Genomic DNA, 57,671 nt, shown 5'->3' with positions numbered 1-57,671 from the left:
AGGTTTTATATGCTCTAAATGGTAAGTATCTAACTGGACTTGAACAAATGAATGCAAAACCTTTTGAGCCTTTAAATTTAGAATATAGCAAATTTAATGAAGTTGAAGACTTTGTAAAACAAAAACTAACAACTGCTCAGAAAGAAAGGCTTAAAAGTGTTTTAAGTATAATTGAAGGATTCGAGTCAACTTTATCTTTAGAAATACTTTCTTCTATTCATTTTCTTCTTAAGCAGGACAAAACTTTGACTCAAACTGATTTGCTTGAGAAAATTCATTCTTGGAATGATAGAAAACGAGATATTATTAAGGAAAAATATATTAATCTGGCATTTGATCATCTGCAGAATTATGCAAAGAAACTAAGTTTTACTTAGAGCAACAAAAACCCCTCAAAACACGCTGTTTTGAGGGGTTTTGTTTTTAATTCTTCACCAAAATTAATTGTAGAATGAAAAAATGCTGTAGAATGCCATATAACTGCCTTTATTTGATTTTATATTTAACGCTGTATTTCACAGGCAATAGATTATGAAAGCCAAGAATCTTTGGATTGCTGTAGTACTGCTTTTTGTAGTGGAAATTATACTTGAATTTAATGCCCGATACTTTGCCAACTCAGACGAGCTAGTAATTTCTATAATTGATTGGATATCAGGTCTTTTTGCATTCTTTGTATTTGGCCTTCCTTTAGGTCTATTAATGGCTCTTGTTCCATATAAGGGAATTTCGTTTATAGAAAAGTTTAAGAAAACCCTGCCTATCTCAATTGCTTTATTAATGATAGTTATGATTTGCTTCACAGGATATAGGATTTATTTGAAAAAGATGAAAGGAATTGAGTTAAGACCTGTGACTCAATCACAAATCTACTATTGAAATACTACCGTTTCCTTCCTGAACACATTAATAACTAACTAATCACAAACCCATATTTTATACAAACCTCGTATTATTGCGTAATCAGTTTGCTATTGAACTTACCTCTTTTGAAATGAAGTGTTTCGCCCTTTGAGTTTGTTAAGGTTATATTAAATCGGCCTTGTATCTTCCCCGTTGCCCGATTAAGTTTAGTTACTTTTATCCAACCTTTATCGCCTTCTGAGAACTGGTAATATGCTTTAGAACTTCCCGTTTGGGTATTCATTATATGCAAAGAAGCTTTACCTCCTACCGCAAATGAATCCGACGATTTGGCGGTTTTATAGGGTAGGCAGGTGTCGGGTAATGCTAAGTTATGAATGCCTTTTTTCAAAGGTATGTGATAAAAGCCTAGAAGCTGAGTGGGCGTACAGGGACTCACACAGCCTGTGATATTCAAAGTACTGTTACGACTTTGTTTAGAAAACGGAAGGTCTGTTCGAATTATTAGGCTAAATCGCTCGATTGAACAAGTTTCATTTTCTTTGGTATGAATTTCCGTAGCTTCTCCAGAACCAAACCAACGAGATTTATTTAGCGACGCAGTCAGCGTATAAGGTCTTGAACAAGACGTACTAATCAACAATACGATAGATATCCATTTTATTCCACGCATATAAATACGGTTTTAGCCTGTTTGTAATCTTTTATACATTGGCTAAATGTATGAAAGATTAGGTTAAATACATATTTTATACGACTCTCAAACCGTAAGAGAATTTGCCAATATAGGTGAAATACTTACATGAGTACGAAAAGCTGAGATCATCAGCCTTCCAACACAATCTTGATGTAGCGGGCTATTACCTCTTTTGGATATTTGTAAGCCGAATCTTTCCTCCTGAATAGGGGAGTTCTAACTCAGGGTTTGGGCCAAAACAATGCTTTTTAAGGTCGCCCGAAATGGTGTAGTTCCATGTATTTTCATCTTTACTAATTTCCCAAGTGGTATCTACCTCACACGGATAGACCAGAATGAATCCAGAATTTATATCAGGAACCACAAACACACCTTCACCCGTGTATCGGGCTTGTACATTTTCCAGAATACGGCGTGTTGAGCCATTGCAGCCACAATCTTGATTGTCTTTTGAGCAGGATGAGGCAAAAGAGAATACCAAAATGCAGTAGAATAGAGTCTTGAGCATGAAACGCATACAAATCGCTGATTGGATACTATAGCAAAGACGTTCGCAAAAAGAAAATAGTTGTACTACTCACCCCAAAAAGCTCTCTTCTTCTTCATGAATGTCTCGTGATTTTCTTCTCCTTTTCTGTTTGGCTTCAAGTCAGCTACAAACCTTGGGCCTCTCTGAGGTATAGATAAGAATGCTTAAGAAGATTAATGTTTGTCTTCTTGATGTATTCGATTGAGAGTATAGCTAAAATCAGCATTTCCAGTCAGTAAATGCCCACGATTATCGACAAAAAACAAGATATTTTCACTTCCTTTTTGTAAGTCCAGTGGACGACTCCAGCGGTCAAAATAAAGCCTGAAAAGCGAGTGCCCGCTTGGGGTGGTTATTATTTCCCATTTCCCTTTTGCCATATTGTTTTTCCGGTAACCCATGCCGGCCATAAGGAAGTAAGAGGGCTGATGCGTAGCAGAATCGGTATGAAAATGAAGATACCACTTCATTTTTATGCATGCCTCGTTTTTATTTAACCCTAAATAAGCTGATAGTTCTTGACAGGGAGTTCTTCCTTCAAAAATCAGTGAAGTGGAGGCGGTGCTAAGTTCAAAATGAGTGTTGAATTCATCAGTTTCCGTAGGGTGAGCGTTGTTTAAAGCATAGCTATATCCACCATTTCCGCTAAGTATACGACGTTGGTCATCAACAAAATGTAGGATATTTGTGTTTATTTCTAGCAGCGAAAGATGCTTATCGTTGTTGTCTAAATCATAAAAATGATTGGATAAGGTAAATGCCCCTTCAAAAGCGACACGTTTTTCATCTAAAAAGCCTGAGGTATTGGGCTTGGATATACCATACTCGCACTGGAGTTTGTACTTGCCCGAATCAACCTCCAGTTTCCAACGAACGAAATCAATCGAATCGGTTGACGAAATCCCTAAAAAATCTCTTATAATGCTATGGGCTGGAGTACTACCTACATAAGTTCGCATCTTTGCCTCTACTGTAAAGCAGACCAATGCTGAAAATAGAAAAATGAAAAAAGCTCTCATGTTTTTTTATTTTAAATGAAATTTTCAGTTAAGATCTAAACTGTGTTGGTACTATTGTCATAAATTACGTCACAGGGCGTTTTTTCTTGACCAAACACTTGTATGGTAAAATAATGAATCAACTCTTTATAATGGTTTTATCAAAAAAAACATGTGGTTTGCTTTAATGAGGCTCTAGAAGTTAACTAACACAGAATTTATAATGATGGCAAAGTGAGATATGAATAAATTGTATTGATTATGAGGTGTTTTCTTATCACAAACTTCTTAAATTAGGCAAGTTTTGAAGAAAAATAGAAAACCCGTTACAAAAAGATTTTCGGCTTTTTTAACGGGTTTTTGGCTGAAAAATAAGGGAAATTAAGCTTTGCCTTTGAGTATCATATTCCAGTACATGCGTGGGAGTACTTCTTTTTTGAGCATATACATACTCCAGCGTTCTTTACTTTGATCAAAAGGGAAGGTTTCTTGAGGTTGATTGTTGTAGTCAAATTCGGCCAAGACGAGTTTGCCATAGCCTGTCACCAAAGGGCATGAGGTGTAACCATTGTAGGAAGCATTGAGTGGATGATGAGCAATCATAGAAAGGAGATTTTCCACTACTACCGGCGCTTGTTTACGAATCGCGGCACCTGTCTTGGAAGTGGGTAGTCCTGAAGCGTCGCCGAGCGAAAATATATTGGGGTATTTGGGATGTTGTAAAGTGTTTTTATCAACGTCTACCCACCCTCCGGCATTGGCCAAAGGACTATTACGGATAAAATCGGGTGCTGATTGGGGAGGAGTGACGTGTATCATGTCAAAGTCCACCCAAGTTTCTACGTCTTTGTTGTGGTCGCCAAAGCCTACAAAACGAGCGCGTTTGTTAGGGCCATCTATTTCTTCTAAGCGTTGAAAAAAATGAAGCTGAATATTGGCTTTTTCACACACGCCCAGCAGCGTCTTTTCATATTTCGGAACAGCAAAAAGTTTGGTGCCACCACTCCAATACTGAATGTCGATATGGTCCAAAACATTATTTTTACGGAAGTAATCAGCCGCCATGTACATTATCTTATGCGGGGCTCCGCCGCACTTTACGGGTGTATGTGGATTGTGAAATATCGCCTTTCCCTTTTTGAGGTTTTTGATGCATTCAAAAGTGTAAGGGGCATGTTGAAAACTGTAATTGCTGCATACATTATTTTTACCGAGGGTCTCGGTAAGGCCTTTTACTGCCGACCAGTTGAGTTGAATACCCGGACAAACTACCAAATAATCGTAGGTATAGGTACCGCCCGTGGTATGAACAGCGTTGTTGTGGGGTTCAAAACTTTGGGCTGTTACTTGGAGCCATTTTACGCCTTGTGGCATCACCGATGCTTCATTACGCACGGTCTTGTTGATGTCGAATATTCCACTTCCCACGAGCGTCCAAGCAGGTTGGTAGTAGTGTTTATCGGCAGGGTCAATGATTGCAATGTCAAGCTTGTGATTTTTGAGAAGGAGCTGAGCAGCGAGAGATATTCCAGCATTGCCGCCACCTATGATAAGGATTTGATGATGATTGCCCATCGAATTAAGGAGTTTAAGTTGTATTTTTCCTCTAAAAAATATAAAAACTCCTTTTTGGTCAGTGATAAAAGTTACACAAGGATTGAAACGTTTTTAGGCGGCAAAATAAATTCGATTTTGATCTAATTTAGCCCATTCTAGCCTGTTTTGGACATTGTACATGAGTTCATCATTAAGGTTGGCTTCTTTGAAAAAATGACTAATCTGCAAGCGATGCGGATGCCTGAAAGTGAACGAGGAAAAGACTGAGTAGTTGCCACGAGAAACGTTCGTTGAAGCGGGTGCAGTGGCTCAATGTACTAGGAAGGGTATTTTGAGGGTAGTTTATCTAGCGGTAAGGATGATTTTGGGGCCAATTCGGTAATGTATCTGAACTCTATTGAATCCATTGAAGGCGCTGGCTATTATCAAAAAAATGCCGCGTGTCGAGTTTGTTATGTTATTTTGCTAATAGGCTGATTTTAAAGATGTTGTAATGCTTTGGCCAGTACAATTGTTGGAGTGAAGTTTGCTTGTTTTGACTTAGCGCATTGGAATAAGAAAGCAGAAGGACACTTCCAAAAATCGTAAAATATCTGCAAAGGCGGACCACTACTTTCTTATGGTTGAAGGATAGATTATGTAAATTGATAATTGACGCCATGTACTTGGCTCAGTAGCGTTTGGGGAGCATCGAGGATTTTGGCATCTTGACGCAAGATAGGCGTTACGGGCGAAAACTCTTTCAAATATTCCTTCATCATACTATGAAGGGTAAATGAGGTATTTTGGGCATTTTTGACACCTTTCATACGGCATAACATATCTTCTGGGTCACCATCGCGCTCGCAAGCACAGAGGGTATATGATTTGTTGGGGTCGAGAGGCTGTCCAGCGATGATTACTTTCTGGACGCGATGCCCCATTCTTTCAAAGGCTTTAAACTCTACTTGCATTCCTTTAAAACGAATCAGCCAGCCTCCGAAGCGTTTGGAGGCATCTTGAGCAAATACATTTTGGAGTTCTTTTTCAAGCCACTCTACCAACTGCGCCCCTGTAGCAGTGCCTGTACGGATTGTGGCATCTACCGGAAGCATATCAAACAGATACCCTTCTGTAATAGGTACTTTACCGCTTTGGTCGGCAGTACGAGGGGGGCAAAAACGAAAGCCATTGGAGAGCACCACATCGGCTTGTACTTTCCACTTGAGAGCATCTACGATGAGGGTATCAATGGTATTTTCAACTACAAAATTTCGATAAAGTGGAAGTGTACTATAGCCAATCACTTTGTCGATTTCGTTTTTGTAAGGTTTTTCGATTTGGCGAATTAGCGCTTCTACTTCTTTGTTAGCGGGGTATTTTTGAGGATTTACTTCAATGAGTTGGTATTTTTCATGCGCAATTTTACCATTCTCTATTTTCAAATCCAAACGTCCAATAAAAGACCCAAAGGCGCCGGGTTCAACTATTTTGGTGTATTCGGCTTGAAGGGGTGTTCGGACGCGCTCGTGGGTATCAGCCCCAAATATATAATCTACTCCTTTGCAAGCAGGATGATTGCCAAGGGCGATTTGTTGAGAAAGTCCCAGATGCGATAAAATAATCACGAAATCACACTTCTCTTGCTCTCTTAGTAAGGCTACGTATTCTTTTAGATTTTCTTCGGGTTTGGCATAGATGATGCCTTTGCTGTAATAAGGAGATTGACGTAGAGGAACCAAAGGGTCTGTATAGCCCAAAAAACCAATTTTAATACCTAAGCGATTGATGATTTGATAAGGTTGGAAGATAAATCCACCTCGTTTGCCATCGCCCAAGTCGTGATACATATTGGTACATACCTTGGGTGCGAGGAGGCTTCCCATGAGGTGTTGCATATTTTGTTTATAATACACCACCTCCCAGTTGCCAGGCAAATAGAGATCGTAGCCCAGGGCATTGAGAAGAGGTACAAAGGCTTGCCCTTGGGTTTTGACCGATAGCATACTTCCCTGAAACATATCGCCGGTATCTACCGTAATGGTATTGGCGGGGTTTTCGCGGCGCATACTCTCTAAAGCCGTGGCGAGATGGGCGTAGCCTCCTGCTTTGCGAAAAGTAAGTTTCTCATTTTCCCAAAAAAGCTCATCGTGTGCATGAATTTGGCAGTGAACATCGGTAGTTTGTAAAAAAGTAATTGTGCCACTTTGGGGCGCTAAAGGGCTGGATGAAAATGGCACATTGCTCGCCTGTGATGTCGTACTAGTAGCGGCTGCAGTAGCTAGCAGTCCCGACTGGATAAAATCTCTTCTTGTAGGCATAAGGGCAAGGGTTGGGGGTTAGAATCCGGCTTTGATGTAGGCCCAGCCATCTTCTTGTTTAAGGACGAGTTCGGCAATTCCGACAGGTACAAAGCGAGCTTGTGGTAAAATCTGATTTTTGGAAAGTTTCTGTTGCTTGAGGGTATTTTCACAAACGGCAAACTCCACTCCCTTGTCTTTTAGAGATTGTATTTCGGGTTGGAAAGTGCTTTGGTCTTTACGCATAAAACTCACCCCTTTATTGTGAACCACTACTTCGATTTGGGCGGTAGGCCAATAGTTCAAAACATTAGAAATTTGGCGAGTGAGGGCGCGATATACGGACGTATCAGGGCTGGAAAGCTGAAATACAAGGCGGTGGATAGGCTCTTTTTTATTTTTCTTGTTTTGGGCAAAACTGTTACCAATCAAGACAAAAACAAAAAGGAATGAAAGTAATAATTTGATTTTCATGATAAGTAAAGAGGTTTAAAGCTTGGCCAATTTAGAATGAGGTACTTTCAGCCCTTTGTGCTGTTCTTTCCACGCTTTGATAGGTTGATAAGGACCATATTTATGTTGTTTTTCGGAAAATGAATCAGCATAAGGGCCAAAGGGATGATCAAAAGGCTTTCCTGCCAAATTAGGCCAATCTTTACTGAGATCTTTGGTCGGGCGCGGCATAGAATTGACAAAAGCAGCTACGTCCCAGGCTTCTTCATCGGAGAGTTGAGGGTTTTGATAAGTAGCACCCAAAGGCATATTGTATTTTACATAACCTGCAAAATTGGAGATACGGTAAAGTCCAGCGCCAGTGTTGTAGCTGTTTTTGCCCCACAAAGGTGGAAATGAGTAGCTCTTGCCGTCGGCAGCTAATACTCCTTCCCCTTGCGCTTGGTGACAACTTTGGCATTTTTGCTCATATACTATTTTGCCTTTATCGGGGTCGGCGGCGCGGCTGAGGAGTTTTAACTTGAAGATACCCGAGCCTTTGGGCGAGGTTTTGGAGGCGACTCCCGTACCCAGCCATTCGATATAGGTGATGATCGCTTGCATTTCGCGCGAGGTGGAATCTAGTGCTTTTCCGTTGAGACTTCTTTCAAAGCAGTCGTTTACTCGTTTGATTTTATTCTCAATGCCACCCGAGCGTTCTCTAAACTTTGGGTAAGTACTTTCAACGGCAAAATAATTGTTGCCCCAAGGCTGCGTGCCTGCATTAAGGTGGCAGTTTTGGCAATTCATGCCGTTTGATAAGTGCCGCACACTACCTTTGGGACCCAAGTAAGTAGCGGTATGGGCGATGAGCTCTTTGCCATATTTGACTAGCTGTTGTTTTTCTGGACTCAGCTGAGACATTCGCCAATCGGCCGGGGCTAGCCATACACCTGTAAAATTTGAATCGGGCTTGGTATAGGTTTTTTGGACTAAGACAGGCTCTTCAGTAGGCAGAGTAGGGGTGTCGAAAAAAAGAATAGAAACCAATAAAAAAAAGATGGCGACAGCTCCTAGAAGAAGCCCGATGAGTATTCGCAGGGCCGTGAAAAGTTTTTTTTGGGTCGAGTCGTTAGGTTCTTGCTGAATCATATCGTTGATGAAAACGAATGGGTGGTGGTGATGTAGCAACAAAGGTAAATCCCGGAAATAGTCGAGATTGTGATAATTGTTACACAAGTGTGGAAAAATTGTACAAATCAAAGATTTGTGTAAAGGCTTATTGATAGATTTTGTTGCCTTTGGTAAGCCATACGCCCCATGTTTTGTTGTAGGCATGAACATCGTCGGTTTTGCCTTTTTCATTGACTACTTCGCCACCTTGATTTTTCCATTCAAAAATCCCTCCATAGAGATTTTTGACGTTTGTAAATCCTTGTTTGATAAGCTTTTCGGTTACTTTTTCGCTTCGGTAGCCTACGGAGCAGTACACTACTATCGGCTGATTTTTGGGTGCATGAGTCAGAGGAGATAAATCTAGCTGATCATAGCCTACCCAAACTGCATTGGGAAGATGGCTGACTTCATATTCGCGTTTTTCGCGGGCATCTACCCATACGATTTTTTCTTTGGTATGAGCTAATTGCTGCACATCTACCTCCGGAACAGAGTGCGACAACAACGTGCGCAGAAGAAGATTGTAGGGGCCACTACTTACTTTGGGAGATTGGGCGGAAGCTTTACCAAATAGCATGATACAGAATGAAAAAATCAAGATGAAAGATTTCATTTTTTGAGAGAAGTAATGGGATACCCTGCTCTTTGCCAAGCATTGATACCCCCGTCGAGATTATAGATTTTTTTGAATCCTTTTTTTTGCATCAACTGAGCAGCCGAACCACTGCGACCTCCTATGGCACAATATACAAAGATAGGCTTTGATTTGTCTAATTGCTCGAGTTGATGCTCAAAATGAGGGTTATTATAATCAATTTGGAGAGCTCCCGCAATCACTCCTTGTGCGACTTCGCTATTTGTACGAACATCAAGAATGATTTTGTTAGGGGTTTTGGTCATTGTTTCCTTAAATGCTTTGGCATTTAGGTTTTGAGTGGTTTGTGCATGAGAACAAGCCCAGCTGCCCACAGTAAATAAAACTAAAATAAGAAGATTTTTCATGACATAAATGGAGAATCTGTGTGAATCGACAGCTTAATTAATCGGTTTTGGTAGCTATCATGCGGACTACATGAGCTTTGCCTTGATGATAGGGACCTTCGTCGAGTTCGATGATGCGGTCTTCGAGCATCAAAATGTTGAGGTCTTTAAATTCCATTTCCAAATCTTCAAGAGTCAACAGCATCTCTTTTTCTTTGGGGCCACCTGATGAATAGTATAGCTGATTGGGATGAAAAGCCTCCAACCATACATAGCCCGATTTTTTGAGCATGGTCGGAAGTTTTTGATGAAATGTTTTTCTAAGAGTCGGCGGAAAATGGGCAAAAAACAATCCTATTGCATCATAAGCGACTCCATTAGGTTCAAACTTGGCTATGTCTTGAACTGTATAATTGAGCGTGACGTCGTAACGTTCGGCCAATTGAAAAGTTTTTAGCATGGCTTGCATACTAAAATCAAAGGCCGTTACATCCCAACCTTTACGAGCAGCGTATACTGCATTGCGGCCTTCTCCTTCAGCGGGTAAGAGGAGTTTGCCGGGCGGGATTTTATCAATTTGCTCTTGGAAAAATTCGTTGGGGCGTGTTCCGTACGCAAAAGCAGGCGCTTTATAGCGGCTTTCCCAAAATTCTTTCATGAAGAGTGGGGGATTTAAAAAGGTGGTTGAAATTTTGAATGAGAGGTATTGGATTAAAATACGAAACTCCCCAAATAAAATAAACTGGGGAGTTTCGTATCTAATCATCTTAATTAACAAGCTGCTTCTTCTACCATTTCTGTCACGAGTGGGTTGCCTTTGTTGACCCATTCGTTGATACCAGCCGAATAATTCTTGATGTTGTTGAAGCCATTTTTCCGAAGCAAAGAATAGCCAATTGCCGCACGATCTCCACCTTGACAATGAATCACGAGCTGTTTGTGGCGGTTTATTTTGTCGAGGTTGGCGGGGAGGGTTCCTACAAATACGTTGTCGGCACCCTCTATGTGTCCGCTGTTATATTCGGAGGCTCCTCTCAAATCTACAATTTGGACATCTTCGCGCCCGATGTAAGTTTTAAATTCGTCTATATCTATCCACTCGTTTTTTTCTAATTCTATGCCTAGTAAATTGACATCCGTAATATACCCCAGCACGTTGTCTAAGCCGATACGCATGAGTTTGCGAGTGAGGTCTTCGATTTGTGAATCACTAGCTATCAGCATAAAAGGCTCTTCATAATCGATAAGCCACCCCATCCAAGTAGCAAAGGCGTTGTTGCCTTGGATGTTGAGGCTATTCGGTACAAAACCTTTTGCAAACTCGGCTTTATTGCGCGTATCAATTAGTTTAATACCTTTAGCCATTGCTTCTTTGACGGCCTCAGGCGTGAGTTTTTGCGGCTGAGGTATTGATGTAAGCAGTGGCCGTTCTACTTTGTTGAGTTTTTTCATCATTGCAAAATACTTGGGAGGCTCAGGTTGGTCGGCCAACAAATATTTTACAAAACCTTCTTGATCTTCGTCATATTGGAAAGCCCAGTTACGTATTTTCTCATAACCTACTGTGGTGCTTGGTACGGCTCCTAGTGCTTTGCCACAAGCGGAGCCAGCACCGTGTCCGGGCCAAACCTGAACGTAATCGGGGAGGTTTGCGAAAAGTGCCAGTGATTGGTACATTTGTAAAGCTCCTTTGTCTTGGGTGCCTTTGAGACCAGCGGCTTTTTCGAGCAAATCAGGCCGCCCAATATCCCCTACAAACACGAAGTCGCCCGTAAACAACATGACAGGCATTGAGGAAGCGGGCTTATCAGTGAGCAAAAAACTAATACTTTCGGGGGTATGTCCGGGGGTATGAAGTACTTCAAGCGTTAGGTTTCCGACTTTGATGATACTCCCGTGTTTAAGCCCAATGTGCTCAAACTCGTATCTCCAATCTTCTCCACCTTCGTCAGAAAGGTACATTTGGGCACCAGTAAGGACCGCCAATTCCCTCGAACCTGACAAAAAATCGGCGTGAATGTGCGTTTCGGTGATATGGGTGATTCTTAGCCCGTTTTGTTTTGCTATTTCAAGGTAAGTATCTACATCTCTTTTGGGGTCAATTACGATGGCTTCTCCCGTTTTTTGGCAGCCTACCAAATAGCTAGCTTGGGCCAAAGTTTTGTCATATATGTGTTGAAAGAACATGGTTGTTTGGATGTTTGGTTGGTAATTTGATGAAACAAAGCTAGGTACTAGCTGTCTCCTAGTCTGTAACATTTATTACAGAGAAGAGATTTTATGTGGTTATTTAAAGAAAATTTCTTTGGTGATGATATACACTCCCATCAGAAGCACAAACCAGCCAAAAGATTTTTTGAGCTTATCGCCCGCGATAAATTTAGATAGGTAACTTCCTACAAAAATCCCTAGTACTGACAATGCCGTAAACTCCATCAAAAATGACCAATCCACGGCAACATTGGAAAGATCACCGATAAATCCGATGAGTGATTTGGCCGCAATGATGAGTAGCGATGTTCCCACTGCCATTTTCATGGGGAGATGAGCCAAGAGTACTAAAGCAGGAATAATCAAAAATCCCCCCCCTGCTCCTACGATACCTGTGAGTACACCTACCACCGCTCCTTCAAGCGCAATCATGGGATAATTGAATTTGACCTCTCCTGTATCTTCGTTATTATTGGTTTTTTTGTCTTTAATCATCGAATAAGAAGCCGCTAACATCACAAGCGCAAAAAATATCATAATGCCGATGTTTTTGGTGATCTCGAAACTTCCTATGCTAAACAACGAATCTGGAATGGCAGGTACAAGATATTTGCGCGTTAGAAATACGGTAGTGAAGGAAGGTAGCGCAAACACCAGCGCAGCTTTATAATTGACGAGTCCTTTCCGCATAAAATTGAAAGAACCTACCAAGGAAGTAGTACCCACTACAAAAAGGGAATAGGCGGTGGATAAGACAGGGTTGATACCTAAAAGATAAACGAGTACAGGCAAGGTGAGAATACTGCCTCCTCCGCCAATTAGCCCTAAACTGACACCGATAAGAATGGATGCCGAAAAGCCGAAAATTTCGATAGAACTCATACTTGCGAGTGTTATTTTAAATGTTGTTGTTGAATGACACTGCAAAAGTAGATTCAGTCTAAAAGCCAGTCCGTGATAATTGTTACATAGAAGAAAGGTTTATAAAAAAGCCTCAATGTTTTGATTGAGAAGGCTAGTTGCCGTCAAAATTTGGAAGGTCTACCTGAGAAATGTATCTTTACAGGATATACCAATATTTACATAATGTAGTTTTGTTCTTCTATTTATACTTCGTATTAAGTCAGTGCAAAAAAGTATGAAAGAGGTACGCTTTATATAAAAACTCATCATTTCGCATGATTCTGATTGTTGATGACAGACCCGAAAATATACTACCACTAAAGAAAATACTTGAATTACATAGTTTTGAAACCGATACGGCTGAGTCGGGAGAGGAAGCTTTGAAAAAAGTTTTGAATCACAATTATTCAGTCATTATTTTGGATGTACAAATGCCTGACATGGATGGTTTTGAAGTGGCCAATGCCATCGCGGGTTTTAGCAAAGCAAAAGATACGTCTATCATATTTTTGTCGGCTGTTAATACCGACAAAAAATTCATCACCAAGGGATATACCTCGGGTGGGGTCGATTATCTAACCAAGCCTGTTGACCCCGATATATTGTTGTTGAAAGTCAAAAACTTTAATAAGCTTTACGAACAACAACAAGAGCTGCGGGCCATTCAAAAGTCGCTCCAAAAAGAAGTTGAAGTACGAAAACAAGCGCAAGAGGAATTGGTAAAAAGCATGGAAGAGTTGCGTTTGGTGCTCTCATCGCTTCCCCAAATGGCATTTACGGTAGCTACCGATGGTCGTTTGGAGTATGTAAATGAGCATTGGTTTTTGTATTCACGAGACCCCAATGCTTTTCCCGAATTGCACCCCGATGACCGAACTTGTGAAGAGTGGGGCAAATACTTTGCGAAAGGGGTTGCTTTCTCTTGCGAAACCCGCTTACGATTACTTGACACAGGAGAGTATCGTTATCATTTGTTGAGGATTTTACCTATCAAACAGCAAGATACGATTGTGAGATGGGTAGGAACTTTTACGGACATCCACCCCCAAAAAATCGCAGCAGAGCTACTGGAAGAAGAAGTGCTTTTGAGGACTAAAGAATTGAGAGATAAGAACTTAGAGTTGGAACGAACCAACCACGAGTTGCAGCAGTTTGCTTGGGTAGTATCGCATGACTTGAAAGAGCCTTTAAGAAAAATTCAAATTTTCAATGGCATCATCAAAGAGCGGTTCTTGAAAGAAAATACCGAAGCAGTCTCTTATCTGGAGCGTTCGATAAAAGCCTCTGACCGTATGTCGAGGCTTATCAATGATGTATTGGAATACTCCCAATTGTCGGCAGAGGCTCTCTTTCAACCTACTAATCTCAACTCCTTGTTAGAAGAGCTTTTGCTGGATTTTGATGACCTTATTCATAAGAAAAAAGCGGTGGTAGAAATCGGGAATTTGCCAATGATTGAGGGAATTCCGGCCCGTTTACGACAAGTTTTTCAAAACCTTATCAGTAATGCACTCAAATTTGCCAAAGAAGGAGTACCGCCCGTGGTTGAAATTACGGGGGAACTAGTGGCTCATAAAGACATTGAAAGTAAACTTACTCCTAATGGCGCGTATTGTCGTATAGTGGTTAAAGACAATGGTATCGGCTTTAACGAAAAATTTTTGGATCGCATCTTTGTCATTTTTCAACGCCTCAATGACCAAAATAGCTATGAAGGAACAGGCATTGGATTGGCGATAGCCAAAAAAAATATTGAAAAACACAACGGTATTATTTCTGCCCAAAGCCGAGAAAATGAAGGTGCGCGTTTTATTATCGTTTTGCCCGTAACCCAAAATGATTTGGTGAATTAGTAAAATAATCTTTACAAACAAACATTTATGCCGCTCCGCACTGTTTCAAATACGGTCATTCGACAGCTTCAGATTGTCTTTTCGGCCTCCATACTTTTATTGTTGGTTAGTCTTTTTGCTTCGTTTTATAGTACGCAGCAGCTGATCGACAACTCTAAGCTCGTCAATCACACCAATGAAGTGCTGATGGAGGCCGAAAATATCATCTCTTATCTCAAAGATGCCGAAACAGGGCAGCGGGGGTATTTGCTTACGCTTAATCCTACTTTTTTGACTCCCTATAATGGTGCCTATGAAAAAGCAACAGAAAGCTATGAGCGGGCTAAAAAACTGACAGTTGATAATCCATTTCAACAAAACAACCTAGAAGAAACCCGCAGACTGTACGAGGCCAAATTTGAGCAGATGCAAAAGATCATTGATATGGTGAGGCGAGGTAATGTTTCTAGGGGAGATACTACCCAACGTCTAGCCGAAATGGCCAAGGGTAAAAAAATCATGGATGATGTGAGACGGGTAGTGAATCGTATCAAAGCCCAGGAAACCCAACGCTTGCAAGAACGTACGGAGCAGCTCCAAATTTATATCCGATACACACCACTGTTGTTGGCAATCGCTGCTATCATCTCTATTTTGATTACGGTCTTTACTTATATTCGTATCAAGCGTGACTTGGATGAGAGAATCGCCCAACAAAAGCTGGCCGAAGAGAAATACATCGAGACCTCAAAGCGAATCAATCGCATGGAGCAGATTACGGCTCATATCGCTGAGGGAGATTATGCAACGCGCAGTACGGATACCAGCGACGACGAACTGGGCCGTATCTCAAAGGCGCTTAACAAAATGGCCGAATCCTTGGAAACTACTTTCACTGATTTGAACCATAAAGGGTGGCTTCAAGCAGGTACTGTAAAGCTGAGTACAGCTATGAGAGGACAGCGAGAACTCAACAAATTGGCCACTAACATCATGTCAACCATAGTTTCTTACCTGCAAACTCCCAATGGAACGCTCTACATCCATGAAGAAGCAGGGAATTTTAGATTGGCGGGTAGTCATGCTGCTCTCAATGCCCCCCAACGAATCACTAGCGGTGAAGGGGTGATAGGGCAAGCTGTTGAGAGTAAACAAACGACTGTTTTGAAGGATTTGCCGTCAAATTACTTTGAAATTGGTTCGTCACTTGGTAATACCGCTCCTTGCTCGGTGCTGATTGTTCCGCTTATGTATGCACATGAGTGCATTGGAATTATTGAATTGGGTTTTTTGCGACATCCTACTGAGCTAGAAATCAATTTTCTGGAAACCAACCAAGAAGCGATGGCGATTGCTATCAATTCGGCTTTAGATTATTTGAAGTTGCAAAATCTCTTGGAAGAGACGCAAGCGCAATCGGAGGAATTACAGGCCCAACACAACGAACTCGAAAATCTCAATACAGAATTAGAAGCGCAAGCTCAAAAACTCCAAGCATCGGAAGAAGAGCTAAGAGTGCAGCAAGAAGAACTTCAGCAAACCAATACCGAGCTAGAAGAAAGAAGTATTTTGTTGGAAGAAAAAAATGAAGAAATTCAGAAAAAAGCCGAAGAGCTTGAGCTTACAACTCGTTATAAGTCAGAGTTTTTGGCCAATATGTCGCATGAGCTTCGTACCCCGCTCAACTCTATTTTGTTGTTGAGTCGCTTGCTATCCGAAAACACCGAACACAACCTTTCGGAAGATCAAGTAGAGTATGCCAAAGTCATTCAATCTTCAGGAAATGGATTACTTGGTTTGATTGATGAAATATTGGATTTGTCCAAAATTGAAGCAGGGCAGATGACCCTAGAGGTATCGGATGTGGCACTAGAGGATATCCGATATGAGCTACAATCACTCTTTGAGCCTATTGCAAAAGATAAAAAACTAGATTTTCAAATCAATGTGGCAGCCGATATGCCGTCAACGATTGAAACGGACAAAATGAGATTGGGGCAAATTCTTAAAAACCTCATTTCTAATGCGCTTAAATTTACCGAAACGGGCTCGGTCAAAGTCAATATCTATCGTCACGCTGAAAACAATGCGTTGTGTTTTGGTGTGAAAGATACGGGCATTGGGATTCCTCCCGAAAAGCAACCCCTTATTTTTGAGGCATTTCAGCAGGCCGACGGCTCCACCAAACGAAAATATGGAGGTACTGGCTTGGGACTTTCAATCAGTAGAGAATTGGCAAAATTGCTGGGGGGCGAAATCTCGCTTTCGAGCCGCGTCAATCAGGGAAGCACCTTTACTTTATGTGTTCCATTGACCTCTGGAATGGGCGTAAGTAGCGGGTCTTCTAAGCCTATCACGCTTACCATTGAGCCTAAACTTCCGACTTTGGTCAGCAAAGAAACTCCCACCGATAGGTATATCAGTGCGTCTATTCCTGAAAATATCCCTGATGATAGAAATACTATTCAGTCAGATGACAAGACAATACTTATCATTGAAGATGATACAAACTTTGCTCGTTCACTTCTCAATTATGCTCGTAGCAAAGGGTATAAGGGAATCGTGGCGGTACGAGGCGATGAAGGTGTCCAATTGGCTACTATTTATAAACCTCTAGGGATACTGTTGGATATCCAACTCCCCGTTATGAGCGGATGGGAAGTGATGGATGCCCTCAAAAACAATCTCCAAACGCGCCATATTCCAGTACATATGATGTCGTCTTTGCATTTGGAAAAAGAAAGTATCCTGAAAGGCGCGATTGATTTTGTAGATAAGCCTGTGGCTTTTGAGCAAATGCAGGAAGTATTTGAAAAAATAGAATACGTGCTCAATCGAGATTCCAAAAAAGTATTGATTGTAGAAGATAATCCCAAACATGCCAAGGCATTGGCCTATTTCCTAGAAACTTTCGACATTAGTTCGGAGCTTCGAAGCAATATTTCGGAAGGGGTCGAAGCCCTCAAACGTAAGGAAGTCGAGTGTGTTATTTTGGATATGGGTATTCCTGATAGTACTGCCTACGATACCCTCGAAGAGGTCAAGAAAAACCCTGGCTTGGAGAGAGTACCTATCATTATTTTTACGGGAAAGAGTTTGTCGATGGCCGAAGAACTCAAAATCAAACGCTATGCCGATTCTATTGTAGTCAAGACCGCGCATTCTTATCAACGTATGCTCGACGAGGTGTCGATTTTCTTGCACCTTGTGGGAGAACAGAAACCATCTGCGGGAACCGCTGTCGAAGAACCAAAAAAGTTAGGCGTTTTGACCGACATCCTGAAAGACAAGACGGTGTTGGTGGCCGACGACGACGTCAGGAATATCTTCTCTTTGTCGAAGGCACTCGAAAACTACAAGATGAACGTAGTCACGGCCTTGGATGGAAAAGAGGCATTGCAGAAGTTGAACGAAAACCCGCGCATTGATGTGGTGCTGCTAGATATGATGATGCCCCAAATCGATGGCTACGAAACTGCCAAAAAAATCAGAGAGAATTATAAGTGGAAGAATTTGCCAGTGATTGCGGTCACGGCCAAGGCCATGACAGGCGACCGCGAAAGGTGTATTCAGGCTGGGGCGTCGGATTATATCACCAAGCCCGTTGATATTGACCAACTCATCTCTTTATTACGAGTGTGGTTGTATGAAAAAAGATAGACTGGTTTTTTATAACTTATGATAGTGTCAGTGTGAAAAGAATAAAAGTAAACGGGAGGCTAACATCTATATCACTTAATTTTAAACCTCATGCGTAAAAAGAGAGTTTTAATCATCGACGACGATTCTCGAAATATCTTTGCTCTAAAAGCGACGTTAAGAGCACGAGCGTTTGAGTGTCTTTCGTGCCTTAGTGCCCAAGAAGCATTGGAGATTTTGAAGACTGATGAAATAGTCGATGTCATTTTGATGGATATGATGATGCCCGAAATGGATGGCTATGAGGCGATTCCTCGCATCAAATCACTGGAGCATCGAGCCAATACCCCTATTTTTTCGGTGACGGCTCAAGCAATGGTAGGAGATAAGGAAAAATGCTTAGCAGCGGGGGCTACCGATTATATCTCAAAGCCAATTGATGTAGATAAATTATTGGAAATGTTAGACCGTGTATAGAGAACTGATACAGATTGAGGATGCCGAAGTGGAGCATTTGCTCAACGACCTCTTTGAATGGCATGGGTATGATTTTACGCATTACTCGAGGGCTTCGCTCAAACGGCGCATTACACGATTGTGTTCGTTAGACAAATTTCTGAGCCTTGCCGAGTTTAAATATCGTATCAAGGAAGACAAGATTTATCTGAAGCGCTTTGTGGAAGAGGTGACTGTCAATGTCACGGAGATGTTTCGCGACCCTTCTTTTTATAAAACACTGCGTACCGAAGTACTCCAAACCATCAGTGCCAAACCTTTTATTAGGATTTGGCATGCAGGATGCTCAACAGGTGAGGAAGTGTATTCGATGGCGATTTTGTTGAAAGAAATGAATTTACTTCAAAAGTCTCTTTTATATGCTACTGATCTGAATCCTAGTGTATTAGAGAAGGCAAGAACGGGGTTTTTTCCGCTTCAGTCAATGAAGCAATATTCCGAAAATTATATTTTGTCGGGAGGGCGGAAAGATTTTTCGAGCTATTATACGGCTCATTATGGGCAAGTGAAGTTTGATGAAGCTCTTGGTGAAAGGATGATTTTTTCGACCCACAACTTGGTGTCTGATCGTTCGTTTAATGAATTTGACCTGATACTTTGTCGTAATGTGTTGATTTATTTTGATAAAGACTTGCAAGATAGGGTATTACAGTTGTTTGATGAAAGTTTGGGAGCATTGGGCTATTTGGCTTTGGGTTCAAAAGAGACCCTCAAATTTTCGATGGTACAGTCAAAATACAAGCAACTCAATAGCGAAAAAATATGGCGGAAAATCGTCTCATAAAAGACTGCAAAGTAGTAGTAATAGGAGGTTCTTCGGGGAGTTTGGAAGTACTGCTAGAATTGCTACCTGATTTGCCTTCTCCTATGCCTTTTGTGCTGATAGTGGTAGTCCATCGAAAAAACTCCAACGACTCCTCTTTAGCGGATTTATTTTCTTACAAAACTTCCCTTCCTATTCAGGAGGTAGAGGATAAAGATGTAATAGAGAAAGGGCATATCTATCTTGCCCCGGCAGATTATCATTTACTACTCGAAAAAAACGGATTTTTCTCTTTGGATGATTCCGAAAAAGTGAATTATAGTCGTCCCGCATTGGATGTTACCTTTGAATCGGTAGCAGATGTGTGCGGACGTTCATCGGTCGCTATTTTGCTCTCAGGAGCCAATGCAGATGGGACTCAAGGATTAAAAGCCATTCAAAAAGCGGGAGGAGTGACCGTAGTCCAAAAGCCCGATACGGCCAAAGTACCTTTTATGCCTCAGCAAGCCATCAACCAAGGCGTTGCCGATTGGATTTTGGATATTCCACAAATCACCGCTTTGATTCAGTCTTTATGAGGGCGAGGGGAGAGGATATTTCCTCTAAAATCCCGCCTTTCGTCGATAGTAGGTATATCTTCCCAGCGAGTAGTATAGCAAGGAGAGCGGTAGGCTTGAGAAGGTTGCCAACCATATCCCTGAATAGCGATTCGGATTTTATCTCTGCCTAGCTTCCGATTGAGCGCATCTACTGCTTTCAATACCCGTTTTTGACTGAGGTGCTTGGGGTCGGGTTTATCAAAAAGACTGGTTTGTAAATGAGATTCAGGGGTGATACCTGTCACCATGATTCCTACTTTTTTATAACGATATTCTTCTTTGAAAATCAAATCTAGCGCCGTAAGCGCCATTTTGACCAATTCGAAGCTGTTGTGGGTTGCTACGGGAAGGCATATTACTTTTGAATACATCTGAGGAGGGGCCGCATCTTGATAAGCATTGGTAAACAAGAAAAGATAAAGCAGATTGGCGCAGCTTTTTTGTTTTCTGAGCTTTTCGCCACAGCGGGCTGCAAAGGTAGAAACTACCTCTTGGATGGTCCCAAAATGAGAGGTCGCTTGCCGAAACGACCGAGAAACACAAATGCCTTTTTTGGGATGTGGCTCTACGGTAAGACCATAACAAACCTCCCCGCGCAACTCGCGCAACATACGCAATCCCACTACTTTAAGATGATTTTGAATCCAGCTTTCGGATGCTTGAACGAGCTGAAAGGCATTGAAAATTTGATGAGAATGTAGAAGTCGCTTGTAGCGACGCCCTATACCCCATACATCTTCAATAGGCGTAGCTGCCAAGGCTATTTCGGCGGTAGGATCGTCTTCAATGATAAAAATACCTTCTGAGGGTAGAAAGGCTTTTGCGTAGCGGTTGGCGATTTTGGCCAGTGTTTTGGTTGGGGCAATTCCAATCGAAATCGGAATGCCTGTCCATTGTTGGATATTTCGTTTGAGGGTTTGGGCCCATTTTTCTAAATCATAAAAAGGGATTTTTCGTAAATCTAAAAAAGCTTCGTCGATAGAATAGACCTCCATCGCTGGAGCAAAGGCTTGTAACGATTGCATCACTCGGTGCGACAAATCGCCGTAAAGAGCATAGTTAGAAGAAAAAACCTTAACTTGGTGTTGTCGGAGTAAAGCCTCTACTTGAAACACTGGAATCCCCATCGGAATGCCAAGCACTTTGGCTTCATTAGAACGAGCAATAATGCAGCCGTCGTTGTTGGAAAGTACCACGATGGGCCGTTTTTCGAGCTGAGGCTGAAACACGCGCTCACAAGAGGCATAAAAATTGTTACAATCTACCAGAGCGTACATATTATGCTTTATGAATAACATAAGTCACTACGCCCCATACTTTAAAATCATTTTCATGGTTGATTTTAATAGGGTCATAAGCAGGATGCTCTGGGAGAAGGTACATTTGGCCTTGGTCGATACGTAGCCGTTTGACCGTAAATTCGCCGTCTAAGACGCCAATAACAATGTGGCCGTTTTGGGGAGAAATAGAGCGATCCACCAACAGCATATCGCCGTCATACACCCTGGCACCTTCCATGGAATTCCCCCTTACTCGGATGCAAAAGGTAGTATAAGGGCGGTCGATGAGGTGGCTATTGAGATCAAGCGATAGCTCGGTGTAGTCTTCGGCAGGAGAAGGAAACCCTGCCGCTACCGTAGAGCCCGAGAAAGGGATAAAAACAGTAGGAAAGTAGAAGTTCATGAGTTTTAACGTTTTAAAAAAATATTGTTTTAGTATATAAATGTTTAAATGGCTGTTTCTTGGTAGTTGACTAAATAATTTGTATTTTAGTTGCAAAAATTAGCCATGTTTTTAATTTTATGCAAGAAAAAGTGAATAATTTTGCTCAAAATCTTTCTTACCTACGCGGGAAGCTAGCCGGAAAGGTATCTCAACAGCGGTTAGCTGATGAATTAGGGATGAAAAAATCTACCCTAGCCGCCTACGAATTAGGCCGAGCTGAGCCGAGTTTTGAGGATTTGATTCGCTTAGCGGCTTTCTTTGGCGTAACCATTGACGGGCTTCTGCGCAAAGATTTAAGTCGTGAGTTTCAGCCTTTTGCCTCAAACGACATCCGTGTATTGGTGACGACAGTCGATAGCCAAAATCATGAAAACATTGAGTTTGTACCTGTGAGGGCGATGGGCGGCTATGCCGAAGGCTACGGAGATATAGATTATATCAACCGGCTTCCTACTTTTCAATTGCCTTTTTTATCCAGAGAGCGTAAATACCGAGCTTTTCCTTATGAAGGCGATTCTATGCCGCCTTTGAGAGAAGGGGCGGTGGTTTTTGGAGAATACATCGACCGCTGGGACGCCGTCAAAAGTGGCACGATTTGCTTGGTAGTTACCAAAGATGAAGGAGTGGTCTTGAAAAAAGTTTTTAATTATTTGGAAGAAAAAGGGGTACTTGTCTTAAAGTCACTCAATGAGCGTTATGCGCCTTATCCCGTGCGGAGGGATGAAATTCAAGAATTATGGCGCTTTGCGGGCTATTTTGATTCAGAGTTTCCTTTGGCCTAAAATGTCACTTAAACTACCTGAATGCCCTCCAGCGGAGGGCATTCAGAAGAAAGATATATTGATTATCGTAAGCATTAATAACGGCACTAAGTGTTCTCTAAGAAATTTAACAGATTTATAAACTAGATTGACCACTGCCTGGTATGTTAGCTTCATCATTTCTGCAACCTCTTCGTAGGTAAGCTGTACATAAAATCTCAGATAAATTGCTTCTTGTTGTCGTTTGGTAAGTTGGCCCATAAGATGCGTCAATCGTTCTTTTTGGTCAGCGTTGGTTTGTTGTTCGATGAGCCAATTTTCATGACTGATTTCAAACCACTCGTTGGGTTCTTCTTCGAGGGTGCCAAAACGGTTTTCTTTTCTTAACTCCCTTGTTAGTTTGAACTTGAGAGCTTTAAAAAGATACCCTTTTACCGATGTCACTTCGCTCAAATGCGCTTTGCTAGTCCATAGCTCAAAAAAAAGATCCTGAATACAATCATCCACAAGCTGCCTATTACGGACCATTTTGTAGCCGTATAGATATAGGGGCTTGTAATAACTCTTAAAAAGACCTTCAAAGGCTTTTGGATCGGCATTAAGAAAACCCTTCCACAATTGAGTTTCATCCATCTAACCAAAAGTTGTGTTTAACCTTATTACAAAAGCAAAGCAAAGTTAGACTATTCAAAGTGCGTGCAATTTTAAATTTTAATTAATAAAAAAAAAATAAGAAAAAAAATGATTATCCCGTGACGATTGGCTGCACTGGTATTCAGAAAGGAACAAAAATTTGATATGAAGCCCGAACAATTGCTTACCGACGAAACCTTTTTAGGCTGGTACTTTAGGACTGACGATGACGCGATAAAAAAATGGGAACGCTTGATGCAAGAAGAACCTGCTTTGAAAGCGAATGTAGAAGAAGCGGTGTCTTTGTTGAAACTGATGCAAAACGAAGATGAGACAACAGTAGATGAGCAGCAGATAGCGCAAGCAAGTACGAAATTGATGGCGAGAGTACAGGATTGGGAAGACGCCAAACCTTCAAAGCATTCGCTAAAAAATATAGTTGTACGGTGGATGATTCCCGTAGCCGCTAGTCTTCTGGTGGCGCTAGGGGTGGTGTGGTATGTGAATAAAGAGTTGACGTCTAAGGTGTATGTAGCTTCTGAGAAAATGCTGGAGTTAAAACTAGCCGATGGGTCGGTCGTCAAATTAAACAAAGGAGCGGAACTCAAAGTGGCAGGCATGGAGCAAGAAGATGCCGGAAGTCGTGAAGTATGGCTTACAGGAGAAGCCTTTTTTGACGTGAGTCATTTGCCTAATCATCGCGGATTTGTGGTGCATTCGGGAGAGGTGGATGTGGCGGTGTTGGGGACACGCTTCAATGTTCGAAGTTTCTCTCATTCGACTTCGGTAGCCCTCGAATCGGGAAAAGTAGAACTATCTCTCAATAAAGCCAGTTCCCAAAAACTATTGATGCAACCAGGCGATTTGGTAGAATACTCGAATTCTTCAGGAAATCTGGTAAAAAGAGAGGTAAATGTTCAGAATTATACGGCTTGGCAATCGGGCAAAGTGGTTTTTGAAAACGCCACGCTGTTAGACATACAAAAAGTATTGGAAGAACGCTTTGGCCTAAAAGTACAGGTAGAAGAAGGAAGCAAACTTGGGGAATTTAATGGAGTATTTCCTGCTGACGACCCCAGCGTTCTTATCAACGCCCTCACAAAAGCATATCCTCATCAGGTAGTGCGTGTAGAGGGAGGGGTTCAGTTTAAAAAATCTGTTAATGATTGATTTACCATTTTTTAGAATACCAAACCACTGTCTATATGAAAAATTTCTGCAATCGAAAATCACGACATCGGGCTTTGAGCTTGCTGTTTTTTGGTCTTGCCTTTCAGGCATCTGCCCAATTACTAGCTTCGCGCGAAGTGACCGGAATTCAGAGTCAGTATCAAAAATCAAGTAATGTTAAATCGCTGAAAAGCGCTCTGAAAGACCTTCAATCAAGATATAAAGTGTCTTTCTCGTACGATCGCCGAACGGTCGAAAACAAAAGCATCGATTATGGTTTGCAACAGTTTGGGTCGCTGGAAAAAGAGCTAGAGTTTATATCTTCTACTCTTAATCTACGTTATGAAAAATTGGATAAAAACCTGTACTTGCTGACCCCCCTCACCAAATGGGCAGCTTTGGTGCAGGAGCCGCTGCCCGTTACCACGCCTAATGTTATCAATCAAAGTGCGGAGCTCCAAACACTTACATCGGTAAAAAAACTGGTGAAAGTGATTTCGGGAAAAGTGACTGCAAAAGCCGACGGAAGCCCCTTGCCAGGGGTCAATGTGGTGGTAAAAGGTACCCAAACGGGTACGATTTCGGGTAGTGATGGCTCGTTTCGTATTGAAGTCTCTACTTCTGCTTCGGTCTTGGTGTTTTCGTTTATTGGTTATCAAACCAAAGAAATTGTACTCGGGGACAAAACCACGTTGCAAGTGGAATTGGAAGAGAGTGCGATTATACTGGATGAGGCCGTGGTGACGGCCTTGGGTATCAAGCGCGAAAAACGCTCCTTGGGGTACTCAGTTGGCAATGTGGAAGGGACTGCTCTTACCCAAACCCCCCAAAACAATGTGCTCAATACTTTAGCGGGCAAAGTAGCAGGGGTACAAATTTCGCAAATGGGCGGCGCTGTTGGTTCGTCGGTGAGTATGGTGATTAGGGGTGCCAACTCACTCAATAGCGACAATCAGCCCTTGTTTGTGATTGATGGTGTGCCCGTTGCCAATCGCATGACCAACTCCTTTGCGGGAGCCGACATGGGAAATCCAATTTCGGATATTAACCCCAACGATATTGCCAATATTTCTATTCTAAAAGGCCCTAGCGCGGCGGCTTTGTACGGCTCACGGGCAGGAAGTGGTGTAGTATTGATTACTACTAAGTCAGGTGCCGGAGGTAAAAAAGGAATTGGGGTATCGTTGAATACTTCGGTGGTAATGGACAAACCACTAGAGTACGTGCAAGTACAAAACAAATTTGGCTCTGGCAAAACAGGCGCGCACGTACTAGAAGAAGCCGAAAATGAAAGCTGGGGCCCTGCGCTAGATGCGGGCGAAAACTGGGTTTTGTGGAATAGTAATGGTCAAAAGGCCCCGCTGGTTTCGTATCCCAATCGCTTCAAAGATTTCTTCCAAACGGGGGTTACTAATACCAACAACGTATCCGTTAATGGCAATTACGAAAAAGGTAATTTCCGCTTGTCGGCAGGAAATATGAGCAACTCGGGCATTATTCCCAATACCGATTTGTCGCGTTTGACGATTGCCCTGAACTCTGCCTACAACATCACCGATAAGTTTCGTACTTCTGTGAGCTTGAATGTGACGCAATCGGGTTCTGACAATCGACCTTTGATAGATGCCAGCCGTAACGACCCCGTTAGGAGTGTGTACGAAATAGGTTCGCAGGTCAATGTCAATGATTTACGCGATTATTGGTTGCCAGGGCAAGAAGGCATCGCCCAGCGCAAGTACAAAGACAAACAAAATAATCCTTTCTTTTTGGTATATGAAAACCTAACGGGCTTTAAACGCGACCGTACTGTTGCCAAAATTCAATTGGATTATGATTTAACCAACGAGCTATCATTGACAGGAAAATACGCTAGAGATTCTTACAGCGAGATGTTTGAGTCGAAAAAAGCGTACAGTAATTATGAAGCGTTGAAAGGTGGATATACGATTTCGAACGACTACCGAAAAGAGCAAAACTTCGATTTGATGCTCAATTATAAAAAGAATTTCGATAACAGTTGGAGCCTCAATGCCATGGCAGGTGCCAACCGTCTGGAGCAATATTACCAATCACTTTATAATGCTACTACCGAACTGGTGATTCCGGGGCTATATACCATTGCCAACGGCGCTCCGGGAACGTTTAATCCTTTGAGTTCTTTTTCACGAAAATTATTGTATGGAGTATATGCCTCGGCCTCTGTCGGGTTCAAAGACCTGGTTTACTTAGATTTGACTGCACGTAATGACTGGACTAGTACGCTCAAAAAAGGCAACAATTCATACTTTTATCCTTCGGCTTCGTTGAGTTTATTGGTATCAGAAGTTGTAAAAATGCCGTCTTGGGTTGATTTTGCAAAAGTACGTGCGGGTTTTGCCCAAGTCGGAAACGATGTAGATCCTTACAGCCGTTCGCAAACCTTCAGTACTGCCTTGGACTGGGGCTCTGCCAAACGTATGTACATGGGCGGAATACTCCGCAACCCCGATTTGAAGCCTGAAATTTCGACTTCGCACGAGATTGGAGTAGATTTCAAATTCTTTAAAAATCGCCTTGGATTGGAAGCTACTTACTACAAACGTGGCAACCGAAACCAAGTATTATCTATTGTCACTCCTGTGGAGTCAGGGGCAAGCAACAAGCAGATTAATGCAGGCTTGGTGGAGAGTCAGGGTTTTGAGATTGGGATAGTGACGACTCCAATCAAAACAAAAGATTTCTCGTGGGATATGAACTTTACCTTGACCCGCAATCGTACCTACATTCGTAAATTAGCGGAGGGAATCAAGTATTTCTCGTTCACGTCATACAGTGGCGCCGAGGTACGCACCTACGAAGGAGGCCAAATTGGGGATATTTACATGGCACCCATGCTGAGAGTCAAAGACAAGGCATCGCCTTATTATAACTATCCAATTGTGACGAGCGGAGGGCTTTATCAAACCGACAACGACCCGAACAATTTGGTGAAAATTGGTAATTTTAACCATGCTTTCCTGATGGGGATTCAGCCCACTATCCGTTATAAAAACCTTAGTTTATTTGCCAATATTGACTGGCGTCAGGGTGGACAGTTTTATTCCAATACCATGATGTTTTTAGGAAACAACGGGATGCTTGAAGAAACTTTGTCGGGTGTAGCCTATGATCCTAACCGAAGCCTTCCCGAGCAAATCAAAGCCAATCCAGATATGTATCTTGGCAATTGGATTGGAGGCAGAAATGCCGCCTACGGTGGTCATGCGTGGCCCGAAGGAACTACTGAAGCATCTAAGCGCCTACAAGATGCCAGCCTCAACCCAGGTGTATTTGCTACAAAAGATGCCGCGGGCAACACGGTTTATGTCGAAAACTTAGGGGGGGCAGGCAGCAAATGGATTGACCCATTCAGTGCCTATCGCTATGCCAATCGCCCTTTCCCTGACCGTAATCTCTACAGTGCTACTTATGTCAAGTTAAGAGAGGTGTCGGTGACTTACTTTTTGCCCAAAAGCTTTGTCAGTCGTTTCAAAGTTCAAAATGCTTCCTTGTCGATTGTTGGAAACAATTTGTACATGTGGACTCGTCACGGAATCAAGGGGTTAGACCCCGAAAGAGCTTTCCGTCCGACGGGTACAAGCTGGTCGCAGGGAGTTGAATATTACAACGTAATGCCAATGACTGGCTCAATAGGTTTCAAATTGAATGTTGATTTTTAAAATTTGGGTAGATATGAAATTCATAAAAATAAAAAATGGAGTAGCTGCACTTACCTTGGGATGTTTGCTATTTTCTTGTCAAGATTTGACCGAAATCGACAAAAACCCCAATAGCCCTGAAGATGTTTCTTCTAATTATATCATGACCTACGTGCTTTCCAATACGGGCAAAACCATCTTTAGTTTGGGAAGAGATGGCTCGAAAATTGGGGCAGCGATGCAGTACATGCAGGCTGGTACCAACGAAGGGGCAGCTGTCATCAACCAATATGCTTGGACCCAAGAATCGTGGAATGGCTACTATGAAATCCTGCGTAACAATCAGCTGATTTATGAAAAAGGTGTCAAAGAAAACAATCGTTTTTTTCAGGCCATTGCCCTTACAATGCGCTCGGTGGTATTTGGGCTGTTGACAGATTTGTACGGAGATATTCCGTATTCCGAATCACTGAAAGCTTCTTCTGGTTTGTTTTTTCCAAAATACGATGAGCAAGCGGCAGTGTATAAAGGCATCATGACCGACTTGAAGCAAGCCGTGACATTGCTAAATAGCCTTGAAAGCAAAGATGCCGTAAACCCAACTTCGGATATTTTATACAAAGGTGACGGTACAAAATGGCGCAAATTGGCAAACTCCCTTCGGTTGCGCTATGCCTTGCGTTTGGCTGACAAACGTTCAGAAATGAGCGCAATAGGAGTGAATATCCAAACAGAATTTACGGAAGCCGCCGCCGATGCATTTGCAAGCAATAGCGATGATGCCTCTATGGCGTTTGTGGGTGCGAGTGCTGACAATTCCGCTCCGGGTGGCCCGCTCAACTCGCCTAACCCTAATTACCTGCTCAAGCCAGGACAACCCTTTGTCAGTAAATTGATTGCTTTGAATGACCCGCGCCTTCAGCGCTGGGTACAACCCGTGCAGCGTAAATGGGATACCAAAGTAACCAAAGAAACGACCGTAACGGTGAAGAATATTTACGGGGAAAGTTATTCGGTAGTGTATGTGCCTGCTACGGCAGCTAATGTAGATACGTCGCTGTATGTAGGCTTGCCAGTAGGTTTGCCTATTACGCAGGCCGTGGCCTACAACAAAGGCAACGACGCAACGGCCTACCACAACGAACGTAATCCATATATTTCTTTCTTGCACGAACGCTACCGCAAAAACACAGATACCTACGTGACGATGAATCTGATGACCTACAGCGAAGTAGAGTTTATCTTGGCCGAAGCCGCTTTGGCGGGCAATTTTGGCGCTACCGATGCCGAAGGTCATTACAAAAAAGCCATTCGCGCTTCAATGGATAAAGCAGGGGTATTTACGGCTTCCTATGATTTTGATAAATACTACGCACAAAATACGGTGAGTTATGCCTCCGCCACCAACAAACTTGAGCGTATTATGGAGCAAAAATGGCTTTCCTCTTGGTTTGGGATTGAATCATGGTTTGACTGGAGGCGGACGGGCTTTCCTGCTTTGAAGGCGGGCGAAGTGGCACAGTACGGCAAAGTTTTACCCATCCGATATATGTACCCTGTTCCTAATCAAGACCCTTCTTATCTCACCAATTACAACTCGGCTGTCGAACGTTTGGGAACCACTAATTACATTCCTGCGGGCCAAAGCAAAGATCACCCTTACGCCAAAATGTGGCTCATTCAAGGCACAAGTAAGCCTTGGAATTAAGGGGTGCTAATCTTAGAAAGGTTTTTGAACCTTTCTAAGGTTGTTTATCAGGAAATTGCTTGAGCTAGCTATAAGTGAACTTTAGAATTAGGTAGTTTTGGCTGTTAACTCACTTTTATGTTGACTTTGCTAACCTTGAAAAGGTTTTGAGCCTTTCCAAGGTTGCAGGCTCTCAAAGTGTATAAAAAAAGGCGTCAGAGACGCAAAACCATAACACCCCGAATGACAGTTCGGGGTGATTTTTAATTTAATGTATTCACCAATGAAACGTATTTTAACAGGAATCCTCTTTTTTATTTTTTCTCAAATCGGCTATGCCCAATCGTGGATAGACCTCACCCAAGCCAGTGTCAATCGGAGGCAAGCAGATGCCAACGAATTCAAGGAAATCGTAACGGTTTTACAAGAAGAAATAGCAACTCGTTCGGGAGTTTTGCCGAAAATCTCTTCCAATTTTGAGGGAAGCTCAGAAGCCAGTATTTATTTGATTCTTGAAAAAAATATAACCGAATTACCGTCGGCTTTAAGAGCAGAAGTACTTCGTTTGCCGTTGCCCACGCGAGAAGGTTTTCGCTTGGTGGCATCGGCCGAAAAAAACGCTGTGGTGGTTGTAGGTAAAGACGTGAGAGGGGTAATGTATGGCGTAGGGCGTTTGCTTCGCAAGGCCGAAATTACCAAAGGACGAGTACGTTTCCCTTCCGATTTTCGCATTTCTACGAGTCCAAAATACTTGGTAAGAGGACATCAGTTAGGGTATCGCCCCAAGACAAATTCTTACGATGCCTTTACTGTAGCGCAATACGACCAATACATTCGTGAATTAGCACTTTTTGGGGCCAATAGCATCGAAATTCTCCCGCCAGGCACTGACGACGAACCCACGAGTCGCCACATGAAACTAGCTACCTTAGACATGGTGAAAGAGCAAGCGCGGATTTGCCAACGCTACGGGCTTGATGTCTGGATGTGGTATCCCAACATTGGCAAAGACTTTACAACACCCGAAAAAGTAAAAAATGAATTACTTGCACGTGAAACTGTTTTTAAAGCGGTTTCTAAAATCGATGCCATTTTTGTGCCTGGCGGTGACCCAGGCGAGCTCGAACCCGATGAACTTTTTGAATGGATGGACAAAGTGGCGGTGTTATTAAAAAAATACCATCCAAAAGCGAAAATCTGGATTTCGCCACAGTCTTTCAAACCTACCAAAGCATGGTTTGATTCTTTTTTTCGGCATGTCAACAAAGGCTATCCTTGGCTTGGGGGAGTGGTGTATGGCCCTTGGGTAAAAGTGCCAATTGACCAAATTCGAAAAATTGTTAAGCCTTCGATTCCTATTCGCAACTATCCAGATATTACGCACTCCATTGCCTCCCAATATCCCGAACCCGATTGGGATCCTGCATGGGCAGTAACGCTGGGGCGCGAAGCGGTGAATCCTCGCCCTAAAGACCAGAAATTTTTCCACAACATCGTGGCTCCGTATTGTATTGGAAGCATAAGCTACTCGGAAGGAACCAACGACGACGTCAACAAATTTGTTTGGAGTGACCAAGATTGGGATCCCAAAACGGACGTCAGAGAGACTTTGAAAGACTATAGCCGCCTGTTTTTTGACGCAGACTTGGCGATGGATGGGGCTTTGGGACTGTCGGAATTGGAAACCAATATCAAAGGGCCTATTTTGGCCGCCAATCAAATCGAACGGACGCTGATGAGATGGCAAAAAATGGAGCAATCGGCTTCAAAAACACTTTTGGCCAATCCGCGTTTTCAGATGGGATTGATTCGGGCGTATTTTGATGCTTATGTTCGGGAAAGAAGTATCTACGAAACGCAGTTGGAACGACAAGCCTACGAAATCCTGACATCTGGAGAAGGTAATTCGCAAGCCAAAGCGCAGAAAGCCATGGAAGTATTGAGCAAGGCATGGCAGGAGCCCGTTGCCGTTTCGTTACGAGAAAGATGCCTGGCTTTGGCTGATTCGCTGCATCGAAGCATTGGAGCGCAGCTAACCGTCGTCAAACACGGAGCCATGCAAGGGCGAGGGAATTTTATTGACAACCTAGATTATCCGCTCAACGATGCCCCGTGGCTGATGCGTGAACTTAAAAAAGTGGAAAAAATGGACGATACCCAAGCAAAACAAGCATTGGCTCGTTTGCTCGGTCGAACCTATCCAGGCAAAGGCGGAATCTATGACCATTTTATGAATCCCACTAGTCGCGCAAGAGTAGTGCCTACCAAATACAATTGGAACAACGACCCCGAAAGCCTTCAATCGTCGAGAATAGGTTATGGAATGAATTTGCCCAAAGACTACTTGGAGAGTTTCCCAAGAATGAGCACACCCGTACCGGCGGTGCCAAGAGCGTGGACGAGCCAAATCGAAGTGTTGTACGATAATGTCTTGAAAATCAAGTATGATGAATTGGAAAAGGGGGTGCAGTACAAAGTGAAAGTGGTGTACAGTGGCAGGTTTAAATCGAATGTACGCATGATGACCTCTGACGGCATTCTTATCCACGACTATATCAAATTGGGTGAACAACCCGAATACGAGTTTGAAGTGCCTGCTCAAGCTATTAAAAACGGCGAAGTGATATTTCAGTGGAATTGCAAAGAGGCCGAACGAGGCTTGCAAGTAGCTGAAGTATCGTTGATTCGGGCAGAGTAACTTGCTTTGCGTCAGAGACGCAAAACCTTATTGCCCCCGAATTATAATTCGGGGGCAATAAGGTCGTTTTATTTTCTCATTTTGGTATTTTATTGGTTATCAAAATTCAAAACTATCTGTTAACTTTCAGAAGTTTTATTAACCCAAACTAATTCATCAATACACTATGAGAAAAATACTGCAAGTACTCTTATTGGGGATAGGCACAATCGCACATGTCAATGCACAAAAAGCGGATGATAAAGCCTATGTTACTTCACAACTCGACAAAAAATACGCAAGTTATTGCCAAATTGCCAAGCAGATTTGGAACTATGCAGAACTGGGCTATCTCGAATCTAAAAGTTCAGCACTTTTGCAGGAGACCCTTCGTAAATCAGGTTTCAAAGTAGAAAGTGGTGTAGCGGATATTCCTACGGCTTTTGTGGCCTCTTACGGCAGCGGTCAACCGGTGATTGGCATTTTGGCTGAATATGACGCTCTACCAGGTCTATCTCAAGACTCTGTTCCTTACCGAAAACCGCTCATTGAAGGTGGGACGGGACATGGATGTGGTCATAATCTCTTCGGAACGGCCTCCGTGGCGGCAGGTATAGCTCTTAAAGATTGGTTGCTTCAAACCAAGCGAGCAGGTACTGTCCGGGTGTATGGTACACCTGCCGAAGAAGGTGGAGGCGGCAAAGTATATATGGTAAGGGCCGGGCTGTTGAAAGATGTGGATGCGGTGATTCACTGGCATCCTGGCGACGGTAATAGTGCAGACGCTAGTACTTGTACTGCGGTTATCCAAGGAATGTTTCGTTTTTATGGCAAAACTGCCCACGCCGCTGGTGCTCCCGAACGAGGACGCTCTTCCTTAGATGGCGTAGAAGCCCTGAATGTGATGGTGAATATGATGCGAGAGCACGTAGATGAGAAGAGTCGTATCCACTACGTCATTACCAAAGGAGGATTAGCAGCCAATGTAGTGCCTGACTTTGCCGAAGTAGAATACATGGTGCGCCACCCTGACGTCACCGAAGTTAAACAAATATGGGAGCGCGTTATCAAAGCAGCAGAAGGAGCCGCTTTGGGCACGGGGACCACGATGAAATACGAAGTTATTACGGGAATTTATGGGCTTCTTCCCAACGAAACCCTTGCCAAAGCCATGCACAGCAATCTCCAAAAACTGGGTGGAGTTAGTTACAATGCCGAAGAAATGGCTTTTGCCAACAAATTGCGGGTATCATTTGAAAACGCAAAAATACCACCTCTCTCAAGAGCATCTGAAGTTCAGCCTTATCGGTTGAGTCATTTTCCTGCTTCTACCGATGTGGGGGACATTAGTTACGTGGTTCCTACTGCGGGCTTGTCGACCGCGACTTGGGTACCCGGTACTGCAGCCCATACGTGGCAGGCAGTGGCTGCTGATGGCATGAGTATTGGATATAAAGGAATGCTTTTGGCGGCCAAAACCCTCGCAACAATGGGCGTGGATTTGTTTACCCAACCAGAACTGCTGAGTCGTGCCAAAGCAGAATTTCAGCAAAAATTGGATGGTGTAAAATATGTACCTCTTATCGGTGACCGCAAACCCCCTCTCGACTATCGTAAAGGGCTTTAAAATTATATTAATGTTTTCAAAAGGAGTAAGTCAATTAGAAAGGGCTTACTCCTTTTTTTGTTTTTAGACAAACTATAGTATCACCTAAGCTCTAATTTTAGCAAGAAATCATTTTGAAGCTCAGTGCCGAGCGTGAAAATATGCTCCCCAAAAGGTACAAAACCCATTTTTTTATAAAACTGAAGAGCTTTGGTATTGTGTTCCCATACGCCAAGCCAAGCTACTTCAAAGCCTTCTTTTCTTGCCCATTGCAAGGCGTAGTCCATAAGGCGAGTGCCTATGCTTTTTCCTTGATACGCCAAGTCCACATAAAATCGTTCGATTTCGACGGCTTTGAGAGAAGATAGCTCCGGCAAAGAATGCTCTTTGACCAATTTTACAAAACCCACCAATTGCTCTTTCAATTCTACAATCACGTACTGAATATGAGGGTCGAGGAGTTCATGTTGGAGTTGGGCTAGACCAAAACGGGTGGATATGTGTAGATGCATGTTTTCGGCGGTGTTGAAATCGGCATAAGTATCTACAAAGGTTTTTTCGGTCAAATCTCGCAAACGAGAGGCATCGGCCAATTCTCCAAGTCTGAAAATGGGTAAGATGAGTTCGTAGCGTTGTTCTAAAAGCGTAATACCAAAGGTATTGCTGAGACGTTCGTCTGTCACCCTAAATCCATATTTTTGGTACAAGTGAGCCGCTTGCGTAAGGCCATCTACCGTCCAGAGATAGCAAGACCGATAGTGACGCTGGCGTAGGGTTTTTAGGAACATCTCCATTAGTTTTTTTCCAAATCCTAACCCCCTAAAATCTCGGTGAATTAGAAAATAGCGCAGTTGAGCGGCATCGCCTCGGTTCATCAAAAATATACATCCGATGAGTTTTCCTTCATGTTCATACATCCATACGGCGTCTTTATGAGGTTGGTATTGCTGCGCAAACTCTCGTAGGCTATCTTCTACATATTTAGTAAATAATTCGCCGCCAAACTCAAATTCTTCGCGATAGATAGTATCATGGAGTTGTGCCACGGCGGCGATGTCGGTATGGGCTCGAAAATCGGTACGAAGTACAATAGGAGGAGTAGCAGTTTGATGTTTCATAAGGTTAGATGGTATTGGTAAAAAACAGTATCAACTTGCATTCGTGGATATTGTGGGGGTAGGCTCTCAAGAGGAAGTTGAGAAAAACCATTCTTTTCATAAAAACGCATCGCCGCTTGTAATCTTGGATTAGTACCTAAATAAATTGATTTAAAACCAGATTTTTGGCAATGCTGAAGCAAAGTATTTAGTAAAAATAAGGCAACACCTACGTTTTTACCTCTATAATCCCGGTGAACAAACATTTTTCGTAAAGCACCCATTTCATCGCCAATATCGATGAGAGCGATAGTGCCTACGAGCTTGTCACCATCCAATGCCAGCCAGAAGTTTCCTTTGCGTTGACAATAAAATTCGGGGATAATCAGTAAGTCGGGTTGGTCATGAAGAGTAATCGGAACATTGAATTCGTTTTGCTGTATGTTTAAAATGAGGTCAATGATAGCTTGCTGATAAATAGGCTGATAAGGCGTAATTTGAATCATTTAAGTAGGGTTGTGAAGGTGGATGTTATCAATCCTTTTAAATAAGCTGGAATAAAGATGATGAAAGACTAAAAGGTCATACAAAATAACAAAAGCCTTTTAATAATCAGAAATGCTATTTTTTTAATGATTTATGCTTAATTTGTATAAATAGATTTCCTTACTGACTTCTCTATGGATTTGCGTCAACTTACTTATTTCCTTGGTGTTGCTGAAGAATTACATTTTTCGCGGGCTGCCGAAAAACTCTTCATCGTTCAGCCTGCGTTGAGTCGTCATATCCAACAACTAGAGGAAGAGATAGGGGTGGTTTTGTTTGAACGCGACAAACGCAACGTCCGACTTACTGCGGCGGGAGCTTATTTTAGGGATGAGATTAGTAAAATAAAACACCAGCTTGAGTATGTTACGGAGCAGGCCCGCCGAATTCATAGCGGTACAGTCGGAAAAATACGCATGGGGCATCCGGGTTCGGCGCTTTATTCTATCTTGCCCGAGACATTGGCCATGACTTACGAACGTTTTCCTGATATCAATATCGAACTTACCGAAATCGCCGAATTAGAATTGTTGGAAGCTCTTACCAATTATGCTATTGATGTTGGATTTACGCGAGAGGTTTCTATTGATGCGCGTTTTTCGATTCAATTGTTGTTTGAAGAGCATTTTGCGCTGGTAGTCCCGCACGACCACCCGCTCAACGAAACCAATTTTAGAGATATTGGTCAATGTCAAGAAGAAGCTTTTATTTTACCAAAATTGGACGCTCACCTACATTATGGGCAAATTTTACACGGGATTTTTGGAGAAAAGGGGTTTCGACCCCGAGTGGTTTATCATTCCAACTATGGTGCTACGATTTTGAGATTGGTAGAAAAAAAATTAGGCTTGTCGGTTTTACCTATTTCTTATCGTCATGGAGCATCTGCCTTGGGAGTGCGTTTTTTAAAATTGGATACCAAAACGCAGCTCTATCTCATTTGGCGCTCCGATGATGCCAATCCTGTACTGCCTCATATTAAAGAAATAGCCCAACAAGCGGCCAAACATCTTTCTTTGCATTCTTCTTATTTATCTTGATTTATGAAAAAAGCCTTTTTTTGTCTTTTCTGTCTCTTAGTTACATGTGGTAGTAGGGCTCAAACGTCAGTTTTGCCCAACCCACTGATTATGAATAGCGGCAAACTCGTCAAAAACTCCAAGCAATGGCACAAAGTACGGCGTAAAGAAATCTTCGAATTGTTTTCGCGGGAGATGTACGGACATTCGCCTGAGCGTCCCGCAAATCTGAGGTTTGAGATCATGGAAGAAGATAAAAAAGCACTCAACGGAAAAGCCACTCGGCGGCAGGTTGTGGTATATTTTGACGGGACAAATACAGGTCCTCAAATGGAATTATTGATGTATATCCCTAATCAAGTCGGGAAGCCTGTACCTGCTATCTTAGGATTGAATTTTTGGGGAAATCACGCCATTCATACTGACCCTTACATTCGAATTACAAAAAGTTGGATGGAGTCGGGGCGAAACAATCCTTACGTAAATCTTAACTGTGTGGTAGAGCATCAGGCTACGGAGGCTTGTAGAGGGATAAATGCCGCCCAATGGCCTCTGGATACTATTTTGGCGAGAGGCTATGCACTCATTACAGCTTATCGCGAAGACATCGCTTCCGACAATCCCAAGCAGGGATTTTCGACGGGAGTTCATAGGTTGTATCCATTATTACAAAACCGCGACGACAACTTTGGAACTATCGGAGCTTGGGCGTGGGCTTTGAGCCGAGCGATGGATTATATCGAAACCGATAAAGCTATCAATCCTAAGAAAATAGCGGTATTTGGGTGGTCACGTTTAGGAAAAGCTGCTTTATGGGCAGGAGCGAGTGACTCACGTTTTGCATTAGTGATAAGCCATGAATCAGGGGCTGGAGGAGCAAAATTATTTAGAAGGGGCGTGGGCGAAAATATACGGCGGCTATGTACAGTTTTTCCGCATTGGTATGCCCATAATTTCAAAAAATACATGGATAAAGATACTCTTTTATCTTTTGACCAACATTATGTAATGGCCTTAGTGGCTCCGCGTCCACTTTATGTGGGTAGTGCAGTAGATGACAAAGGTGCCGACCCTGCTGGCGAATTTGCGTCGGTTGTGGCAGCAGATAAAGTGTATCGTTTTTTGGGAACTGAAGGCTTTCCCGCCCAAACCATGCCACCTTTGCATCAGTCAATACAAGGGAAAATCGGATATCACATCAGAGCAGGTGGGCATGATGTGAATTTGTATGATTGGCAACAATACCTCAATTTTGCGGATAAAAATCTTCATTGATTGCCTTTTAAACTTATTCAGGTTTATAGTACGTCACTTTACGCATTATTTTTTTATTCTTATGAATCTCTTCAAACGTTTAGTCATTGTTATTGCTCTTTGCCTTGGAGGCCGTAAAGTTTGGGCAGTCAAAGTAGATACTGTAGAAACCTACAGTGCGTCGATGAAAAAAAATATCAAGGCGGTTGTCATCACGCCTGATTCTTACAGTAGTGGCAAAGAATTTCCGGTGGTTTATCTTTTGCATGGCTACAGTGGCAATTACAGCGATTGGGTCAAAAAAGCCCCTTTTATGCAGCAAGCCGCAGACACTTATCAAAGCATTATTGTGTGTCCTGATGGCAATTTCTCAAGTTGGTATTGGGATAGTCCCGTCGATGAAAGTTGGCGTTATGAGACTTATGTATCACAAGAGTTAGTAAAATGGATAGACGACCATTACAAAACCATTAAAGCTCGCACAGGAAGAGGCATCACGGGACTGAGTATGGGTGGTCATGGGGCTTTGTATCTTGCTTTTAAGCACCAAGATGTATTTGGAGCGGCAGGCAGCATGAGTGGTGGGGTAGATATTCGCCCTTTCCCAAACAACTGGGACATGGCCAAACGGCTAGGAACTTATGCACAAGCACCCGAAAATTGGGAAAAAAATACTGTCATCAATTTATTGCATTTGCTGACACCGGGGTCGTTGGCTATCATTGTGGACTGCGGAACCGAAGATTTTTTCTTTAGGGTCAACAACAATCTCCACGAGAAAATGCTCGAACGTAACATTGCTCATGACTATATCACTCGTCCTGGAGGACACAACTGGAACTATTGGAACAATGCGGTCAATTATCAGTTACTGTTTATGAAACAGTATTTCGATAAGCAACGAAACAAATAAAGCACGTATTTATCTCATATTATTATTAACAAAAAAAGGCCGTATTTGGCCTTTTTTTGTTAATAATAATAGATTTTTAGATATGCCACATCTCGCAAAAAATCAAGTTTTTCGACCTCTACTCGGTTGATTTTAAGCCCAGTGCGTTCTTGGATGTCATCGATAAGTTCTTGGCGTCGCTCGGCGGTAATGAGGGAGATTTTATCATACATAATCTCTTTGATATGCTCGCGGCGGTATAGAAAGTCTCCTTCAAAAACATAAGTAAAAAATAATAGCAGGGTGGTCATAATGGCTGTGATACCTACTGAACTTGCAGCAATACCATGAATAAGACCTAGTGCAATGACCAAAAAAAGATAAGTCATATCACGCATTGAAATGCCTTCGGTTCGATAACGAAGCATTGAAAATACGGCAAACAATCCAAAGGCTGCCCCCATCGAAACTTCGACTTGGTTGAGTAAATAGGTGATTGAAAAAATGATAAGATTAAATACAAAAAACGTAAAGACGAATTCTGTATTTCGATAGGTAGGAAAGTAGATAAGTCGTAGTAGAATGACCATGCTGAATATATCAAGGCCAATCTGAAAAAATAAGTCGGAATGAGCAGAAGGGGAGGCCATAGTTGATAGTAAAGATTGTTTCAATATTCTTGCAAATGGTTGATTTTAGACAAAGCCGGCTTAAATGTATTGCGACGGAGGTGAGGCTCAAGGCTACTGAGCCCAAGGCAGTATTTGCTGATTCCTCCTTGACGTATTTCCATTTTTTTCATTAACTCTAAGAAAGGAGTATGGAGTGTATGCTCTTGCTTGACCTCAGCAATGGCTAGATGAGGATAGGCTTGAGATGTATGCTGCCATCGAAACCATAAGTTAAGGTCAAACGTCACTCGTTCGGGTACATTTTTGTTGATAAGCGTAAATCGATGATAGTAGACCCACAACACAGGGTCGAGTTTGAGAGGAAGATGTGGAAGCTGTTGGGATAAAAATTGGCGACTTTGGAGGCATAGATGCTCATCTATCTCCGAAACCTGAATTCTATTTTTGATGGTACGATATTTGTTATTCCTGCTTTTTACCTCAAAAAAACCAGTATCCGTATCTACATATCGTCGTGTGCGGATTTTGTAGCGGGTAAGTTCGCCGCGCAGGTGTTGATGATAAAGTAGTCGCTCAGGAGTATCAAAATAGAGTGTATCATAACGGAATATCCTTTTATGAGCTATTTCGAGGATATGATAATGATCTTTTAGCTGAAAAATGATGTCAGTAAGCTTTTTTCGTGGAAACAAAAACTTTGTGTCTACCCGATTCATTAATTGAACCGAAGTCATTTCACAAAGAGAAATTCCTGAAAAGTGCTGAAGTAAAGGTAGGTTCATATCCGATAGCATCCAAAATCAAAAAAGGTACAATCAAAGACCGTACCCTTTTTGATTAAAAAAATGTATTTTTTAGAAAAAAGCTTTTTAGGAAAAGCTTCCTATCTATCCTTACTTCGGCAAACTTAGTTGATTACTTCTTCTTCTTTTTTTCTAACCGTAATTACTAAGTTTTCGCTACCTTCTTCATGGTCGGCAAGGAGTGTATCACCTTCGCGTAAGTCCCCTTTTAAGATTTCTTCTGCCACGGGGTCTTCCAAGTATTTTTGGATGGCTCTATTGAGAGGACGAGCGCCGTATTGCTGATCATAGCCTTTTTCAGACAAGAAGTCTTTGGCTTTTTCGGTTAGCTCTACTTTATAACCCAAATTAGTGACACGATTAAACAACTTGGCCAACGAAATATCAATGATACGGTGAATATCTTCGCGTTGAAGCGAGTTAAACACAATCACATCATCAAGACGGTTCAAGAACTCAGGAGAGAAAGCTTTCCGCAACGCATTTTGGATGGTTGTTTTCATGATTTCATCCTGATTTTCGGATTTGGCTTTGGTCGCAAAACCGATACCGCTACCGAAATCTTTCAAGTCACGAACTCCAATGTTTGAAGTCATGATAATGATGGTATTGCGGAAATCCACACGGCGACCAAGCCCGTCGGTCAAGATACCATCATCCAAAACTTGGAGTAGGATATTGAACACGTCGGGGTGTGCTTTTTCGATTTCATCCAAAAGCACCACGCTGTAAGGCTTGCGACGAATCTTTTCGGTAAGTTGACCACCTTCTTCGTAGCCTACATAGCCCGGAGGCGCTCCTATGAGTCGAGATACGCTGAATTTCTCCATGTATTCGCTCATATCGATACGCACAAGGGCATCTTCTTTATCGAAAAGATAAGTTGCCAATACTTTAGCCAACTCAGTTTTTCCAACACCTGTTGGGCCGAGGAAAATAAACGAACCAATAGGTTTCTTAGGGTCTTTGAGACCTACCCGAGTACGCTGAATCGCCTTGGTCAATTTTTCGATTGGCAGGTTTTGCCCAATTACTCTACCTTTGAGCTGGTCGCCCATACCGAGGAGTTTTTGGCCTTCGTTTTGAGCTACCCGATTGACCGGAATACCAGTCATCATGGCTACTACTTCGGCTACATTTTCTTCCGTTACGGTATAGCGACGTTTTTTTGTTTCTTCTTCCCATGCGATTTTGGCACGGTCGAGTTGATCCAAAAGTTTTTTCTCACGGTCGCGGAGTTGAGCTGCCTCTTCGTATTTTTGGCTTTTTACGACGAGGTTTTTCTGTTTTTTGATTTCTTCTATTTGTTGTTCCAAAACCACAATATCTTCTGGAACAGTAATATTGCTGATGTGTACGCGTGCTCCTACTTCATCCAATACATCGATGGCTTTGTCGGGCAAGAAGCGATCAGTAATATAGCGTTCAGATAACTTTACGGCTTGTGCAATCGCGTCTTCCGTATAGTTTACGTGGTGGTGATCCTCGTATTTATCTTTGATATTGTTCAGGATTTCGATAGTTTCTTCTACGCTTGGTGCATCTACCATCACTATCTGAAAGCGGCGAGCCAAAGCGCCATCTTTTTCGATATACTGACGGTATTCGTCAAGAGTAGTAGCTCCAATGCATTGGATGTCGCCCCGGGCTAAAGCTGGCTTAAACATATTAGAAGCATCGAGCGAGCCAGAAGCCCCACCTGCACCTACGATGGTATGAAGCTCATCAATGAACAGAATCACTTCGGGTGATTTTTCTAGTTCATTCATTACGGCTTTCATACGTTCTTCAAATTGGCCACGGTACTTAGTACCTGCCACCAATGAAGCCAAATCAAGGGTTACGACACGTTTGCCAAAAAGCACCCGTGATACTTTCTTCTGTACAATTCTCAATGCCAATCCTTCGGCAATTGCTGTTTTACCAACACCAGGTTCTCCAATAAGGACGGGGTTGTTTTTCTTGCGGCGGCTTAGGACTTGGGCTACACGTTCGATTTCTTTTTCACGGCCTACAATAGGGTCTAATTTGCCCAATTCAGCCATCTTAGTAAGGTCACGGCCGAAGTTGTCTAATACAGGTGTACGCGACTTTTCGGCACTTTTTGGGTCTTTTCCTTGCTGCGAACCTCCACTGAACATACTCCGCTCATCATCGTCGTCAGTTTCGGGACCAGCGTGTGGTTTGGTGCCTGATGATTGATACTCTAACATTTCCTTAACGATTTCATAGTTTACATTAAACTTGGCTAAAATCTGCGAGGCTAGGTTGTCGGGGTCACGCAGAATGGACAGCAGCAGATGCTCTGTGCCAATAAGTGGGCTTTTAAAAATTTTGGCTTCTAAGTAGGTGATTTTAAGGACTTTCTCTGATTGTCGAGTCAGTGGAATGTTAGCCAAATTCTTGACATTGTTGGTAGCCGTACCTTTGGTTACTTGTTCAATCGTAACCCGGAGCTCATCCAACGATACGCCCAATTTTTTTAACAAGGCTAAAGCCACACCTTCTCCTTCTCGAATCATTCCTAAGATCAGATGCTCGGTGCCGATATAATCATGCCCAAGACGGATTGCTTCTTCACGGCTGAGCTGAATGACTTCTTTGACGCGGTTTGAAAATTTTGCTTCCATTTATTGATGATTCTTTCAAGGCTAGAAATTGAGGTGCATGGCTAAAAGATGTATCTACATCAGTAACGAATAATCCTCTTACTTCGTTCAATTTACGTTTAGTGAGCGCTTTAGGATGGGGGTTGCCTCTGCTCCTTGGCACATCAGTAGGTCAATCACGCTTAAATTAGGGACAAATTCATTCCCAAAGTTTTGTTGATAAACAACAGATTGGTAGAAATTGTTGTGCCTGTGCGACTTTTTAGGGTGAATTTGTGAAAGTGCGTCAATATGGCCGTTTTCTACCTCATTATTGTACAGATTGCTTAGACGGATTGTCGGGGTGAGGCGTAGCAGTTTCAGACAGATTGTCAGCAGTTCCCAGTTAAAATCAAACAAAAAGGTTGTTTTTCTTTGGAAAATTCGCTCAAAATCGCTCCCAAAATATTCAAAGTAAGGAGCCTTGCCATATGCTGCGACGATGGCACCCCAATGTCGCTTTACCCATGATTGAGAATAATCTATCTTTACCTCTCTAATAGGCATTTTTCCACCAGTATGTAACACTGGAATCACCAAGGTATCTAAACCATTGGCTGTAAGAATATGGCAGCGATTGCGGTAGGTCTGCTTTACAAAATATTCATGTGCTTCTATTTCCGCTTCTCCGTATTTCAATAAACATGCAAAGTATTCTAAACTAGGCAAGTACTGTAATTCTATTCTTACTGACAATGTGCTAAAAAACAATAGTGATTATGTAAATAAAGTAATTTGAGTGATAGTATCAAAAAAATCATAAATTTTTTTTCTAAAAACCTTTTTTAAGGGCTAAAAAAGAAGGAAAGTACAAATCACTCTTTAAGCAAAGTCGTTTTAAGTTCTAGCTTTAGGAACGATTATTCGTAAAGATGCTGAGTGTCTGCGTCGGCAATTTCTACCAAAAACGCACCCACTTTTTGAGTAAGTTCTTCAAAAAAACGCTGGCCTTTTTCGGCGGTGGCGTATTTTGGGTTTCCTACACCAGTGTCGTCAGTGACTTGAGTCCAGCGGCGTTCGGCCCAGGCCCAGCCTTCGCGTAAGGCGTTGATTTTGCTGGTGCGAGCCTTGCCTTCACCTGCTTCAGTAAGTGGCAAAACCAACTCAGGATGTAAATGCAGCAAAAGGCTGGTTTCGGTTTCGTCAGCGTGGTCGCCGGGTTGCTCAAAGTACTGTTTGCCGTCAAGTGCTCTAAACCAAAAACAAGTACTTATCCATACATCAGGTACTTGGGCACCTACCTCTCTGATGATTTGTTTGAAATCATTGCCGCCATGACTATTAAATACCAACAGCTTTTGGATACCACTTCGCGAAACTACCTCGGCGATGTCTCTCAAAATCGCCATTTGGGTACTAGGGTATATATTCAAGCAAAGAGGTATATCGGACTGCCCCGTGTTTACGCCAAAAGGGACTGTTGGCAATACCACTACTTTGCGGCCTTGTTCCCAAGCAATGCGTGCGGCTTCGATGGCTATGGCATCGGCTTCGTAGTTGTCGGTAGCATAAGGAAGGTGATAGTTGTGAGCTTCCGTGGCTCCCCATGGCAAAATAGCTAAGTCGTAGGAGGTGTTTTTGACGGCTTTCCAATTGGTTTCGGCCAGAATATAAGGACGTGGCATAGGCTTATGATTGAGAATGTGTGTTATAAGCAAAATTCATGGCTTCATTTACTAACTTTGCTTTTCAAATTTAAACGATTTCTAACGAGCAGACTTGTTTTGGTCGTTTACTAAATTCATAAAATAGCGTAATCAATGTGGCTTTTTGGCTGGCTAGGGCATTTACCCTTGAGTGTATTGTATAAAATATCGGATGTATTCTACGGGCTGATTTACTATGTAGTGGGCTATCGTAAAAAACTCGTTATCCAAAATTTAACGGAATCTTTTCCTGAGAAATCTCCCCAAGAAATTCGACAAATTGCCCGAGAATTTTATCAGCTTTTGGCAGATTTGTTTGTAGAAACTTTGAAGCTTCCTTACCTAAGTCCTAAAGAACTTCAGCAGCGCGTAAAGATTGACAATTTTGAATTGCCGCAGGGATATATCCAACAAGGGCAATCCTTCCTGTCTTTTAGTGCTCACGTTGCTAATTGGGAGTGGGTACCGGGGGCACTTACTACGCGTGGTATTCCGGTGGATGTAGTCTATAAAACATTGACCGACAAAAAATCGGATGATTTTATGTTTCGAGTAAGGTCGTCTTTTGAGGTATATCCTATTCCGATGCAGCGGCTAATGCGGGAAGTAGTAGCTCGTCGAAAAATAATTCGCACTACCGGGCTTGTGGCCGACCAATCGCCCCACGAACCTGAACATGCCTATTGGTTTCCGTTTTTGAATCATGAAACTGGTTTTTTTCCAGGAACTGAAAAAATCGCCCGTACTACCAAAATGCCCGTGGTGTTTGGAGAAATGTATCGAACAGGCAGGGGATATTATACTGTGTTGTTTCATAAGGTAGCTGAGCCTCCTTATGATGATTTGCCAGATGGTGAAATCACCCGTCTTTATAAAAACTTACTCGAACAAGCCATCCGACGGCATCCCGCAGAGTGGCTGTGGTCTCATAATCGTTGGAAACACAAACGGAAAAAAGAAGTTGGGGAAAATTGATGAAATTATAAATCATTGCCTTGTCCAACTAAGCCCACTATTTAGTATCCGATAAGGCTGGTTTAGTACAAAATTGAGCACCCTTTATTTTAATAAGGAAGTATCACATCGCTAGTTCGTGAGGTGGGTGTTACTTTGAGAGCTTCTATTTTTCCGTTTTTGACTTCACCTTCTATCGTAGTATTATAAGGCGCGTGGAGTTTAAATTTGACGTTCCATTGCTTGGGCCAAGCGGGCAAAAGATAAATCTTTTTATCATCTACTTGCATTAGCATTTCTTGGAGTCCAATCATGGCTGAGCCTCCCCAATTGTGATCTGGAGTCCAGTCAAAACCGGGTCCCCAAAAAGTAGGAAAGCGATGATTGGAATTTTGAAACTTAAGACGGGTAAGTTCCATAGCGTCGTTGGTCAATCCCAACCTTGCCGCAAAAATGCTATACTGTCGCCATCCGATATGACTTCTAAATTTGATAGCATGAGGGTCGTGTTTGTAGGTATTGACGGCTACTTCCAAGTCAGGTTTACCAATACCATATAATCCCCACGGAAACACGGGATAAAGTTGAGGGGTTTCGGAATTTTGGACGCGCATCCATGCTACCGCAGGAGCGAGGGTTTTTTGTCCTTCAAATTCCTGAAAAGGTAACGGTGGAATACGGTTGAGCATGGCAGTCCATTTTTGTCGCTGAGAAGTTCCTAAATAGGAGTCGGGAAGCTCCAACATTCGGGTAAGAATTACTTTTAAAGCCGCAATGACCGTTGCCGAATTGTAGGTCATTTTGAAGGTTTCGCAGGCCGAACTAGGATAAAATACATAGTGACCTTTTTCGTCTAAGGCTTTGGTGCCGCGCTGTTTGGCGAGCCATTGATAGTGTTCATCAAAAAAAGTGAGGCAGCTTTCGATAAACGGAATGTAAGATGTAATATTTCGGCCTTCATAACGCTCTGTTTCGAGCATCATCAGACAAAATTCAAAGACGGTATCCCATTGGTATTCAAGCCAAGCGTTGTATTCCATGCCAGGGTCGTAGCCTTCGGGACGCTTGTAACCGTATTCGAAGGGATTAGGGAGACCAAAGTTTTCGATTTGTTCGGTAAAGCAAGCCCCGGCATGTTTCCAATATATTTTTGAACGTAATTCGGCATTGTGCTGAGAACGTAAATAAAAATCAAATTGGGGTTTTAGCATATTAAAATCCCCGCTTTTGAGCATAGGAAAATAGACAAGGCGCTGATTTTGGGCGGTCATGGTACCACCACCCCAAAGTCTAAAGTCGGGGGTGTGATTGTATTTTTTATCCACAAAAACAGGGTCGAAAGTAAAAAGTCCTCCGTTGAATTTGGTAGGCCATTGTCCATAAGCATTACAGCCAAGTTGATAACGAAATAGCTGATAATTGCGCGAAATAGTGCTGTCTGCACCTTCAATTACTATGTAGCTTCTTTCCCAAAATTGTCGCCACCATGCCTGAGTTTGAGTGAGTGCTGTTTTTTTATTTTGAAAAGCATCCGTTTGTATTTTCCTGAGTCCTGTAGTCCATTCTTCGAGTGTGGAAGTTTGTGCTACGTGTAAGGCAATTTCGATATTTTGTAAACGAGTGGGTTTGACACTTTCCAACGTCCATCCTCGGAAGTCAGTATCAGCATACTTACCTGTACTTTCGCCCACAGGTTTCATGTTTATTCCTTTTATTATTCCTCCAAACGTGTTGTTCTTAAGAGGGGTATAAAGTTCGGATTTAACCTCCTCCATACCTTCTAAGCGGACAGTATAGTCGAAAGCGTTGTCGAGGTCGTTACGATTGCGGTGGACAAAGAAGATTTCATTTTCCCCGAAACGAATATCGTCTTTATAGGTTTTTACCTCAAATTTTTGCGGTATTTTATATGAATTTTCGCGTAAAGCAGAACCCTGTACAAGGCGATCTTCATAGCGCCACGATTCGTAAGTTGTGGTGATTTTGGTGGGTTTGGGGCTTTGTATGTCAATATGAACCACAGGACGGAATACATCTACCCATAGATTGAGCACGGTATTGTTGCCGCTGATACGTACACCACCTTCTTGCAATCGAAGTTCTTGGCGAAAAGTGTTGTCATTGAAGGGGTTGGACGAAAGTTTGAGTCTGACTCTTCCGAGTTTGAGCATGGCGTTGTTTTCATCAAAAGTGCCGCTACGGGAGAGGTAAAAAAGAACATCACCATTTTCAACCCACACATTAAGTCCAATATCGCCACCGCCACAAGGCATAGATTCTGATGAATTTTGACTAGGCGTCGTCCAGATTACGTTGTAGGTAGGAGGAATTGTTTGTTGTTGTCGTTGTAGAGACGTTGCATGCAACGTCTGTTGCGATGTTGTCTGTTGCGTAGAGGTTGCGTGTGGTAGAGACGTTGCATGCAACGTCTGTTGCGATGTTGTCTGTTGCGTAGAGGTTGCATGCGGTAGAGACGTTGCATGCAACGTCTGTTGCGATGTTGTCTGTTGCGTAGAGGTTGCATGCGGTAGAGACGTTGCATGCAACGTCTCTACGACAACAATGAATGACAGGAACAATATTTTCCGAAGAATCGACACAATTTGGGGCAATTTGGATTGTGAATTTTTTAATGATTGTATTGTAGAGACGTTGCATGCAACGTCTCTACGCCAAAATCCCTTTTACCAATTTGCCATGCACGTCGGTAAGGCGGAAACGACGGCCTTGGAATTTGTAAGTAAGACGTTCGTGGTCAACCCCTAAGAGGTGCATAAGCGTGGCGTGGAAGTCATGGACATGAACGGGATCTTTGATGATGTTGTAGCTAAAATCGTCGGTTTCGCCGTAGCTAAATCCTGATTTTATACCTGCACCTGCCATCCACATCGTAAAACAACGCGGGTGGTGGTCGCGGCCGTAGTTGTCGGGGGTAAGTTTGCCTTGTGAATATACCGTACGACCAAACTCCCCTCCCCAAATCACGAGGGTATCGTCCAACATTCCACGGCGTTTGAGATCAATGATGAGAGCGGCGGTGGCTTGATCTACCTGTTTGCATTGATTCGCAATTCCTTTGGGAAGGCTGCCATGCTGATCCCACCCTTGGTGATAAAGCTGCACAAACTTAACATCTTTTTCTAGCAGTTTTCGAGCCAAAATACAATTGGCCGCGTAAGTACCAGCATCACGGCTATCGGGGCCATATAGCTGAAATACTTCCTCAGATTCCCCCGACAAATCCATTACTTCGGGTACAGAGGTTTGCATACGATAAGCCATTTCGTATTGTGCAATGCGTGCTTCGACTTCGGGGTCGCCGTAAGGTTCGTTCTGAAACTGATTGAGTTTGCTAAGGTAGTCGAGCATTTCTTTGCGGTCTTTGCCGTCGTAGCCTTCGGGATTATTGAGAAACAAAACGGGATCTTTGCCCGACCTAAACTGCACCCCTTGGTGTTTGGAAGGTAAGAATCCATTGCCCCAAAGACGGGCGTATAGGGGCTGGTCTTTGGGGGCATTTTTGGAAACCAACACAATAAAAGTAGGCAAGTTTTGATTGTCAGATCCAAGCCCGTAGCTTACCCATGAGCCAATCGAAGGGCGGCCGGGGAGTTGGTTGCCAGTTTGTAAAAAAGTGATGGCAGGGTCGTGGTTGATGGCTTCCGAATGAATCGATTTTACAATACAAAGCTCATCTACTACTTGCGCCGTATAAGGCAAGAGTTCGCTTACCCACGTTTGGTTTTTTCCGTGCTGCTTGAATTTATAAATCGAAGGCACTACAGGCAGTGCACTCTGGTTGGCACTCATACCGGTGAGGCGTTGTCCTTTCCGCACTGAGTCGGGTAGGTTTTGGCCCGCAATATCATAGAGCTTAGGTTTGTAATCAAAAGTCTCAAATTGAGAAGGCCCTCCGCTCATAAAAAGGTAGACCACACGTTTGGCTTTAGGGGCAATATGGGGCAGTGCTTTCAGAATTTCTTCTTCAAGATTAGCCGAACTTTCTTCGGCAATTTTGGGCGATGCTCCAAAAAGGTGCTTGGCTCCAAACAAAGACCCCACCGCCAAAGCCCCTAACCCTAACGAGGTTTTGGTGAGAAAATGCCGTCGGTCGAGACGTTTGTTTAGTTCTTGAAAATCAGGAGTATGCAGCCTGAATTCTTCGTCGTGATGATGTGACATAGCGTGCTTATCTCTTGGTGATACTGGCATCTGAGTTTAATATAGTACTAGCTACTACGGCATTGGCTGCAATGAGCGGAGCATCAAGGTTAGTATCAATCTTGTACTGACCTGCTTGCAGCCATCCGTTTACTTTGGCCGGATTTGCTTTGAATTTTTGAAGCTGCGATTCGCGCAGTTGTACCAAAAGCACTAACTCTTTGGATGAAGGACGACGACCCGTCAGTTTGCGATATACAATGCCAATCGCTTGTTTACTTTCAGGAATTCTGGTCATTTGTTCGCCTATTACTTTGGCTGCTTCCACAAAAGTAGGGTCATTGAGCGTAACCAATGCTTGCAGAGGTGTATTGGTTTTTTGACGACGCACTACGCAAAAACTCCGCGAGGTGGCGTCGAAAGTAGCAAGGGTGGGATTAGGAACAGCTCTTTTTGCCAAAATATACAAACTCCTCCGATACACTTTGTCGCCAGAGTCAGCTACATAATTGGCACTGTTGATTTGCCATAAACCATCGGGTTGATAAGGTTTTACACTTTCTCCGCCAATTTTGGGGTTCAATAATCCACTAGCTGCCAGCGCATTGTCTCGAATCATCTCGGCGGTCATTCTATTGGCGGGGCCGTGAGAAAGCCAACGATTTTCGGGGTCTTTTTCGCGGGCTTCGCGCGTGGGTCGAGAGTCTTGTTGGTAAGTGGCCGACATCACAATGAGCTTATTCAATTGTTTGATATCCCAATTGTTTTCCCGAAACGAAATCGCTAAATAATCCAACAACTCTAAATGACTTGGTAGCTCACCTTGGTTGCCAAAGTCTTCAGTGGTTTTGACCAAACCCGTGCCAAAGAAATTTTGCCATAGACGATTGACTGCCACACGAACCGTGAGTGGGTTGTCTTCGTGGGTAAGCCACTGCGCCAATCCGTAGCGATTTTTTGGAAAGTTTTTGGGAAAGGGTAAGATATTTTCGGGCGTATTGGGAAATACTTCCTCCCCCAAAGCGTCGTAATTGCCTCGGAGCAAAATGTGAGCTTTTTTGCGTTGGGGCATTTCTTGCATCACCATCAGTTCTTTTATTTTCGCCGTCGAGTCGGCCAGATTGGAGCGCAGTTGTTGCAGCTTTTGGCGTGCCATCAGCGTATTAGGCTCTAAGGCTGAAAGGTAATATTCCTTTAAAATGGTCAACTCAGGGGTTGAAAGTTGAGCAGGTATTTTTTGGGCTATAGCATTCCAATTGGCTTTCTGAGCTAACACTTTCAATTCATAAGGCGTCAATACACGGTCATAAAAAGTAATATCATCTACTTGGCCATCCGTAAAGCCCCATCCGCGCCACCATCCGCCTACTTGAATACCTGACTGTTCGCGAGATTTAAATAAAATATCTTTTTGAAGTTGGTCCATGGTAGTTTCCATAGGCATTTCGTTGCCGTTAAGATAAACACGCAGCCCTTTGGCCAGCGAAGAACCATCATAGGTGATGGTGAGTTGAATCCATTTATCACGCGGAATAGATTGGGTAGAAACTCGCGTAATGGCGTCGGAGGGAGCTGTATGCGCCATGTTGAGCTCTAGTTTATTGTTTTTCAAATACAAATGCCATCCCCTAAAATTGTACAATCTTTCGGCTTGGCTTTTGTGAATGATGACCCCTTCTTTGAGATTTTTTGGGACATTGACCCAAATGCCCACGCTAAAAGGTTGTGATTTGCGATAGCCTCCCACACAGTCTAAATCTAGCCACACGTCGCCATTGAGACTCAAAGTTTTGCCTTGGCCTCGGTTAGTAAAAGTGGCGGTTTCTTCGCCTGTTTCGCGCAACATTCGCCCCATTTGACGTGGAGCGAGGTTGTTTTTTAAATCATTTTCAAAACCAAAATGCGCTATCAAGCCCACTGCCGGAAGTGGCTGTTTGCCTAAATTTTGATACCCTTTAGAAGCTATCCATTGATTAAAAGAATTACTAAATGTAGCTTGGGTTTTGGCTATGGTGGCTTCTTGCTGTTTGATTTGGGTATTGATAAAATGCAAAACTTTTTCTTGTTGAGCTGTAGGAAGTAGCAAGCTTGGAGAAGGCATGGCATCATCCCAAGAGATTTGGCCAGCTTCTTTTACATTGTTGAAAAAGCTAAACAATTCATAATAATTCTTTTGTGAAATGGGGTCATATTTATGGTCGTGGCATTTGGCACAGCCTACCGATAAACCCAGAAAAGCGTCCCCAAAGGTATTAGTGCGATCCACGACGTATTCGGTCTGAAACTCTTCTTCGATGATACCACCTTCCATATTTTGTTGGTGATTGCGATTGAAAGCCGTCGCAATGAGCATCTCTTTGGAAGGCTTGGGCATCAAATCGCCGGCGAGTTGCCAATGAATAAATTTGTCATAAGGCATATTTTGGTTGAAAGCCCCGATCACCCAATCGCGGTAAGGCGACATATCGCGCAGGCGGTCTACGGTATAGCCGTGCGAATCGGCAAAGCGTGCTAAATCCAACCAATCGACCGCCATTTTTTCGCCATAGTGAGGAGACGCAAGCAAACGGTTCACTTGCTTTTCGTAGGCGTTGGGAGAATTATCTTTCAGGAAAGCATCAATTTCGGGCAATGTGGGCGGAAGTCCCGTGAGGTCGAGCGAGAGACGGCGAAGGAGCGTCTCTTTATCGGCCATCGCAGCGGGTTTTAGTTGCTCTTGCTCCAGTTTTTTCAGAATAAAATTATCAATCGGATTTTTTATCCAATCTTCATTTTTAACATCCGGAACGTCAGGCTCTTCTGGTGCTACAAATGCCCAATGTGGTTTGTATTCGGCACCATTTTCTATCCATTTAATAAGGATTGCTTTTTCTTGAGTTGTCAGTTGGAGGTGCGAATCGGGCGTAGGCATTACGTAGTCGGGGTCGGCCGACAAGATGCGGTGAAATACCTCACTATCTTCTAAGTCGCCAGGGTCGATGGCTACTTTACTAGGATTTTCGGGTAGGCTGGCAAAGGCAAAGTCGGCGATGTCGAGTCGCAATCCTGCTTTTTGCTTGGCTTTGTCGGGGCCATGACACGCAAAACATTTGTCAGACAAGATAGGTTTGACGTGGAGATTGTAATCCAATTCAGCGGGCAAGTTTTGATAAGCCGCTGCTACATCTTCGGGGAGTTTGGGAGCGCAAGAAAAAATTCCCCCACTTAGCATTCCAAAAAGTAGCCAATAATAACGAGACATGATACGTGGTGATTTAGGACTACAAAGATAAAGTTTAAATATTTATCTAAATTGTACAAACAAGCCGTAAATTTGTACAAATCCGACCTTAGGGAATATTTTTGGAATTCTTAGCTGCAAAAGTTCTCAAACCCTAATGCCACTTTGGGAGTAAAAGAAGTGCTCTGGTTCCTTTGGCTTTTAACAATCTTCGCTCCAATGAAATCGCTTTTGAAACGCAAAGTCTTCACTGCTTTGATGATGCTCTGTTATGGGGCGTTATCTGCCCAAACTATTTCTTTCAAAATTACCAAAAGATACTTGAACTTGCCTGTCTCGCAGACCCAAGAAAGAGGCATCATGCAGTTTAAAATAGATGACAAACTCGAACGCTCTTTCAAAATCCGATTGGCCGCCCAACCCGAATATTGGGTGTTTTGTGACATGGCAGCATTGCAGGGCAAAACCATTACTATCAGCTATGATGGCAAGTCAGAAGGTTTGAGTAAAATCTATCAAGATGATAAAATCGCGGGGCAGGATTCGCTTTATCGCGAAAAAAATCGCCCTCAATTTCACTTTTCAACGCGCCGAGGTTGGATCAATGACCCCAATGGCATGATTTTCTACGAGGGGGAATACCATCTTTTTTACCAACATAATCCTTATGAAAGAGAATGGGAAAATATGTCGTGGGGGCATGCTGTGAGCAAAGACATGGTTCACTGGGAAGAATTACCTACGGCTTTGTCGCCCGATGCAATGGGTACGATGTTTTCGGGTTCGACGGTGATTGACTATCAAAATACCGCTGGTTTTAACCGTGGCAACATTCCCGCAATGATTGCTTTTTTTACGGTCGACAATCCCGAAAAAGAAGTGCAGTGCATGGCGTACAGCTTGGACAAAGGCCGCACTTGGACAAAATACGATAAAAACCCGTTGATTGATTCAAAAGCAAAATGGAACAGTAGAGATACGCGCGACCCGAGGGTGTTTTGGTATAAGCCTGGTAATCATTGGGTAATGGTGTTCAACGAACGTGACGGACACTCGATTTATACTTCCAAAAACCTCAAAGAATGGAAATATGAAAGCCATGTGACGGGCTTTTGGGAGTGTCCTGATTTGTTTGAATTGCCTATCGATGGCAATAAAAACAAAACAAAATGGGTGATGTACGGTGCTTCGGCTACGTATATGATTGGGGATTTTGACGGTAAAACTTTTACGCCCGAATCAGGGAAACATTACTACACTACTGGTAGTATTTATGCCGCGCAGACCTTTACCAATATGCCCCAAAGCGACCCCCGTAGGGTTCAGATAGGGTGGGGGAGAATAGCCCAACCCGCTATGCCTTTCAACCACATGATGCTACTGCCCACCGAACTCCGTTTACGTACTACCAAAAATGGCTTGCGTTTGACGAGCCTACCCGTCAAAGAAACGGAGCAGTTGTTTACAACCGTGGGGCAATGGACTTCACTCAAGGCCGTCGATGCCAACGAAAAATTGAAAACGTTGCCTTCTTTGGAGAGGTTTAGGATCAAGACAAAAATCAAACTTTCGCACGCCACAAGTGCGGGTGTGTCGCTTTGGGGGCAGCGGCTGCTTGATTATGATTTGAATTCCAACCGTGTCAATGGGGTTTTTTACTCACCCGAAGACATGACTTCTATGGAGATTATGGCGGATATTTATGTCGATAAAACTTCCGTTGAAGTTTTTATTGACAACGGCGCTTATTCCTATTCATTTGAAAGGAAACCTAGCAATAGCAAAGACGGTCTGGTATTTTGGGGAAATAATATCGAAATAAAAGACCTTACACTCTATACTGCCAAGTCTATTTGGGAGTAGTACTGGGCATGTATGTACATCTTTTGCATAAGGCTTTTATTTAGGAGGATGCTCACTAATGGCAATAAGAGCACGCCTAAGGTTGGTCAATGGGCGGCGATTAAGTTTTAAAGCCTCAATTGTAGCACGTCCAGTAGCGGTTTTGCCAATCATCAAAGTGAATGTTTCATCCCATATAAAATGTTCCTCCCAATTCATTGTACGTGGATTAAATAAATCAGAAATCCGTAATGAAACAGGGTCAATAAATGTAGTTTTGTCAGATTTGTAGATATTACATCCAAGGCAGGCTAGTGCTAAATTCAAGAAGTCGTTGGAACCATTTTTAGAAAGGGGAAGGATATGTTCTATGGAAAATGGCTCAGTTGTAAAATCAGCGGGGCTCTTACAATACTCACAATATCCCTTAGCTCTTGCAATAATGGATTGTTTGATGCTTGATGAAATATACAATCTAGCCATTTAGTGAGTTCGAAATTCCTAATTGCGTCATTAATTCACGTACAGAAACTTTTCGCAATCGTGCAAGCGAGGTTAAATATTTAAGACGGCTTACATTTAACTTTTCAATTTTATCTAACAAAACTAGCAGTTCCGTATGCTCTTGCTCACTGATGGTTCCTTCTAATCGTTTTTGATTCAACACTCTAAAATATTCTATTTGATCGCTAGGAAGGCTTTTGTTGATTTTTTTTAATAAAATAGCTTCTTCTCTTTGAGTATCAGTGATTTTTCGTCTAATACGTAAAGAGAGAATATCCGCAATAAAAGTATCTAATGAACGGTTGTCTAACCGTTCGGCTTCGTGAAAAAGTGTTGTGAGGGAAGAATTCATAACCCTTTAGATTTTATTTTTTACTAAAATACGTGAAAAATATATAATACAGAAAATACATTTCAAAGTTCTGTCGAAGTTAATGAAAGTAATACAAAGATGTAAAAGGTTAAATCCTCCGCAGCTATTCATACAGCTTTTTTACGACTTGCTTTTCGTAGGCTTCTTTTAGGAATCATTCGCTTCAGGTTTTTTGCTTTTGATGGGGATGTCTTATGTTGTTAAGGATTGACAATCTGTGATTACTTTATCTAACGCCGTAGCCTTAACCGTGTCTTTTTCAGTTATACCTTTAAAAAATCGTCATTTCATGATAAAGCACTTTATATTTGTTTTGTTTTTCTGCTTCTGTTTAGAAACAGTTTCGGCTCAAAACGAAAATTTTTCCTTCGTTTTTATGACTGATATGCATCTTCGCCCTGACCTCGTCGTAGAAAAAGCATTCAATAAGGTAGTACAACGAATAGAGCAAATAAAACCTGACTTTGTACTTTCAGGAGGAGACCAGATTTTTGACATCATGCGGGGAAATCGAGCAAAAGGAGATTCTCTTTTTAGCTATTACCTCACTCAGACCCGTAGATTTAAAGTGCCAGTTTACAATTGCGTAGGAAACCACGATCTCTTTGGGATATATGAGGAAAGCCCCGAGGACTCATCGCATCCTGACTATAAACTAGGAATGTTTAAGCGATATTTTGGTGACCCCTACTATTCATTTGACCACAAAGGATGGCACTTCATCGTCTTAAACGTTCTGGATGTAGAGAACTATAAGTATGTTGGGAGAGTGGATGAAGGTCAGTTAAAATGGATAAAAAGCGACCTTGCTGGCGTAAAACCCGAAACGCCCGTGGTGGTAGTCGCTCATATTCCGTTGGTTACAACTTATCATGACTTGCATCCTCCTCAAAACGGCTATTTTTCTCAGCCACCAGTTTCTAACCGTAACGAAGTCTTAACCCTTTTTAAAGACCATAACCTCAAGTTTGTTCTTCAAGGACACATTCACTGGTTTGAGGACTTAAATATAGCAGGAAAAACCCACTACATTACTGGAGGCGCCATCGCTGGTCGACCCTCTTGGCGTGGTAACACACATGGTTCGAGGGGCTTTTTGAGATTTAATGTATCGGGTGGCGACGCTACTTATGAGTTTGTAGCCTATGAGGAGAAAGACTAGTTTATGTGAAGTAATTTCAGGTTGAACATATTAAAACAAAAAGCAGCTCTTTATTGGTAATGTGTTTAAAATGACATAATTATGTAAAAATTTATAAGTAGCTAAGCAAAATAAAACAAGACTTTATTGTGAATATAGCCTGAATCTCCTCAAACCCCACGCCTTCAGGCTGGGGCTAAAAATAGGGCAATATCAAAGGGGCTTTAGCCCTGAATTTTTTAAGTGTCATAGTTGAAATTCAGGGCTAAAGCCCTTCCTCTAGTTGTTAGTTCTTGTCCCCAGCCTAAAGTCGGAATGGGGTTTGAAAAGGTTAGGGATATTGCGCAACAAAATCCTAATTTTGCTTAGTTACTTACATTGCGTGAAAAGCCATAGTAATGAATTTAAGCCGCATCGCGGCACACTGTTTGTAAAACTCAAATCCCCCGCAGCAATTCATACAGTTTTTTTACAGCCTGCTTTTCGTAGGCTTCTTTAAGGGAGATAATCATTATTTTTCGTTTCATATTTTCTCCTTCTATGGGGATTGCCACTACTTCGGGGTCGTTTACACTGGCATCACTCAAAATAGTATGCCAATGTCCTGTTTTTACAATTTCAAATAAGGTAGGTATGTCGTTGATTTCCATACATATATTCGGATTCAGGTTTTTTTGGCTAAACGATTCCTCAAAAAACTGAATAGTAGTGTAGCCACTGAAAGGAAGTGCTAAGGGCAATGCAGCTACTTCCGTGAGCGAGATAGTAGTCTTAGAGGCTAAAGAAGATTTTTTTGCAGTGACCAAGACCATGTTTGAGTTCAGAAGAGTCTGGTACTTTAGATGAGGTTCGTTGGGCTTTTCGTGGAAGGTCAACACAAAATCAAATTGGTGCAGATTCAGTACCTTGTTTAATTAGTTTTTTTATATTTTATATTATTTGGATTAACGTGCGAATAGTGCCGATTGAGCGTATTTCTGGCAGACTCGCATGAGAACTGCCAATCTATGGTAGTCTTCTTATCCAT

General features: G+C 42.6%; 47 protein-coding genes (1 of these 47 running past the window's edge). 19 read left to right on the top strand and 28 right to left on the bottom strand.

Translation table 11 applies throughout. The annotated features are described in order from the left end of the window. Nucleotides 1–377, top strand: the end of a protein-coding gene (locus P1X15_RS20775) for a macro domain-containing protein (protein WP_277340058.1). 673 nt of this gene lie to the left of the window's left edge; 377 of the gene's 1,050 nt are visible here — the last part of the coding sequence; its start codon lies off the left edge, out of view; it ends in the stop codon at nucleotides 375–377. 154 nt (nucleotides 378–531) lie between these two features. Then, nucleotides 532–879, top strand: coding sequence for a hypothetical protein (locus tag P1X15_RS20770; protein WP_277340057.1), 348 nt, complete (start codon nucleotides 532–534; stop codon nucleotides 877–879). A 73-nt stretch (nucleotides 880–952) separates the two neighbouring features. Here P1X15_RS20770 and P1X15_RS20765 read toward each other — a convergent pair whose 3' ends face one another. From P1X15_RS20765 to P1X15_RS20710, 12 genes are all read right to left on the bottom strand, one after another. Further along, nucleotides 953–1,537 carry a hypothetical protein gene (locus P1X15_RS20765; protein WP_277340056.1) on the bottom strand — a complete coding sequence of 195 codons (585 nt, stop codon included), beginning with the start codon at nucleotides 1,535–1,537 and terminating at the stop codon, nucleotides 953–955. A 187-nt stretch (nucleotides 1,538–1,724) separates the two neighbouring features. Further along, nucleotides 1,725–2,078: a hypothetical protein gene (locus P1X15_RS20760; RefSeq protein ID WP_277340055.1), complete on the bottom strand. Its 354-nt coding sequence runs from the start codon at nucleotides 2,076–2,078 to the stop codon at nucleotides 1,725–1,727. A gap of 185 nt (nucleotides 2,079–2,263) precedes the next feature. Further along, nucleotides 2,264–3,109 carry a hypothetical protein gene (locus P1X15_RS20755; protein WP_277340054.1) on the bottom strand — a complete coding sequence of 282 codons (846 nt, stop codon included), beginning with the start codon at nucleotides 3,107–3,109 and terminating at the stop codon, nucleotides 2,264–2,266. 360 nt (nucleotides 3,110–3,469) lie between these two features. Next, nucleotides 3,470–4,663, bottom strand: a complete 1,194-nt coding sequence (locus tag P1X15_RS20750; RefSeq protein ID WP_277340053.1) for an FAD/NAD(P)-binding oxidoreductase — start codon at nucleotides 4,661–4,663, stop codon at nucleotides 3,470–3,472. Between the two features lie 617 nt (nucleotides 4,664–5,280). Further along, nucleotides 5,281–6,945 carry a bifunctional UDP-sugar hydrolase/5'-nucleotidase gene (locus tag P1X15_RS20745; protein ID WP_277340052.1) on the bottom strand — a complete coding sequence of 555 codons (1,665 nt, stop codon included), beginning with the start codon at nucleotides 6,943–6,945 and terminating at the stop codon, nucleotides 5,281–5,283. A gap of 18 nt (nucleotides 6,946–6,963) precedes the next feature. Then, the gene (locus tag P1X15_RS20740) at nucleotides 6,964–7,398 is read right to left on the bottom strand and encodes a DsrE family protein (protein WP_277340051.1); all 435 of its coding nucleotides are present in this window, start codon (nucleotides 7,396–7,398) and stop codon (nucleotides 6,964–6,966) included. 15 nt (nucleotides 7,399–7,413) lie between these two features. Next, nucleotides 7,414–8,508, bottom strand: a complete 1,095-nt coding sequence (locus P1X15_RS20735) for a c-type cytochrome (RefSeq protein WP_409049700.1) — start codon at nucleotides 8,506–8,508, stop codon at nucleotides 7,414–7,416. A gap of 127 nt (nucleotides 8,509–8,635) precedes the next feature. After that, nucleotides 8,636–9,145: a rhodanese-like domain-containing protein gene (locus P1X15_RS20730; RefSeq protein WP_277340050.1), complete on the bottom strand. Its 510-nt coding sequence runs from the start codon at nucleotides 9,143–9,145 to the stop codon at nucleotides 8,636–8,638. Beyond that, nucleotides 9,142–9,534, bottom strand: a complete 393-nt coding sequence (locus tag P1X15_RS20725) for a rhodanese-like domain-containing protein (protein WP_277340049.1) — start codon at nucleotides 9,532–9,534, stop codon at nucleotides 9,142–9,144. The genes P1X15_RS20730 and P1X15_RS20725 overlap by 4 nt, the downstream gene beginning before the upstream one ends. A 37-nt stretch (nucleotides 9,535–9,571) precedes the next feature. Beyond that, nucleotides 9,572–10,171: a bifunctional 2-polyprenyl-6-hydroxyphenol methylase/3-demethylubiquinol 3-O-methyltransferase UbiG gene (locus P1X15_RS20720; protein ID WP_277340048.1), complete on the bottom strand. Its 600-nt coding sequence runs from the start codon at nucleotides 10,169–10,171 to the stop codon at nucleotides 9,572–9,574. Between the two features lie 113 nt (nucleotides 10,172–10,284). Continuing rightward, nucleotides 10,285–11,700, bottom strand: a complete 1,416-nt coding sequence (locus P1X15_RS20715) for a rhodanese-like domain-containing protein (RefSeq protein WP_277340047.1) — start codon at nucleotides 11,698–11,700, stop codon at nucleotides 10,285–10,287. A gap of 99 nt (nucleotides 11,701–11,799) precedes the next feature. Beyond that, nucleotides 11,800–12,606, bottom strand: coding sequence for a sulfite exporter TauE/SafE family protein (locus tag P1X15_RS20710; RefSeq protein ID WP_277340046.1), 807 nt, complete (start codon nucleotides 12,604–12,606; stop codon nucleotides 11,800–11,802). 296 nt (nucleotides 12,607–12,902) lie between these two features. Here P1X15_RS20710 and P1X15_RS20705 point away from each other — a divergent pair, with 296 nt between their 5' ends. The 5 genes from P1X15_RS20705 (at nucleotide 12,903) to P1X15_RS20685 (ending at nucleotide 19,955) form a co-directional block, all read left to right on the top strand. Beyond that, nucleotides 12,903–14,480 carry a response regulator gene (locus tag P1X15_RS20705; RefSeq protein WP_277340045.1) on the top strand — a complete coding sequence of 526 codons (1,578 nt, stop codon included), beginning with the start codon at nucleotides 12,903–12,905 and terminating at the stop codon, nucleotides 14,478–14,480. A gap of 27 nt (nucleotides 14,481–14,507) precedes the next feature. Beyond that, on the top strand, nucleotides 14,508–18,119 hold the full coding sequence (locus P1X15_RS20700) for a response regulator (RefSeq protein ID WP_277340044.1): 3,612 nt from the start codon (nucleotides 14,508–14,510) through the stop codon (nucleotides 18,117–18,119). A 90-nt stretch (nucleotides 18,120–18,209) separates the two neighbouring features. Then, complete coding sequence (locus P1X15_RS20695) at nucleotides 18,210–18,575, top strand: response regulator (RefSeq protein ID WP_277340043.1); 366 nt, start codon at nucleotides 18,210–18,212, stop codon at nucleotides 18,573–18,575. Further along, complete coding sequence (locus P1X15_RS20690) at nucleotides 18,568–19,398, top strand: protein-glutamate O-methyltransferase CheR (protein WP_277340042.1); 831 nt, start codon at nucleotides 18,568–18,570, stop codon at nucleotides 19,396–19,398. Before P1X15_RS20695 ends, P1X15_RS20690 begins: the two co-directional genes overlap by 8 nt. After that, nucleotides 19,377–19,955 (top strand): chemotaxis protein CheB, encoded by a 579-nt coding sequence (locus P1X15_RS20685; protein ID WP_277340041.1) that lies wholly within the window; start codon nucleotides 19,377–19,379, stop codon nucleotides 19,953–19,955. Before P1X15_RS20690 ends, P1X15_RS20685 begins: the two co-directional genes overlap by 22 nt. Here P1X15_RS20685 and P1X15_RS20680 read toward each other — a convergent pair. Next, entirely contained in the window at nucleotides 19,943–21,253 is a 1,311-nt protein-coding gene (locus P1X15_RS20680) for a Y-family DNA polymerase (RefSeq protein WP_277340040.1), read from the bottom strand. The genes P1X15_RS20685 and P1X15_RS20680 overlap by 13 nt on opposite strands. Nucleotide 21,254: 1 nt before the next feature. Beyond that, on the bottom strand, nucleotides 21,255–21,659 hold the full coding sequence (locus tag P1X15_RS20675) for a LexA family transcriptional regulator (protein ID WP_277340039.1): 405 nt from the start codon (nucleotides 21,657–21,659) through the stop codon (nucleotides 21,255–21,257). A gap of 119 nt (nucleotides 21,660–21,778) precedes the next feature. Here P1X15_RS20675 and P1X15_RS20670 point away from each other — a divergent pair, with 119 nt between their 5' ends. Then, nucleotides 21,779–22,483, top strand: coding sequence for a LexA family transcriptional regulator (locus P1X15_RS20670; RefSeq protein WP_051210980.1), 705 nt, complete (start codon nucleotides 21,779–21,781; stop codon nucleotides 22,481–22,483). A gap of 42 nt (nucleotides 22,484–22,525) precedes the next feature. On the opposite strand, the gene P1X15_RS20665 is transcribed toward P1X15_RS20670, so the two are convergent. Then, nucleotides 22,526–23,095: an RNA polymerase sigma factor gene (locus P1X15_RS20665; protein WP_277340038.1), complete on the bottom strand. Its 570-nt coding sequence runs from the start codon at nucleotides 23,093–23,095 to the stop codon at nucleotides 22,526–22,528. Between the two features lie 165 nt (nucleotides 23,096–23,260). On the opposite strand from P1X15_RS20665, the gene P1X15_RS20660 reads away from it, so the two are divergent. The 5 genes from P1X15_RS20660 (at nucleotide 23,261) to P1X15_RS20640 (ending at nucleotide 33,933) form a co-directional block, all read left to right on the top strand. Then, nucleotides 23,261–24,265 carry a FecR family protein gene (locus P1X15_RS20660; RefSeq protein WP_277340037.1) on the top strand — a complete coding sequence of 335 codons (1,005 nt, stop codon included), beginning with the start codon at nucleotides 23,261–23,263 and terminating at the stop codon, nucleotides 24,263–24,265. Between the two features lie 35 nt (nucleotides 24,266–24,300). Next, nucleotides 24,301–27,963 carry a SusC/RagA family TonB-linked outer membrane protein gene (locus P1X15_RS20655; protein ID WP_277340036.1) on the top strand — a complete coding sequence of 1,221 codons (3,663 nt, stop codon included), beginning with the start codon at nucleotides 24,301–24,303 and terminating at the stop codon, nucleotides 27,961–27,963. Nucleotides 27,964–27,976: 13 nt separating this feature from the next. Further along, nucleotides 27,977–29,650, top strand: coding sequence for a SusD/RagB family nutrient-binding outer membrane lipoprotein (locus P1X15_RS20650; protein ID WP_277340035.1), 1,674 nt, complete (start codon nucleotides 27,977–27,979; stop codon nucleotides 29,648–29,650). 262 nt (nucleotides 29,651–29,912) lie between these two features. Then, a complete protein-coding gene (locus P1X15_RS20645) occupies nucleotides 29,913–32,327 on the top strand; it encodes a hypothetical protein (protein ID WP_277340034.1) in 2,415 nt (804 codons plus the stop codon). A gap of 166 nt (nucleotides 32,328–32,493) precedes the next feature. Beyond that, nucleotides 32,494–33,933, top strand: coding sequence for an amidohydrolase (locus P1X15_RS20640; protein ID WP_277340033.1), 1,440 nt, complete (start codon nucleotides 32,494–32,496; stop codon nucleotides 33,931–33,933). An 80-nt stretch (nucleotides 33,934–34,013) separates the two neighbouring features. Here the strand turns inward: P1X15_RS20640 and P1X15_RS20635 are convergent, their stop codons facing one another. Beyond that, nucleotides 34,014–35,030: a GNAT family N-acetyltransferase gene (locus P1X15_RS20635; protein ID WP_277340032.1), complete on the bottom strand. Its 1,017-nt coding sequence runs from the start codon at nucleotides 35,028–35,030 to the stop codon at nucleotides 34,014–34,016. Next, nucleotides 35,027–35,515: a GNAT family N-acetyltransferase gene (locus P1X15_RS20630; RefSeq protein WP_277340031.1), complete on the bottom strand. Its 489-nt coding sequence runs from the start codon at nucleotides 35,513–35,515 to the stop codon at nucleotides 35,027–35,029. The genes P1X15_RS20635 and P1X15_RS20630 overlap by 4 nt, the downstream gene beginning before the upstream one ends. A gap of 174 nt (nucleotides 35,516–35,689) precedes the next feature. On the opposite strand from P1X15_RS20630, the gene P1X15_RS20625 reads away from it, so the two are divergent. The 3 genes from P1X15_RS20625 to P1X15_RS20615 all read left to right on the top strand — a co-directional run bounded on the left by P1X15_RS20625 (nucleotide 35,690) and on the right by P1X15_RS20615 (nucleotide 38,741). Beyond that, a complete protein-coding gene (locus P1X15_RS20625; protein ID WP_277340030.1) occupies nucleotides 35,690–36,595 on the top strand; it encodes a LysR family transcriptional regulator in 906 nt (301 codons plus the stop codon). 90 nt (nucleotides 36,596–36,685) lie between these two features. Continuing rightward, entirely contained in the window at nucleotides 36,686–37,849 is a 1,164-nt protein-coding gene (locus P1X15_RS20620) for an acetylxylan esterase (protein ID WP_277340029.1), read from the top strand. Between the two features lie 61 nt (nucleotides 37,850–37,910). Beyond that, nucleotides 37,911–38,741: an alpha/beta hydrolase family protein gene (locus P1X15_RS20615; RefSeq protein WP_277340028.1), complete on the top strand. Its 831-nt coding sequence runs from the start codon at nucleotides 37,911–37,913 to the stop codon at nucleotides 38,739–38,741. Nucleotides 38,742–38,800: 59 nt separating this feature from the next. Here P1X15_RS20615 and P1X15_RS20610 read toward each other — a convergent pair whose 3' ends face one another. The 5 genes from P1X15_RS20610 to P1X15_RS20590 form a co-directional block, all read right to left on the bottom strand. Beyond that, complete coding sequence (locus P1X15_RS20610; protein WP_277340027.1) at nucleotides 38,801–39,370, bottom strand: DUF4956 domain-containing protein; 570 nt, start codon at nucleotides 39,368–39,370, stop codon at nucleotides 38,801–38,803. 20 nt (nucleotides 39,371–39,390) lie between these two features. Continuing rightward, nucleotides 39,391–40,068: a polyphosphate polymerase domain-containing protein gene (locus P1X15_RS20605; protein ID WP_277340026.1), complete on the bottom strand. Its 678-nt coding sequence runs from the start codon at nucleotides 40,066–40,068 to the stop codon at nucleotides 39,391–39,393. A gap of 191 nt (nucleotides 40,069–40,259) precedes the next feature. Further along, on the bottom strand, nucleotides 40,260–42,785 hold the full coding sequence (locus P1X15_RS20600; RefSeq protein WP_277340025.1) for an ATP-dependent Clp protease ATP-binding subunit: 2,526 nt from the start codon (nucleotides 42,783–42,785) through the stop codon (nucleotides 40,260–40,262). Nucleotides 42,786–42,872: 87 nt separating this feature from the next. Then, nucleotides 42,873–43,472, bottom strand: a complete 600-nt coding sequence (locus tag P1X15_RS20595; protein WP_277340024.1) for a WbqC family protein — start codon at nucleotides 43,470–43,472, stop codon at nucleotides 42,873–42,875. A gap of 191 nt (nucleotides 43,473–43,663) precedes the next feature. After that, complete coding sequence (locus tag P1X15_RS20590) at nucleotides 43,664–44,428, bottom strand: creatininase family protein (RefSeq protein WP_277340023.1); 765 nt, start codon at nucleotides 44,426–44,428, stop codon at nucleotides 43,664–43,666. 135 nt (nucleotides 44,429–44,563) lie between these two features. Here P1X15_RS20590 and P1X15_RS20585 point away from each other — a divergent pair, with 135 nt between their 5' ends. Continuing rightward, complete coding sequence (locus P1X15_RS20585) at nucleotides 44,564–45,424, top strand: lysophospholipid acyltransferase family protein (protein ID WP_277340022.1); 861 nt, start codon at nucleotides 44,564–44,566, stop codon at nucleotides 45,422–45,424. An 89-nt stretch (nucleotides 45,425–45,513) separates the two neighbouring features. On the opposite strand, the gene P1X15_RS20580 is transcribed toward P1X15_RS20585, so the two are convergent. The 3 genes from P1X15_RS20580 to P1X15_RS20570 all read right to left on the bottom strand — a co-directional run bounded on the left by P1X15_RS20580 (nucleotide 45,514) and on the right by P1X15_RS20570 (nucleotide 52,805). Continuing rightward, nucleotides 45,514–47,769: a DUF5703 domain-containing protein gene (locus tag P1X15_RS20580; protein WP_277340021.1), complete on the bottom strand. Its 2,256-nt coding sequence runs from the start codon at nucleotides 47,767–47,769 to the stop codon at nucleotides 45,514–45,516. Between the two features lie 301 nt (nucleotides 47,770–48,070). Next, nucleotides 48,071–49,585 (bottom strand): DUF1501 domain-containing protein, encoded by a 1,515-nt coding sequence (locus P1X15_RS20575; RefSeq protein WP_277340020.1) that lies wholly within the window; start codon nucleotides 49,583–49,585, stop codon nucleotides 48,071–48,073. 7 nt (nucleotides 49,586–49,592) lie between these two features. After that, nucleotides 49,593–52,805, bottom strand: a complete 3,213-nt coding sequence (locus tag P1X15_RS20570) for a DUF1553 domain-containing protein (protein WP_277340019.1) — start codon at nucleotides 52,803–52,805, stop codon at nucleotides 49,593–49,595. 198 nt (nucleotides 52,806–53,003) lie between these two features. On the opposite strand from P1X15_RS20570, the gene P1X15_RS20565 reads away from it, so the two are divergent. Further along, nucleotides 53,004–54,647, top strand: a complete 1,644-nt coding sequence (locus P1X15_RS20565) for a glycoside hydrolase family 32 protein (RefSeq protein ID WP_277340018.1) — start codon at nucleotides 53,004–53,006, stop codon at nucleotides 54,645–54,647. A 36-nt stretch (nucleotides 54,648–54,683) separates the two neighbouring features. Here the strand turns inward: P1X15_RS20565 and P1X15_RS20560 are convergent, their stop codons facing one another. Both P1X15_RS20560 and P1X15_RS20555 read right to left on the bottom strand, forming a co-directional pair. After that, nucleotides 54,684–55,109, bottom strand: coding sequence for an HNH endonuclease (locus P1X15_RS20560; RefSeq protein ID WP_277340017.1), 426 nt, complete (start codon nucleotides 55,107–55,109; stop codon nucleotides 54,684–54,686). Further along, nucleotides 55,102–55,482 (bottom strand): hypothetical protein, encoded by a 381-nt coding sequence (locus P1X15_RS20555; RefSeq protein ID WP_277340016.1) that lies wholly within the window; start codon nucleotides 55,480–55,482, stop codon nucleotides 55,102–55,104. Before P1X15_RS20555 ends, P1X15_RS20560 begins: the two co-directional genes overlap by 8 nt. Nucleotides 55,483–55,792: 310 nt before the next feature. On the opposite strand from P1X15_RS20555, the gene P1X15_RS20550 reads away from it, so the two are divergent. Beyond that, nucleotides 55,793–56,665, top strand: coding sequence for a metallophosphoesterase (locus tag P1X15_RS20550; protein WP_277340015.1), 873 nt, complete (start codon nucleotides 55,793–55,795; stop codon nucleotides 56,663–56,665). 416 nt (nucleotides 56,666–57,081) lie between these two features. Here P1X15_RS20550 and P1X15_RS20545 read toward each other — a convergent pair whose 3' ends face one another. Then, nucleotides 57,082–57,540: a LysR family transcriptional regulator substrate-binding protein gene (locus P1X15_RS20545; RefSeq protein ID WP_277340156.1), complete on the bottom strand. Its 459-nt coding sequence runs from the start codon at nucleotides 57,538–57,540 to the stop codon at nucleotides 57,082–57,084. Nucleotides 57,541–57,671: the final 131 nt, after the last annotated feature.

It is taken from the genome of Runella sp. MFBS21, assembly GCF_029433105.1.
Taxonomy (GTDB): domain Bacteria; phylum Bacteroidota; class Bacteroidia; order Cytophagales; family Spirosomataceae; genus Runella.
Note: the sequence above shows the minus strand (reverse complement) of the source record. Positions and strands in the feature narration are given on the sequence as shown.

Excerpts from the sequence above, each read along its gene's own strand:
- P1X15_RS20770 (WP_277340057.1), top strand. The coding sequence starts at position 532 with ATGAAAGCCAAGAATCTTTGGATTGCTGTAGTACTGCTTTTTGTAGTG.
- P1X15_RS20765 (WP_277340056.1), bottom strand. The coding sequence starts at position 1,537 with ATGCGTGGAATAAAATGGATATCTATCGTATTGTTGATTAGTACGTCT.
- P1X15_RS20760 (WP_277340055.1), bottom strand. The coding sequence starts at position 2,078 with ATGCGTTTCATGCTCAAGACTCTATTCTACTGCATTTTGGTATTCTCT.
- P1X15_RS20755 (WP_277340054.1), bottom strand. The coding sequence starts at position 3,109 with ATGAGAGCTTTTTTCATTTTTCTATTTTCAGCATTGGTCTGCTTTACA.
- P1X15_RS20750 (WP_277340053.1), bottom strand. The coding sequence starts at position 4,663 with ATGGGCAATCATCATCAAATCCTTATCATAGGTGGCGGCAATGCTGGA.
- P1X15_RS20745 (WP_277340052.1), bottom strand. The coding sequence starts at position 6,945 with ATGCCTACAAGAAGAGATTTTATCCAGTCGGGACTGCTAGCTACTGCA.
- P1X15_RS20740 (WP_277340051.1), bottom strand. The coding sequence starts at position 7,398 with ATGAAAATCAAATTATTACTTTCATTCCTTTTTGTTTTTGTCTTGATT.
- P1X15_RS20735 (WP_409049700.1), bottom strand. The coding sequence starts at position 8,508 with ATGATTCAGCAAGAACCTAACGACTCGACCCAAAAAAAACTTTTCACG.
- P1X15_RS20730 (WP_277340050.1), bottom strand. The coding sequence starts at position 9,145 with ATGAAATCTTTCATCTTGATTTTTTCATTCTGTATCATGCTATTTGGT.
- P1X15_RS20725 (WP_277340049.1), bottom strand. The coding sequence starts at position 9,534 with ATGAAAAATCTTCTTATTTTAGTTTTATTTACTGTGGGCAGCTGGGCT.
- P1X15_RS20720 (WP_277340048.1), bottom strand. The coding sequence starts at position 10,171 with ATGAAAGAATTTTGGGAAAGCCGCTATAAAGCGCCTGCTTTTGCGTAC.
- P1X15_RS20715 (WP_277340047.1), bottom strand. The coding sequence starts at position 11,700 with ATGTTCTTTCAACACATATATGACAAAACTTTGGCCCAAGCTAGCTAT.
- P1X15_RS20710 (WP_277340046.1), bottom strand. The coding sequence starts at position 12,606 with ATGAGTTCTATCGAAATTTTCGGCTTTTCGGCATCCATTCTTATCGGT.
- P1X15_RS20705 (WP_277340045.1), top strand. The coding sequence starts at position 12,903 with ATGATTCTGATTGTTGATGACAGACCCGAAAATATACTACCACTAAAG.
- P1X15_RS20700 (WP_277340044.1), top strand. The coding sequence starts at position 14,508 with ATGCCGCTCCGCACTGTTTCAAATACGGTCATTCGACAGCTTCAGATT.
- P1X15_RS20695 (WP_277340043.1), top strand. The coding sequence starts at position 18,210 with ATGCGTAAAAAGAGAGTTTTAATCATCGACGACGATTCTCGAAATATC.
- P1X15_RS20685 (WP_277340041.1), top strand. The coding sequence starts at position 19,377 with ATGGCGGAAAATCGTCTCATAAAAGACTGCAAAGTAGTAGTAATAGGA.
- P1X15_RS20680 (WP_277340040.1), bottom strand. The coding sequence starts at position 21,253 with ATGTACGCTCTGGTAGATTGTAACAATTTTTATGCCTCTTGTGAGCGC.
- P1X15_RS20675 (WP_277340039.1), bottom strand. The coding sequence starts at position 21,659 with ATGAACTTCTACTTTCCTACTGTTTTTATCCCTTTCTCGGGCTCTACG.
- P1X15_RS20670 (WP_051210980.1), top strand. The coding sequence starts at position 21,779 with ATGCAAGAAAAAGTGAATAATTTTGCTCAAAATCTTTCTTACCTACGC.
- P1X15_RS20665 (WP_277340038.1), bottom strand. The coding sequence starts at position 23,095 with ATGGATGAAACTCAATTGTGGAAGGGTTTTCTTAATGCCGATCCAAAA.
- P1X15_RS20660 (WP_277340037.1), top strand. The coding sequence starts at position 23,261 with ATGAAGCCCGAACAATTGCTTACCGACGAAACCTTTTTAGGCTGGTAC.
- P1X15_RS20655 (WP_277340036.1), top strand. The coding sequence starts at position 24,301 with ATGAAAAATTTCTGCAATCGAAAATCACGACATCGGGCTTTGAGCTTG.
- P1X15_RS20650 (WP_277340035.1), top strand. The coding sequence starts at position 27,977 with ATGAAATTCATAAAAATAAAAAATGGAGTAGCTGCACTTACCTTGGGA.
- P1X15_RS20645 (WP_277340034.1), top strand. The coding sequence starts at position 29,913 with ATGAAACGTATTTTAACAGGAATCCTCTTTTTTATTTTTTCTCAAATC.
- P1X15_RS20640 (WP_277340033.1), top strand. The coding sequence starts at position 32,494 with ATGAGAAAAATACTGCAAGTACTCTTATTGGGGATAGGCACAATCGCA.
- P1X15_RS20635 (WP_277340032.1), bottom strand. The coding sequence starts at position 35,030 with ATGAAACATCAAACTGCTACTCCTCCTATTGTACTTCGTACCGATTTT.
- P1X15_RS20630 (WP_277340031.1), bottom strand. The coding sequence starts at position 35,515 with ATGATTCAAATTACGCCTTATCAGCCTATTTATCAGCAAGCTATCATT.
- P1X15_RS20625 (WP_277340030.1), top strand. The coding sequence starts at position 35,690 with ATGGATTTGCGTCAACTTACTTATTTCCTTGGTGTTGCTGAAGAATTA.
- P1X15_RS20620 (WP_277340029.1), top strand. The coding sequence starts at position 36,686 with ATGAATAGCGGCAAACTCGTCAAAAACTCCAAGCAATGGCACAAAGTA.
- P1X15_RS20615 (WP_277340028.1), top strand. The coding sequence starts at position 37,911 with ATGAATCTCTTCAAACGTTTAGTCATTGTTATTGCTCTTTGCCTTGGA.
- P1X15_RS20610 (WP_277340027.1), bottom strand. The coding sequence starts at position 39,370 with ATGGCCTCCCCTTCTGCTCATTCCGACTTATTTTTTCAGATTGGCCTT.
- P1X15_RS20605 (WP_277340026.1), bottom strand. The coding sequence starts at position 40,068 with ATGAATCGGGTAGACACAAAGTTTTTGTTTCCACGAAAAAAGCTTACT.
- P1X15_RS20600 (WP_277340025.1), bottom strand. The coding sequence starts at position 42,785 with ATGGAAGCAAAATTTTCAAACCGCGTCAAAGAAGTCATTCAGCTCAGC.
- P1X15_RS20590 (WP_277340023.1), bottom strand. The coding sequence starts at position 44,428 with ATGCCACGTCCTTATATTCTGGCCGAAACCAATTGGAAAGCCGTCAAA.
- P1X15_RS20585 (WP_277340022.1), top strand. The coding sequence starts at position 44,564 with ATGTGGCTTTTTGGCTGGCTAGGGCATTTACCCTTGAGTGTATTGTAT.
- P1X15_RS20575 (WP_277340020.1), bottom strand. The coding sequence starts at position 49,585 with ATGTCACATCATCACGACGAAGAATTCAGGCTGCATACTCCTGATTTT.
- P1X15_RS20570 (WP_277340019.1), bottom strand. The coding sequence starts at position 52,805 with ATGTCTCGTTATTATTGGCTACTTTTTGGAATGCTAAGTGGGGGAATT.
- P1X15_RS20565 (WP_277340018.1), top strand. The coding sequence starts at position 53,004 with ATGAAATCGCTTTTGAAACGCAAAGTCTTCACTGCTTTGATGATGCTC.
- P1X15_RS20560 (WP_277340017.1), bottom strand. The coding sequence starts at position 55,109 with ATGGCTAGATTGTATATTTCATCAAGCATCAAACAATCCATTATTGCA.
- P1X15_RS20555 (WP_277340016.1), bottom strand. The coding sequence starts at position 55,482 with ATGAATTCTTCCCTCACAACACTTTTTCACGAAGCCGAACGGTTAGAC.
- P1X15_RS20550 (WP_277340015.1), top strand. The coding sequence starts at position 55,793 with ATGATAAAGCACTTTATATTTGTTTTGTTTTTCTGCTTCTGTTTAGAA.